Origin of the sequence: Brevundimonas denitrificans, assembly GCF_030160755.1 — a bacterium.
GTDB lineage: Bacteria > Pseudomonadota > Alphaproteobacteria > Caulobacterales > Caulobacteraceae > Brevundimonas > Brevundimonas denitrificans.
The window spans coordinates 1-42,335 of sequence record NZ_BSOY01000016.1 but is presented as its reverse complement, the minus strand read 5'-3'; the positions used below and the strand labels follow the sequence as shown (position 1 = coordinate 42,335).

Here is a 42,335-nt window from a genome sequence, read left to right as displayed (position 1 = left end):
CGGAGACCTCCCGACCGCCGCCGCCGACATTCCGGCCCTGGTCCTGGCCGCCGTCGACGCCGCCATCGCCGGCGAGACGCTCGACGCCGCCGCCGAGACACGCGCCCGCGACGCCGGCTGGCGCTGATCTTCCCGCCCGGGGGATGAAACGGCCACGCTCCATCGTTGACGGTTCAGGGACCTCTCCCCGCGCCGCCGACGAAGACTGTTCATGGACGAGGACACACTGCGGGACCGCGCCGAGGCCTGGCGCCGCCGCGCCGCCGAAACCCATGACCTTCGCGAGCGCGCCGCCAACCTGATGATCGCCGCCCACTACGAGGCCCTGGCCGACCTCATGGCCGCCCGCGGCCGCCGGCCCCTTCCCGAAATCGAGGATTGAGGCCAATCTGGCCGCCGGTCCTCGCCGGGCTCAAGCAGCGAGGGACCGCGTCCCGAGCGTTAGCCCCACCAATATGGGTCAAGCAGCGAGGGATCGCGTCCCGAGTGTCGGCCCCCACAGCGGAGCGTCAAGAATGCCTTTCCTCGACATCACCGTCATCCCTGTCCTCACGGCCAACAAGGCGGCCTATCTGGAGCACTCCCGCAAGATGACACCCATCTTCAAGGAGCACGGCGCCCTGTCGGTCACTGAATGCTGGGGCGAGGATGTCCCGGACGGCAAGGTCACCGACTTCAAGCGCGCCGTCGCCCTGCAGGATGGGGAAAGCGTCGCTGTCGGCTGGATCACCTGGCCCGACAAGGCCGCGCGGGACGCCGGCTGGGAAAGGATGATGCAGGACGAACGGATGATGGGCGGCGCCGAACCGCCGTGGGACGGCAAGCGCATGATCTTCGCGGGATTTGAAGTCATCGCCCAGGACTGATCATCGGCAGAAGCGGGTGTCCGTCGCTTCCAGATGCAGATGGTCGCGATGCACCGCATTGTAGTCAGGGCTCAGCACGGTGCCGAATATCCGGCAGGCATCGTCGCGGATCCGGCGGAGGAAGCGCGCCTCGGGACTGTCCCCGCTCCAGTCGTCCGCTACCGCGACGCGCCGCCCGTCGCGCAGGCGGACGCCGGAAAAATCCAGAGCCGCCGCCTGGGAATGGGCGCTGACGCGGTTGCTGACTCCGCCGTTGTTGACCGACCGGCAGGCGTAGGCCCCCATGTGGTCGATCTGGACCACGTCCGAGCCGAGAATTTCCCGCGCCGCCGGCTCCAGCGACTGTCGCCGCCAGATGCTCAGGGCGAGCGCCGTCTGGCAGGTCATTTCGACGTCGCCCGGCGTCATGCGCGCCACCGTGCCCATGTCCGGGCCGAGGACCCCGCCGGCGCTCAGGCCGCAGGTCTCGCTGTTCGCCCGGTCGGGAACCGGCCGGAAGGTCACGCGGGCGGCCGTCAGTTGCGCCATACACTGCTGCAGGTCCGCGCCCTCGCGCGCCACGGCCGAGCGGGTCCCGCCGCCCAGCGGCAGATCGATCAGGGCCCCTACGAGCGGCGCCTCGGTGCGCGAGGGGGCGGCGGGATAACGGGCGGGGGCCGGGCGCTCCGGCAGCATGGGGCTGCAGCCCGCCAGCAGCAGGGCCGTCGAGACGGCGGTGGCGAACAGGCGGAGGGGATGCATGACGCGGAGGCTAGCTGATTCCCGCCCGGTCGGTGTCAGGCGGGGCCGGGAGGTTCATCACAAAGGACACCAAGGGTTCACAAAGGACACGACGGGACCGGGGACGGGGGCCCGGTCGAGGTTGCCTTGGCCGTCCTCGAACTGCGGCTTCGCCGCCTTCAGGGACCGACGCGGGTCCGGCTGTCTCCGTCACGCCGAACCCTTTGTGTTCTTTGTGTATTCTTCGTGCCCCTTGTGATGAACCTTCAAACCCGGCCGTCGCACGCCGCCAGAAAAAAGGGCGGCCCCTGCGAGCCGCCCCTTGTCTGTCTCAGCTGTCCAGGAAGCTGCGCAGCTTCCGGCTCCGGCTCGGATGCTTCAGCTTGCGCAGCGCCTTGGCCTCGATCTGCCGGATGCGTTCGCGGGTGACCGAGAACTGCTGGCCGACTTCTTCGAGCGTGTGGTCCGTGTTCATGCCGATGCCGAAGCGCATGCGCAGCACGCGCTCCTCGCGCGGCGTCAGGGACGCCAGCACGCGGGTGGTGGTCTCGCGCAGGTTCGACTGGATGGCCGCGTCGATGGGCAGGATGGCGTTCTTGTCCTCGATGAAGTCGCCCAGATGACTGTCCTCCTCGTCCCCGATCGGGGTCTCGAGGCTGATGGGCTCCTTGGCGATCTTCAGGACCTTGCGGACCTTCTCCAGCGGCATGGCCAGCTTTTCGGCCAGTTCCTCAGGGGTCGGCTCGCGGCCGATCTCGTGCAGCATCTGGCGGCTGGTGCGGACGATCTTGTTGATCGTCTCGATCATATGCACCGGAATGCGGATGGTGCGCGCCTGGTCGGCGATCGAGCGGGTGATCGCCTGACGGATCCACCAGGTGGCGTAGGTCGAGAATTTGTAGCCGCGGCGGTACTCGAACTTGTCGACCGCCTTCATCAGACCGATGTTGCCCTCCTGGATCAGGTCCAGGAACTGCAGGCCGCGGTTGGTGTATTTCTTGGCGATGGAGATGACCAGGCGCAGGTTGGCCTCGACCATTTCCTTCTTGGCCTGACGGGCCTCACGCTCGCCCTTCTGGACGGTCTGGACGATGCGGCGGTAGTCGTCGATCGGCAGGCCGGCCTCGGTGGCCACGGCGGCGACGTCGCCGCGGATCTGGGCGATCTGGGCCTGTTCATTGTCGCTGAATTTGGTCCAGCGCACGCCCATTTCCTTGACCCGGTCGGCCCAGGTCGGGTCCAGCTCGGCGCCGAAATAGGACTTCAGGAACTCGGGGCGCGAGATGCCGTAGCTGTCGGCCAGGCGCAGCAGCCGGCCTTCCAGACCCATCAAGCGCTTGTTGATGGCGTAGAGCTGCTCGACCAGCGCCTCGATGCGGTGGTTGTTCAGCTTCATCGTCTTCAGCCGGCTCGAGATGCCCGCCGTCAGCGTGTCATAGGCCTTCTGGTCCTTGGCCGAGAGCACCTCGCCCTTCAGCCGGCTTTCAACCAGCTTGTCCTGCAGCTTGCGGAAGGCGCCGAAGTCGGCGGCGACCGCGTCCAGCAATTCCATGACGCCGTCGCGAAGCTCGGCTTCGAGGGCCGAGATCGACATCCCGCCGCCGTCGTCGAAATCCTCGTCCTCCTCGTCGTCCGTTTCCGGCTTGGGCTCCGCGCCCTCTTCCGGCTCCTCCGCCGGAGCGGGAATGGCGCCCGCGGGCGGCTGGTTGTGCGGCAGGGACGAGGGGTTCAGCACGCCATAGGTGGCGTCCAGATCGATGACCTCGCGCAGCAGGATGCGGTTGTTGGCCAGTTCGTCGCGCCAGACCATGATGGCCTCGAACGTCAGGGCGCTTTCGCACAGGCCCGAGATCATGGCGTCGCGGCCGGCCTCGATCCGCTTGGCGATGGCGATCTCGCCCTCGCGGCTCAGCAGTTCGACCGAACCCATTTCGCGCAGATACATTCGCACGGGGTCGTCGGTGCGATCATAGGCGGCCTTGGCCGGGGTCTCGGAGACGCTGGTCTCGGCGCGTTCGACGACCTCGCCGCCCTCCTTCTCGGTCGTCTCGGCGGCGTCTTCCTCGGCCTCGACGACGTTGACGCCCATCTCCGACAGCATCGCCAGCGTGTCCTCGATGGCGTCGGGGGTCACCTCTTCAGACGGCAGGACCTTGTTCAGGTCCTCCATCGTCACATAGCCTCGCGCCTTGGCCTGTTTGATGAATTTCTTCACCCCGGCGTCGGTGAGGTCGAGCAGCGGACCGTCGCTCTGGGCTTCGGTTTCCTGCGTCTCGGTCTGGGCGCTCATACAGTCTCTTCTCCGGGTGGGCGGCTGATCAGGCCGACCACAGAAATACAATGCGCGACGGGGTCGTAAGGTTACGAGCCCGCGCTGTCTTCCCAGATCTCTCCGGTTTTGATCGCGCGACGCAAAGCATCCCGCTCGGCTTTCAGCCTGCGGAACGCCTCATCCTGGCCCGGCATGCCTGCCGCCGAGCTCAGTGCATCTTCCAGCGCCGCCACGCGAGTGAGCGCGTCGAACGCCTGCGACCATCGGACCCTTGCTTCGGCGAGGGGCGCATTTGCGGCCAGGAAAGGCGCGCCGGACTTTGCCGCCGCCTTCTCGACCTCGCGCACTAAAGCATCATGACCCGATTGCGCCAGATGGCGACGCAAGGCCGCCGAGTCAAGGTCCTGCCCCGAGAACCGCAGCCGAACCATCTCCTGCGCCAGGCCGTCGAGGGACGCGTCTCCGAACCCGTGCGACGAAATGGCCTCGAGATGGTCGTCCATCCGTTCCGGATCGTCGATGGCGCCATGGGCGAGTGCGGCGGCGACCGGCTCGATCGAGCGGCTCAGCGACTGCATCGCCTGCGCCCCCTCGGCCGTCTGACCCAGCTTGGGCGGCGGTCCGGGCCGCCAGCGTCCGCCGGAACCCGTTGCCGGCTGACTCTGCGGGGCGCGCCGCGCCGGGAACAGCGCGTCGAACCGGTCGAACAACTCGCGGCGGTACTGTTCCGCCAGATCCCTGTCCTGAATCGCCGACGCGGCCTGGCGCAGCCGTCCCTTGAGCCCCGCGCGGCGCTCCGGCGTATCCAGCGGCTCGACCTCGGCCTCCTTCTGGAACAGCACCTCGGCGAAGGGCCGCGTCGTCGTCATCGCCTGACGCAGGGCGGGCGCCCCCTTGTCGCGCAGGATGTCGTCGGGGTCCTGACCGCCCTCCAGCAGGGCGAAGCGGAATGAGCGCCCTGATTTCAGCTGCGGCAGGGCGCGGTCGATGGCCCGGTACGCTGCCCGCCGTCCGGCCGCGTCGCCGTCGAAACACAGCACCGGCTCGTGCGAGACCCGCCACAGCCGCTCCATCTGCTCCTCGGTCAGGGCGGTGCCCATGGGCGCGACGGCGGGGATGCCGGCGCGGTGGCAGGCGATCACGTCCATATAGCCCTCGACCACCACGATCGCCTGATCGCTCCTGGACTCGGCTCCGAGGATGCGCCGCGCCTCGGGCAGACCGTAAAGGGTCGCGCCCTTGTGGAAGAGCGGGCTCTCCGGGCCGTTCAGATATTTGGCGCGGTCGTCCGGATTCATCGCTCGTCCGCCGAAGCTGACGATTCGCCCGCGCGCGTCGAGGATGGGGAACATCAGCCGGTCCCGGAACCGGTCATAGGGCTGGCCGCCGCCCTCGGGGGCGATCAGCATACCGGCCTCGACCAGATCGCCCGGCCGGGCGCCGCGCTGGACCAGGGCAGCCTTCAGTCCTTCGCGGTCATTGGGCGCATAGCCGAGGCCGAACCGCTCCCACTGGTCCTCGGGCAGGCCGCGCTTTTCCAGATATTCCCGCGCGGCCTTGCCCGGCGAACGGCGCAGATTGGCCGCGAACCATTTCTGGGCCAGGTCCATCCAGTCGGTCAGGCCCTGCTTCCTGGCCTCGCGCTCGGCCGCCTGGGGGTCCTCGGCCGGCAGGGCCATGCCCGCCTCGCCCGCCAGCCGCTGCACCGCCTCGACGAAGCTGAGCCGCTCTGTCTCCTGCAGGAAGGAGATGACGTCGCCGTGCTTGCCCGACGAGAAGTCGTGGAAAAAGCCCTTGTCGTCATTGACGAAGAAGGACGGCGACTTCTCCTTGGTGAAGGGCGACAGCCCGACATACTCGCGTCCCTGACGCTTGAGCTTCACCGTCCGTCCGATGATGTCGGACGGCCGAAGGCGGGCCTTCAGTTCTTCAAGGAAGCGGTCGTCGAAGCGCACCCGCGCCTTATAGCGCGCGACTCACGGATTTGGCCGCATTTACCTTTCGTTAACCAGAAAGGCCAAAGCGCGGCGATAACTGCCTGAATATGCGCACAGTTTTCCTGTTGAAGGGGAACTATCCACAGACCTGTGGATTAACCATCCGACCGTCCCGGAAGCGGGCGGAGTCAGTCGGGCCCGCGGCGAAGACCGCGGACCGTCCGAGAATGAAAGCCTGCCCATGTTCATGACCATCGCCCGCCCGGCGGTGGAGCCCCAAGGCCCCGACACCGTCGCCGTCCCCGGTTCCCCCGCCATTCCCGAACTGTCGCCGCGCGCCCTGCACGCCCGCCTGCTCGAGAACGCCGCCCTGCGGCGCATGCGCGGCGCCGAGCGGCTGCGGAACAACCGGCTGGAAGACGCCGACTACTGGCTGCACGCCGCGCCCGTCGCCGTCCGCAAGGCCTGCGCTCTCCGGGAAGAGAAGAGCTTCGCGCCCCTGCCTTGAGGGTGGGCCGCGGTCGTCGGCCCTCCGGGACCTCCCGGCCCGACGCGGCCTGGCGCTTCGCGCAGCTCCCTACAAATACCCCAGCCACCAGTCGCGGCGGCGGCGTTTGACGTCTTCGAACCAGCGCGACAGCGGATAGAGCATGGCCAGCACCGCCAGCCAGGCGAGATAGACTCCGGCCAGACCGAAGCCCCAGCCGGCCTCAATGGCCCGGCTGGGGTCGCCCAGCATGTTGAAGAAGGCCGACGGCGGCACGCCCATCATCGCCCCCACGACCAGCGCCAGCCCGTGGGCGAGGAAGACGTGCAGCACATAGGTGAACAGCGGCGTCCGCCCGAACGCCAGCAGCACCCGGGCCGGCAGTCCGCCCAAATGCGCCAGAAGCGGCAGCAGGGTCAGCGACACGCCCAGGGTGACCAGCACGAAGTCCAGCGAAGGCGGATATTTGCTGACGTTGATGAAGGACAGCGCGGTCCAGAGCGGCTCGGCCTGCGCCGCCCAGGGCCGCGGATCGCCGTACAGATTGGCACCGCGCACCAGGGCGAACAGGACCAGCATCCCGCCGGTCAACATGAGGATGGTCCGGGTCCTCGGCCCGTCCGCTTGCTGGAACAGGCTGCCCAGCCCGTAGCCCAGCAGCATGACTCCCAGCCAGGGCACGAAGGGATAGGCGACGAACCCGCCCAGCCCCGGGCCGAATTCCAGCGTCGCGCTCCAGACAGGGGCAAGGGCTCCGAGGTCCGGCGGGTCGACCGGGGCCAGCAGCTGATGCCCGGCGATGATCGCGACGCCCAGCGCCAGCAAGACCATCCGCGGCAACCAGATCAGCAGGGCCATGGCCAGCATCGAGGCTCCGATAGCCCAGATCACCTGCAGGAAGACGCCGCCGCCGAAGTTGAAGCCCCATGTGACCACCGTGACTTCCAGCAGGATCAGCCAGGCGCCTCGGGTCGCCAGAAAGCGGGTCAGCTCGCCCCGGCTCTTGCCGTTGGCCCGTTGCAGGAACACCGACACGCCGGCGAGGAAGACAAAGGTCGGGGCGCACAGATGCGTCACCCACCGCGTCATGAACAGCGCCGGATCGCCCGAATCCATCCCCAGCGGATCCGCGGTGAAGGCCGTCCAGTGAAAGAAGTCGCGCACATGGTCCAGCACCATCAGCGCGATCATCAACCCCCGCAGCTTGTCGATGGCGTCGATACGGGCGGCCCCGGACCGAGTCACGCCTCCGACGCCGGCGGGCGAAGCCAGGGGCGCGTCGTGCGCGGCTTCCAGAGGCTGTGCAGTCACGGCGAGTCCTCCCCCGAGGTCGGTCGCCGCATACTGCTATGGGCGTCGCCTGCGCGCCAGACGGCGGATCAGCCCTTCATCGAGTCCGCGAAACGCTGGAACAGATACAGGCTGTCGGTCGGTCCGGGCGACGCCTCGGGGTGGTGCTGGACGCTGAACACCGGGCGGTCCTTCAGGGCGATGCCGCAGTTGGTGCCGTCGAACAGGCTGACGTGGGTCTCGACGACCGCATCGGGCAGGCTGTCGCGGTCGACGGTGAAGCCGTGGTTCATCGACACGATCTCGACCTTGCCGGTCGTCAGGTCCTTGACCGGATGATTGGCCCCGTGGTGGCCCTGATCCATCTTGACCGTCTTCGCGCCCAGCGCCAGCGCCAGCATCTGGTGACCCAGACAGATGCCGAACAGGGGCGTGCCGCTGTCGACCAGCTTCCTGATCTCCGGCACGGCATAGACCCCGGTGGCCGCCGGATCGCCCGGACCGTTCGACAGGACCACGCCGTCGGGCTTGCGCGCCAGAATCTGCTCGGCCGTCGTCGTCGCCGGCACCACGGTGATCTTCGCGCCGGTCGAGGCCAGCGCCCTGAGGATGTTGCGCTTCACGCCATAGTCGACGACGACCACCGACCTGTCGGTCGCGTCGACGCGCGGATGACCTTCCGGCCAGTCCCACAGCCCCTCGTCCCAGTCGAACGACTGCAGCGTCGAGGCGTCCTTGGCCAGGTCCAGCCCGACAAGGCCGGTCCAGGCGCGGGCCTGGGCGACCAGGGCGTCGAGGTCGAACTGTCCGGACGGGTCGTGGGCGATCACGGCGTGGGGCGCGCCCATGTCGCGGATGCGGGCGGTCAGGGCGCGGGTGTCCACGCCCGCCAGTCCGACCACGCCGCGCCGCTTCATCCAGCCGTCGAAATCGCTCTCGCTGCGCCAGTTGGCCGGATCGGTCGGCGCGTCGCGGAAGATCGCGCCCCGCGCCGAGGTGTCCGAGCCGCCGCCGATCTGTTCAATGTCCTCGACATTGGTCCCGGTGTTGCCGACGTGCGGAAAGGTGAAGGCGAGAATCTGGCTCATGTACGACGGGTCGGTCAGGATCTCCTGATACCCGGTCATGGCGGTGTTGAAGACCACCTCGCCAAGGGCCGAGCCCACGGCGCCGCAGCCGATGCCTTGCAGGATGGTGCCGTCCGCGAGCGCGAGCACGCCGGTGACGCCGGGGAGGAGTTGGGTGGTCATGGGGCGCTCTCTATCACCGAATCCCGGCGAGCAAACGGCGCGTTTGCTAGTGAGCCGCCGCCGCCGGGTCAACCGGGTTGGCGGGCTTGCCCCGCATGAAGGCGAACCAGGCCCCGCTGGTGATGACGAAGAAGATCGCCGTCGGCAGGATGTAGCCGGGCGCCGCCGCGGCCACGGCGGCCGTGGCGAACAGCAGGCCCAGCGCCGCGATGAACCGCGCCCGGGTCCACCGCGCCAGCCGGAACAGGGAGGCGGAACACAGGCCGTAGACCACCAGGCTCAGCACCGAGGTGACGCCCACCAGCATGCCGAACTGGCCCCCCAGGGTCGGCTGGCCGGACAGTACGGCCACGATGCTCATGATCGCCCCGCCCAGCAGCGGGTTGACGATCGGCGTCCGCTCGCCGTGACCGAAGCCTGACGGCAGATAGCCGGACCGCGCGGCGGCCCGCGCCGTCTCTCCGCCCAGCATCACCCAGCCGCTCAGCGTGCCGACCGCCTTGATCACGGCGCAGGCCGCGACCGCCGCGCCGATCGAGGCCCCGAACACCCGCGCCGTCAGATCCGCATAGGGGCTGGAGGATTCCGCCAGAACGCCTGCCGGGATCACCCCGAACACCGCCACGCTCGCCGCCACATAGACGAGCGAGGCCAACAGAACGCCGGCGATCGAGGCACGGCCGACGTCGCGCGCCGGATTGCGGACGCGGGCGGACAGGACCGCCGCCGTCTCCACGCCGAGGAAGGCCCAGAAGATCACGGCCAGGGACGCGGGCACGCTTTCGGCCAGGCTGTTCCCCGACGGGCTCCAGGAGGCCGCGAAGGTCTCCCCGTTGAAGGCCGAGATTCCGGCGGCGACGGCGATGACGAGGGGGACAAGGCCGATGACCAGGGCAAGGGCCGCGAACCGCGACGCCGCCCGCGCCCCGAGGATATAGGCGCCCGTCGTCAACCAGATCAGGCCGAGGTTGCAGAACGTCGCCGCCACCGGCTCCTTCAAGACGGGGAAAAAGAAACCGAGATAGCCCGTGGCCGCCACAGCGATGGCGACATTGCCGACGAGGCAGGCGGTCCAGAAGGCCAGCGCCGTCTGGAAGCCGAAGAACCGTCCCAGACCCCGTTCGGCGAAACCCGACAGGCCGTCCGCGTCCGGCTGCAGCCGTCCCAGGGCCGCGAACACCAGGGCCAGGGTCACGGCTCCCAGCCCGGCGACGCCCCAGCCGACCACGCTCGACGACCCGACCGGCGCCAGGGTGGCGGGCAGCAGATAGACGCCCGAACCGATCATGTTCCCCGCCACGACCAGGGCGGCGAGACCCCAGCCCAGCTTGTGCCGGTCTTCGACGACGTCGCTCATGGATGAACCTCCGCGATCCGCGACTGGAACCAGGCCAGGGCGATTTCGTGATTGGGGCTGAGCACGCCGCGATCATAGGCGCCCGCCGACAGATTGCGCTGCACCGCCTCGCAGATGGCGGCGTCCTCTGCCGTCAGCCGGTCCGACGCGGTCAGGGCCTCGCCCAGCGCGCCTTCGCCGCCGTCGTTGAGGAACAGATAGTCCAGCCGCGTCCGGCCCGGCCCGACCGGCGTCATCCGCTCGATCATGGCCCCGTCGCGATAGACGTTGATGCCGAGGTTGGGCCACAGCCAGCCCCAGACGCCCGCCTGCGGCCCGTCATTGACCCCGACCGCCTCCTGCACCACCAGATCGCCCTCGACCCGCACCCGGTACTCCGCCGCGCCCAGTTCATCGGCCAGCACCGGATGGACCGAGCCGATGTGGTAGCCCTCGAGATAGTTCTCGGCATAGGTCTTCCAGTCACAGGCCAGATCGTGTGCGCGGCGCAGCGCCGGCGCGGGGATCTTCAGGCCTCGTCCGGCCAGCAGAGCCTCCAGCGGGGCGACATGATCGGCCAGCGGCCGGGCTTCCCCGTCCATCGTGGCGAAGACCAGCCCGCGCCAGGTCTCCAGCCGCAGGGCCAGCAGGCCGAATTCGCGCGGATCGAACCCCTCCGCCGCGCCGAATCCCGTCGCCGCCCTCAGCCGTCCGTCCAGCGCATACCGCCAGCCATGATAGGCGCAGACCAGTTCGCCCCCGCAATGCCCGCTCGCGCCCGTGACCAGCGGTCCAGCCCGGTGGCGGCAGACGTTGTGGAAGGCTCGCAGCGCGCCGTCCCTGCCCCGAACCGCCAGCAGGCGATGCCCCGCGACGTCGGTCGCGATCCAGTCGCCGACAGCGGGCGCCTCTGCTTCATGGCCGAGGAACAGCCAGGCCGTTCCGAACACGGCGGAACGCTCGCGCGCCCAGGCGTCGGGACAGCCGTACAATCGGGCGGGAAGCGTGGCCTGCATGGCCGGGATCAAGGCCCCGGCCCGCCCTTCCCGTCAACCGATCTCAGACCGTGATCGCATCCATGCCGGCGAAGACGGCGTGGGTGGCGCCGGCGGCCTGGGCCGCCAGACCGCGATCGGGCCGCAGGTTCAGCAGCATGACCTGCGGACAGGCGTCGCGCGCGACGCCGATCAGCGCCGCGGCGTCCAGCCACTCTCGCGGGCTCTCGTGGGCGACGCCGGCGAAATCGATGGCCAGGCATCGGGCGCGCACGTCCGCCAGACGCCGGGCCGCCCCGGCGTCCGGCGCGATATGCAGGATGACGCCCAGGGCCGAGGTCTCGAAATGGGCGATCGCTTCGTCGATGCTCTCGGGCGGCGCCTGCTCCAGCCCGCCCATGACCTCGACCAGCAGGGCGCCCGGCGCGGCGCCGTGCTGAAGCTCGGTGCACAACAGGGCGAACCGCCCCCCGCTGGAGGCCACCGTGCGCCAGAACGCCGGCAGGACGCCGCTGTCGTCCGAGCCGAGGTGCAGAAGATCGAGACCGTGGCTCAGCGTCTGCAGGTCGATCCGCTTCAGGTCCGTGGGCTCCAGCGTGCGGCGACCCAGCGCCGCCAGCGCCGTCTCGCCGCCCCGATGGCGCACCGTGCGGCGAATGCGGCGGCTGACCGGGACGGAGAGGCTCAGGTCGAACACGGGCTGGGCGGCCAGCGTCACCGTCAACTCGCGGCGGGCGCGGGTCAGAAGGGTGAAGGTCAGGCTCTCATAGGGCGCGGCGTAGGATCGGCGCTCGCCGAGCGGCGCCCGCAGCGGATCGCGCGCGTATTCAGCGTCTGTGGAGCCCTGGGCAAGATGGGCTTCGCCCCCGATACGACTCATGACCGCTTCTCCAAGCCGGTCCAACACGATCCCCCTCGCCCTTCCATTTCGCGCCTCAATCAGAAAACACATCGCTCACGAACATGGTCAAACACCGTTGACCATGACCCGTCCCGATCTGGCGCCGTCCGACCTTTGGCTGGCGGCTTGCATCCTCCGGCCCGCATGGGCCAGGAAGCCAGCATGAGCATCACCACGGTCGGCCTCGATGCCGACGACACCCTCTGGCACAACGAGACCATCTTCCGGCTGACCCACGACCGGTTCGTGGCCCTGCTCGCCGACCATGCCGATCGCGATACGCTGGAGGCACGGCTGGCCGAGACCGAGAAGCGGAACCTGCGGCTCTACGGCTACGGGGTGAAGGGCTTCACCCTGTCGATGATCGAGACGGCCATGGAACTGACCGGCGGCGAGGCGCCGGCCTCGGTGGTACGGGAAATCCTCGCCGCGGGGCGAGAGATGCTGGCCCACCCGGTCGAGACCCTGCCCGGCGTGGACGAGGCCTTGGCCGCCCTGTCTGAGCGGTATCGGCTGGTGCTGATCACCAAGGGCGACCTGCTGGATCAGGAACGCAAGCTGGCGGCGTCCGGACTCGGCGACCTGTTCGCCGCCGTCGAGATCGTCTCGGAGAAGGATCACCGGACCTACGACCGCGTCTTCGCCCGCCACGGCACCGGCGCGGATGAGGCCGTCATGGCCGGCAACTCCATGAAGTCGGACGTTCTTCCCGCGCTCGAGGCCGGCGCCTTCGCCGTCCACATCCCCTACGTCATCACCTGGGCCCACGAACTCGCGGATGCGCCCGAGAACCACGCCCGTTTCGGTGCGCTAAATGGCATCAGCGAGCTGCCGTTCTGGATCAGGCAGCGCTCTGGAGATGATTGAGAGAACAACAGTCAACAAATAACAGCGAGATTTCAATATATCGGTGACCGTAACGACACTGTGAAAGAATAACGTCGTGATTTCGTAAGATTATTTATTGCACCGCTTGACCGACACTTCTGTGTTGGGTTTGTGGCGACCGTCTGACTGGGGAGGGGCAGACATGTGTCACTCTCAAGTACGGGTCAAAAATGATTGTTATGCGTAACCGCCTTCTAGCCTCGACTGTGCTTGCAGGTTTGATGGCTGTTTCCTCTCCCGCATGGTCCCAGACTGCGCCCCAGGAACCCCTGAACACCGCCCCCGGCGCGGCTGACGCCCAGGACGATTCTTCCGAACTTGACGAAGTCGTGGTCACCGGCTCGCGCATCCGCCGCGACCCGACCAATTCGCCGACCCCGCTGATCCAGGTCCAGCGCGAAGACCTGCTGAGCACCGGCCAGACGACGGTGATCGACTACCTCGCCACCATTCCCGCCCTGTCCAACTCGGTTGTCCCGTCCGACACCACCGGCAGCGGCCTCGGCGACGGCGGCCTCTCACTGCCCAACCTGCGCAGCCTCGGCTCGAACCGCACCCTGACCCTCGTCGACGGTCGCCGTCACGTTGGTTCCAGCGGCGGTCAGCTGTCCGTCGACGTCGACACCATCCCGCGGCTCCTCATCGAGAACATCGAGATCGTCACCGGCGGCGCCGCCTCGGTCTACGGCGCCGACGCCGTCTCGGGCGTGCTGAACTTCATCCTGCGCAAGGATTTCGAGGGTCTCGAGATCGACGCCAACTACGGCATGATCAACCAGGACGGTCAGGCCAACAAACGCATCTCCATCCTCGCGGGCACGAACCTGCTCGATGATCGCCTGAACCTCTATGCGCACGGCGAGTACGAACAGGTCGACGAAGTGACCTCGCTGGACATCGACTGGCTGGAAGACGCGCCGGTCCTGCTGGGCGTTGACGCCGACCCGACCTCGGCCCGCAGCGACGGCATTACCGACGTGCGCCTGTACTCGGGTGTGAACCGGATCGACCGGCCGCGCTGGGGACAGACCACCCTGGCGACCGTGGCCCAACCCAGCCCGCTCAACGATCCTGACGTTCCCTACGCCAACTGCTTCCCGGGCGGCTTCTTCTCGTACAGCGCCAACTGCTTCGGCGTTCAGCCGGGCCGGACCTACTACTACGACGGCACGACCGCACGTCTGGCGAACTTCGGCGAGCGCGTGGGCGAGACCGGCATCAACCGGCCCTTCAACATCGGCGGCGACGGCGAAAACCCGGCGGAGTTCTCCACCGGATCGCGCGTGCCCCGTTCGGAATCCGCCCGCTTCCAGGCCGGTATGAATTTCGAGATCACGCCGGACATCGAGTTCTACGCCGAGGCCAAATACGTCACCGAAGAGACCTTCGACCTGTCGCAGCCGACCTTCTACGACATCGATCTGGATAACTCGTACTCGGCCAACGAGGTCAATCCGATCTACAGCGTCGCCAGCTTCGACCTTCGCTGGACTGACAACGCCTTCCTGCCGGCCAACGTCCGTAATGCGATCGCCACCAACATGGTGACCCCCTACACCCAGCCCACGGCGACCACTCCGGGCCAGCCGCTGGCTCCCTTCCTGTTCCAGAACGCGCGTCACAGCATGTTCGGCCCGGACCGCACGCAGGAGAACACGCGGGAACTGACCCGCTATGTCGCCGGCTTCCGCGGTTCGTTCGACCGGCTCGCCTTCGTCAACAACATCGATTGGGACATCGGCTACACCTACGGCGAGGTCGAGGTCGAAAACCTCGAACGCGGCACTGACAGCCAGCGCTTCGCCCTGGCCGCGGATGCCGTGGTCGACACCGCCGGTGAAGTAAACGGCCGCCCCGGCGAGATCGTCTGCCGCGTCCAGCTGCTGGCCGACCGGAACTCGCCGTTCCTGAACGACGCCACCACAGGCGGCGACTTGCGTGACACCGACTATGGCCGTCGCTCGATCAGCGAGTGCGCCCCGCTGAACGTCTTCGGCAAGGGCAATCAGTCGGAGCAGGCGCTGGCCTATATCGACGCCGTCGTCGGCGTCACCGAGCGCAACGAGCAGGAGCAGGCCATCGCTTCGGTCTCGGGCACGCTCTGGGACTTCTGGGGCGCCGGTCCGATCGGCGTGGCCCTCGGCGCCGAGTACCGGCGTGAAGCGACCTCGGCCACCGGTCGCGATCGTGACACGGCCGGCCGTGGCTTCCTGTTCCTGAACACCGGCCCCGACTTCGACGAGGCCGAGTACACCAGTGAAGAAGTGTTCGGCGAGCTGTCCGTGCCGCTCTTCCGCGACAGCTTCGTGGGCGAATACGCCGAGCTCAGCGCCTCCTACCGCTATGCCGACTATTCGACCGTCGGCGACGTGGACGTCTATGGCGTGAACCTCGTGTATCGCCCGATCCGGGACATCGCTTTCAAGACGAGCTTCAACTCGTCGGTTCGCGTTCCCGATCTGGCCGAGAATTTCTCGCCGTTCAGCCAGACCTTCCTGAACGGGTTCGTCGATCCTTGCGCCACCCTGAGCATCGCGGCCCAGGACACGGAGACCCAGGCCAACCGGGTCGCCAACTGCACCGCCCTGGCCCAACAGCAAGGCCTGACGTTCGACTTCGCCGGCGCGACCGCCACCAACGCTGACGACTTCAACCCGGTCTACACCTCGGGCATCGCCGGCGTGCTGGGCGGCAATCCCAACCTCCAGCCCGAAGAGTCGGACAGCTTCACCTTCTCGACGGTGCTGCGCCCCCGCTTCTTCCCGAACCTGTCGCTGGTCCTCGACTATTACGAGATCAAGATCGATCAGGTCATCGCCTCGGTCTCGGCCGGGACGGCGGCGGCGAACTGCGTCAGCGGCGAGTCGCTGAACACAGCCGCCTGCTCGACCATCTTCCGCAACAACCCGAACATCCCGTTCGGCGTCGGCGCACCGCTGAACGATCCCGTCGGCGGCTTCATCGAGGGCTCGATCAACTACGCTTCGCTGGAGACCCGCGGCCTCGACTTCACCGCCAACTACGCGCTGGACATCGAGGAAACCTTCGGACGCAACTGGGGCCGCATCAACTACTCGGTGGGCGGCCTGTGGCTGATCGACCAGAAGCAGTTCCTGAACGCGGACGATCCTGCCGATTCGACCGAGCTGGCTTCCAGCCTCTACTACCCGCGCGTCCGGCTGACTTCGTCGTTGACTTGGGAGCCGAGCGACGTCTGGAGCGTGAACTGGACCGCGGACTGGCAAACAGCCCAGGACATCATCCAGACGCGTGACGCTGTGACCAACGCCGACCAGCGGCCGTACGACCAGTTCGAGACCGGCAACTTCACGCGCCACGACTTCACCGTCCGGTGGAACGTGCGTGATGACCTCTCGGTCCGCGCCGGTGTGGTCAACGCCTTCGACGCCGAGCAGGCGCCCTATCTGGGCACCACGCTCTATTCGAACTTCGACCCCTACGGCCGCCGCTTCTTCGTGGGCCTGAACTGGCGTCCGTTCTAATCTGACGCCACGACGACAGTGAAAGGGCGGCTCGCAAGGGCCGCCCTTTTTCGTTCGGGGTCAGACGGCGCTTGCTCTCCCGCCCGCCCGTCTTTAGACGGGCCGCTTAACCGACAACCCGACCGGCCCGCACGGCGTCACAGCCGCTGGCGGGTTCGCGCGCGCAAGGAGCCCGCCCCCGTGTCCGACAATGAGGTCCCGCACGAAGAGCGCGACGCCATGATCCGGGCGACCCTGGCGGAGCATGGGGACAGCGGCGTCACGCCGCGCCACACCCTGTTCTACTTCTACGGCGAGGGCGATCACGACGACCTGAATGAGGTCGCGCGGCGCGCCGGTTTCCTGACCCGGGGTCAGGACGACTGCACCATCCTCGAGACGACCATGGCGGTCGACGAGGCCTCCTTCTCCCCGATCTCGACCATGATGCAATCCTGGGCCGCGGCCTTCCAGCTGGACTACGACGGCTGGGAATGCGCGGTCGTGGTGAACTGAGTACAGACCCATGCCCAAGCGCACAGACATCCAGTCCATCCTGATCATCGGCGCGGGGCCGATCGTGATCGGGCAGGCGTGCGAGTTCGACTATTCGGGCGTGCAGGCGTGCAAGGCGCTGAAGGCCGAGGGCTACCGGGTCATTCTGGTCAACTCGAACCCCGCCACCATCATGACCGACCCGGAGGTGGCCGACGCCACCTATATCGAGCCGATCACGCCGGAGTTCGTCGAGCGCATCATCGCGAAAGAGCGGCCCGACGCCCTGCTGCCGACCATGGGCGGCCAGACCGCACTGAACACGGCGCTGGCGCTGGACGCCTCGGGCGCGCTGAAGAAGTGGGGCGTGGAGATGATCGGGGCCAAGGCCGACGTCATCGACAAGGCCGAGGACCGTCAGAAATTCCGCGACGCCATGGACAAGCTGGGTCTGGAAAGCCCGCGCTCCAAGGCCATCCACCACATCGACGAAGCCGAAGACGCCCTGGCCTTCGTCGGCCTGCCGGCGATCGTCCGCCCGTCCTTCACCCTGGCCGGCACCGGCGGCGGCATCGCCTACAATGTCGAGGAATACCGCGAGATCGTCGAGCGCGGCCTGGACCTGTCGCCGACCACCGAGGTGCTGGTCGAGGAAAGCGTCCTGGGCTGGAAGGAGTATGAGATGGAGGTCGTCCGCGACAAGGCGGACAACTGCATCATCATCTGCTCCATCGAGAACATCGATCCGATGGGGGTGCACACCGGCGACTCCATCACCGTCGCCCCGGCCCTGACGCTGACCGACAAAGAGTACCAGCGGATGCGCACGGGCTCGATCAACGTCCTGCGCGAGATCGGCGTCGAGACCGGCGGATCGAACGTGCAGTGGGCGATCAATCCCGCCGACGGCCGTATGGTGGTGATCGAGATGAACCCGCGCGTGTCGCGGTCCTCGGCGCTGGCGTCGAAGGCCACCGGCTTCCCCATCGCCAAGGTCGCCGCCCGCCTGGCCGTCGGCTACACGCTCGACGAACTGACCAACGACATCACCATGGTCACGCCGGCCTCGTTCGAGCCGAGCATCGACTATGTCGTCACCAAGATCCCCCGCTTCGCCTTCGAGAAATACCCCGGCGCCGAGGCCACCCTGTCGACCTCGATGAAGTCGGTGGGCGAGGTCATGGCCATCGGCCGGACCTTCCAGGAATCGATGCAGAAGGCCCTGCGCGGCCTCGAGACCGGCCTGACCGGTTTCAACGAGATCGAGATCGACGGCGTCGCCGACGTCGAGGACGACGCCTCGGCCCGCGCCGCCGTGGTCCGGGCCCTGGGCCAGCCGACGCCGGACCGCATCCTCGTCATCGCCCAGGCCTTCCGCCACGGCCTGTCGGTCGAGGAGGTCAACGCCGCCTGTTCCTACGAGCCGTGGTTCCTGCGCCAGATCGCCGACATCGTGCGCACCGAAGGCCATATCCGCGTCCAGGGCCTGCCGACCGAGCCGACCGACTTCCGCAAGCTGAAGAGCAAGGGCTTCTCCGACGCCCGCCTCGCCCAGCTGACCGGCCAGACCGAAAAGGCCGTCCGCGCGGCCCGCCGCGGCCTGAACGTGCGCCCCGTGTTCAAGCGCATCGACACCTGCGCCGCCGAGTTCGCCAGCGCCACCGCCTATATGTATTCGACCTATGAGACCGGCGCCCTCGGCCAGGTCCCGCAGTGCGAGTCCAATCCCACCGACCGCAAGAAGGCGATCATTCTCGGCGGCGGGCCGAACCGCATCGGGCAAGGCATCGAGTTCGATTACTGCTGCTGTCACGCGGCCTTCGCCTTCGCCGACATCGGCGTCGAGTCGATCATGGTCAACTGCAACCCCGAGACCGTCTCGACCGACTACGACACCTCCGACCGGCTGTATTTCGAGCCGCTGACGGCCGAGGACGTGCTGGAGCTGATCGACGTCGAGCGTTCGACCGGAAACCTGATCGGCGTCGTCGTCCAGTTCGGCGGCCAGACGCCGCTGAAGCTGGCCCATGCGCTGCACGAGGACGGGGTGCCGATCCTGGGCACCTCGCTGGACTCCATCGACCTGGCCGAGGACCGCGAGCGGTTCCAGGTCATGCTGCACGACATCGGCCTGATGCAACCGCCCAACGGCCTGGCCCGCAGCGCCGAGGAAGCCGCGCAGAAGGCGGACGAGGTCGGCTATCCGGTCGTCCTGCGCCCCTCATACGTTCTGGGCGGGCGCGGCATGGTCATCGTCCACGACCGCGAGCAGCTGGACCGCTACGTCGGCGAGGCCATGCGCGTGTCGGGCGACGATCCCGTGCTGATCGACCACTATCTGAACCGCGCCACCGAGGTCGACGTCGACGCCCTGTGCGACGACGAGACGGTGTTCGTGGCCGGGGTGCTGGAACACATCGAGGAGGCCGGGGTGCACTCGGGCGACAGCGCCTGCTCCATGCCGCCCTTCTCCCTGTCGGCCGAGATCGTCGCCGAGTTGAAGCGCCAGACCGAGGCCATGGCCCGGGCCCTCAAGGTGCGCGGCCTGATGAACGTCCAGTTCGCCATCGAGGAGCCGCACAGCGCAAACCCGCGCATCTTCGTGCTGGAAGTGAACCCGCGCGCCAGCCGCACGGCGCCCTTCGTGGCCAAGACCATCGGCCAGCCGATCGCCGCCATCGCCGCCAAGGTCATGGCCGGCGTGCCGCTGAAATCCTTCGGCCTGAAGGACGTCCCGTACGACCATATCGCGGTCAAGGAAGCCGTCTTCCCGTTCGCCCGCTTCGCCGGGGTCGACACCATCCTGGGCCCCGAGATGCGCTCGACCGGCGAGGTCATGGGTCTGGACTGGAAGCGCGAGGGCGAGGCCGACATGGCCCCCGCCTTCGCCCGCGCCTTCGCCAAGAGCCAGATCGGCGGGGGCACCACCCTGCCCGTCGCCGGCTGCGCCTTCGTCAGCGTCAAGGACGGCGACAAGCCCTTCATCGTCGAGGCGGTGAAGACCCTGATCGCCGAGGGCTTCTCCATCCTCGCCACCGGCGGGACCCACACCTATCTGACCGAACAGGGCCTCGCCGTCGGCCATGTGAAGAAGGTTCTGGAGGGCCGCCCCAACATCGTCGACGCGATGAAGAATGGCGACGTCCAGCTGGTCTTCAACACCACCGAGGGCAAACAGGCGCTGCTGGACAGCTTCAGCCTGCGCCGGACGGCGCTGATGATGAAGATGCCCTACTATACGACGACGGCGGGCGCCCTGGCGGCGGCCCAGGCGATCGGGGCGATCAAGGCCGGCGAGCTGGATGTGCGTCCGATCCAGGACTACGCGCACTGAGCGGCGGGATCGGCCTGGCCGGCATCGACCGGGCGCTGATCCTGGTCGCCCTCGCGGAATTGGCGGCCTTCGGTCTGTTCTGGTTCGACAAGACCCGGGCCCGGGATCACGGCCGGCGGGTGCGGGAGAGCACCCTCTTGCTCGCCGCCCTGTTTGGCGGCGTAGGCGCGTGGATGGGGCAGCACCTCCTGCGTCACAAGACGCGCAAGGAGCCGTTCCGGACCCTGCTGGGCGTCGTGATCGCCGCGCACTTGGTCGGGGCGGCGGCCGTCTTCTGGCTGCTGCTGCGCACCGCCCACGCCTGAACAATTCTTAACGGGCCATACCGGCGTTCCGCGGCTAAGCGTCCCGCGAAGCTTAACCGGAGCCCATCAATGTCGCATCGCCTGTTGTTCGCTCTCGCCCTTTCGGTGCTGGCCGCGGCGCCCGCCGTGGCGCAGGAACCGGCGCCGGCTTCGCAACCGGTCCGATTGCTGAGCGAGCGCCGCATCGAGGAGCGCCCCGCGCTGATGGTGCTGGGCACGGCGCATCTGGCGAACAACAATCGCGACGTGCTGCGCACCGAGGTCGACGATGTGATGAGCGCGACCCGACAAGCGGAAATCGAGGCCGTGGTCGAGTCGCTCGCCCGGTGGCGGCCGACGCGGATCGCGGTCGAGATCGACACCACCGGCCAGGCGAGGCTGGACCGACGCTACGCCGACTATCGCGCCGGCGCCTATGCCCTGACGGCGAGCGAGATCGACCAGATCGGCCTCAGGCTGGCGGCCCGGCTGGGCCACGACCGCGTCTACGCTGTCGACTGGAACGACATGCCGCCGGGCGAGGAGGCGGACTACAATTGGATTGAAGGGGCGGAAGCGGCGGGCGAACAGGCGCGCCTGGCCGAACTGCGCAATCCCGTCAGAGGACAGCGGACGACCGACCTGGTGCGATCGCGTCCCATCCCTGAATGGCTGGCTCTGATGAACAGCCCCGAATACCTGCTGGTCATGCACCGGCCATACTATGACTTCGCCCTGCTGGGCGGGTCCGCGACGAACCAGGGGGCGAACTGGGTCGGGGCCTGGCATGGGCGGAACCTGAAAATCTTCGCCAATCTGGTGCGGCTGGCCGACGATCCGGGCGAGCGGGTGCTGGTCATCTACGGCGCCGGGCACGCCTTCCTGCTCAACCGGTTCGCGGAGGAAAGCGGGGCGTTCAACGTGGAGCGGCCGGGCGGCTGGTTGACGCCGTCCGCTCCCTAGATCCCCGACGCCGCCTCCGGGTCCGCCGTCGCGTCCCGCCCTTCCACGATCCGCGCCGCAGCCAGATCGGCGGTGACGTTGCCGATGGTGCGGAAGATGTCGGGCACGACCTCGACCGCCAGCAGCAGGGGCAGGACCTCGAGCGGCAGGCCCATGACCAGGGCGATGGGGGCGATGGAGGCGAAGAAGCTGACCTGACCGGGCAGGCCGACGGTGCCGACGCTGATGGCGAGGGCCGTGACCCCGCCCGCGAACAGCACGCCCGGCGTCAGGGCGATGCCGTACAGGTGGGCGACATAGATGCAGACCGCGAGGTTGGCGACCGTCGAGGTGATGCGGAACACCGCCACCGCCAGCGGCAGGACGAGGCCCGCGGTCGCCGGGGACACGCCCAGCCGGTCGATCGCCCGCTCGACCATCACCGGCAGACAGGCCAGCGAGGACTGGGTCGAGAAGGCCACGACCTGGGCCGGGGCGACGGCGCGGGCGAACCGGCCGAGGCTGACCCGGCCGAAGACCACGGCGACGACATAGGTGAGCAGGATCAGGCCGACGAGGGCCAGCACCACCAGCGCGATATAGTGGCCGAGCACGCCCGCGGCCCCCAGGCCGGCCCTCAGGCCCACGCCCAGCGACAGGGCGAAGACGCCGATCGGGGCGGCGCGCAGGACCCAGTGGACGATGACGATCATGGTCTCGGCCACGGCCTCGAAGAAGACGGTCAGCGGCTGTCGCAGGCGGGCGCTCAGCCGGGTCGTGGCGAAGCCGAAGACGATGGCGAAGACGACGATGCCGAGGATGGCGTCATCGGCCGCCGCGCGGATCGGATTGGACGGGGCGAGGCTGGTCAGGAAGGCCGCGAGACCGCCGCCGCCGCCGACGTTCTCACGCACGACCTCATCGCCGGGGGCGCCGGCCAGCAGCAGGCGCGCGCCCTCGGGATCGATGGGCCAGAGGGCGTGCAGTCCCTGAGACGCCACAATGCCGTAGACCGTCGCCCCGACCAGCAGGAGGGCGAAGACCACCACGGCCCTGAGCGCCAGCCGCCCGGTCGCGGCCGCATCGGCGATGGAGGCGATGCCGGTCACCAGCAGGGCGAACACGAGCGGAATGATGGTCATGCGCAGGGCGTTGAGCCACAGTTGGCCCAGCCCCTCGACCAGGGCGATCGTTCCGGTCCCCCCGGGGATGCCGTACGTCTGCGCCGCCGCGCCGGCGGCCAGACCGGCGGCCAGCGCCAGAAGAACGCGCAGGCTGAGCGAGGAGAACAGGGCGGCGGTGCGGGACTGAGTCATGGGAGGAAGCTAGGCCGGGTCGAGGCTCGCCGCCAGCCTGTGCGCCGCGGCCTCGATGGAAGCGGGCGAGAGATCATCCAGCACCAGGCGATCGAGCACAGGGCGAGCCCGGTCGGCGCCGGTCTTGAGATAGGCCGGGTCGTAGTGGGCCTCGATCAGCCGGCGGACCAGGTCGGCGATCTCCCCGCGCGCGGCCATGGCGCGCCATTCGCCGATGGTCGCCTTCGAATGATGGCGCGGCAGCCGGCCCAGCGCCGTGTCCAGCGCCACGGGATCGGCCGCGATATCGGCATAGGTCGCGACCGTATGGGCGACCCGGGCCTCGACCGGCGCGGCGATTTCGATCACCGGCGCCGCGGCCATGGCGGCCCACAGGGCCGGCGGAATGACCCGCGCCCCGATCCGGCTGCTCTCGGCCTCGACCACGACGGCTCGGGCCGGGTCGAGGCGGGCGAGGGCGTCGTGCAGCCGGCTCTCGAACCCCTTCTGCGATGGCTGGCCGCCGGGCATGGCGCCGAACAGCGAGCCCCGGTGCGCCGCCAGCGCCTCGAGATCCAGGGTCTGCACGCCCCGCGCCGCCAGCGCCGTCAGCAGGGCCGTCTTGCCCGACCCCGTCGGTCCGTCCAGCAGGGTCAGCCGATGCGGCAGGGGCGTGTCGTAAAGGGCCGCCGTGACCTGCCGCCGCCAGGTCTGGTAGCCGCCGTCCAGCACCGCGACCGGCCAGCCGATCTGGTCCATCACCGTGACCATGGCTCCCGACCTCTGGCCGCCGCGCCAGCAATAGACCAGCGGCCGGAACGATCCGTCGCGATCGGCCAGCGCCCCTTCCAGATGCGCCGCGATATTGCGCGCCACCAGGACCGCGCCGGTGCGCCGGGCGAGGAATTTGGAGCCCTGGACATATTCCGTCCCGACCGCGGCGCGCTGTCCGTCATCCAGCACCGGCAGATTGATCGCGCCGGGAATGTGATCGAGCGCGAACTCGGCCGGGCTGCGCACGTCGATGATCGCGTCGAAGCCGTCGCGCGCGGCGGGCGACAGATCGACGGTGCGGCGAATCATGCGGCGACGCGCACCCGGGGCGGGCCCTCGACCACGCGCCCGACGATATCGAAGCCCGAGCCATTGATCCGCGCGAACGCCTTGAGCTCATGAACCTCGGCCTCGGCCACGGCGATCAGCAGGCCGCCGGACGTCTGGGGATCGGTCAGGAGGTCGCGGCGCCAGTCCTCCAGACCGGCCGGCAGATCGACCTCGGCGCCGTAGCTGGCCCAGTTGCGGCCTGAGGCGCCGGTGCGGACGCCGTCCCTTAGCAGCTCCCGGACGCCCGCCAGCGTTGGAGGGTCAGCGGTGATCTCGACCGTGGCGTCCGCGCCGCGCGCCATCTCCAGGGCATGGCCCAGAAGGCCGAAGCCGGTGACGTCCGTCACCGCGTGCACCCCGGGACGGCCGGCCAGTCTGGCGCCGAAGCTGTTCAGCCGGGTGGTGGTCTCCTTCAGGGTCCGATAGCCGTCCTTGCTCAACCGGTCCTGTTTGAAGGCGGCGCTGAGCACGCCGACGCCGAGCCTCTTGGTCAGCACCAGGACGTCGCCCGGGCGGGCGCCACGGTTGGTCAGGACGTGATCCGGATGCACCAGTCCGAGCGCGACGAGGCCATAGATCGGCTCGACGCTGTCGATCGAATGCCCGCCGGCTACGGGTATGCCCGCCGCCGCGCAGACCGAGGCCCCGCCCTGCAGGATCCGGCCGATCGTCTCCGTCGAGAGCACATTCACCGGCATGCCGACGATGGCCAGGGCGAAGATCGGCGTCCCGCCCATGGCGTAGACGTCCGACAGGGCGTTGGTCGCCGCGATCTGTCCGAAATGGAACGGGTCGTCGACCACCGGCATGAAGAAGTCCGTGGTCGCCACCAGCGCCTGCTGGTCGTTCAACCGCCAGACGGCGGCGTCGTCAGAGGTCTCGGTCCCGACCATCAGGTTCGCGAAGGGCGCGGCCTGCGGCATCCCCTTCAGAATGTCCCGCAACACCGCCGGGGCCAGCTTGCAGCCGCAGCCGCCGCCGTGGGCGAGGGAGGTCAGGCGGGGTTCGGATGTGGTCATGGCATGGGCTTAGGGCCAAACCGCCGTCGAACTCAACAGCCGGGCGCTTCGCTTTGGCCGTTGCCAGCCCGGCGCCGCCGGACCAATCTTCCCGCCTCAAAACCGGGGGCGGAACGATGCGACTTCTTCTTGCGACGACGGCGGCGCTGGCCATGCTCACGGCCGGGGCGGTGCAGGCCCAGACGGGCTCGACCGATGTCGAGCTGCGCCAGGCCATTGCGCGCGACTATGACGCCAACCTCGGCGCCCTGTTCGACGACTTCCACCGCAACCCCGAACTGTCGGGCATGGAGGTGCGGACCGCCGGCATCATGGCGGCCCAACTGACCGCCCTCGGCTATGACGTGACGACCGGTGTCGGCGGCACGGGCGTGGTCGCGGTGCTGCGCAACGGGGCCGGCCCCACGGTCATGATCCGCGCCGACATGGACGGCCTGCCACTGGCCGAACAGTCGGGCTTGGCCAATGCCTCCACTGTCCGCCAGACCGACAGCGACGGCGCGGAAAAGCCGGTCATGCACGCCTGCGGCCATGATGTGCACATCACCGCCCTGATCGGCACGGCGCGGCAGATGATGGCGCGGCGGCAGGACTGGTCCGGCACCCTGGTGCTGATCGCCCAGCCGGCAGAGGAGCGCATCTTCGGCGCCCGGGCCATGGTGCAGGACGGCCTCTACACCCGCTTCCCCAAGCCGGACATCGCCTTGGCCTTCCACGTCTCGGCGGACCTCGCCACCGGCCTGATCGACCTGCCGCTGGGCATCACCTCGTCCAGCTCGGACAGCGTCGACATCGCCGTGCATGGCGTCGGCACCCACGGGGCCTATCCTCACCTCGGCGTCGATCCGATCGTGGTCGCCTCGGCCATCGTGATGAACCTGCAGACCCTGCCCAGCCGCAGCATCAATCCGCTGGAGGGGGCGATCGTCACCGTCGGGTCCTTCCACGGCGGCATCAAGCACAACATCATATCCGACCGCGTCGACCTGCAGCTGACCGTCCGCGCCGACAATCCCGAGACCCGGCTGGCCCTGCTGGACGGCATCGACCGGGTCGTGCGGGGCACCGCCCTGGCGCTCGGCGTGTCCGAAGACCGCCTGCCGACCGTCCTCCGCTCCCCGACCGAGACCACGCCCCCGACCATCAATGACGCCGCCACCGCCGCCCGCGTGCGAACCGCCATCGGCGCGGCCATGGGCGCCGAGCGGCTTGTGGACAATCCCCGCACCGGCATGGGCGCCGAGGACTTCGCCTGGTTCGTCACGCCCGACACCGGGGTGAAGGGCGTCTATTTCAGCGTCGGCGGCACGCCCGCGGCGGACGTGGCGACCGCGCCGGGCCACCACTCCCCCCTGTTCCGCATCGACCCCCAGCCCTCGGTCGTCACCGGCGTCGAGGCCATGGTCGTGGCGGCGCAGGCGTTGATGCCGAAGGGATGAGGCGCGGCTGAACCGTTCACGGCTCCGCCCGTTCACTCCATGAACCGGAGACCGCCATGCCCCTTCCCAAACTCGCGACCCTGATCGGCGGCCTGCTGCTCAGCAAGGGCGGGCGGCGCATGGCCGGTCGCCACGCGGGCAAGCTGGCCCTGGCGACCCTGGCCTTCCAGCTGTGGGAGCAGCGGCAGACTGCGAAACACCCCGCCGGAAGCGCGGGCCGGCCCGTCCATCCCCGTCGCCGCTGGAGCGGACGTCGCGTCTGAATCCGCTGGACCGACGCCGCGTCAACCGCGCTAACTGCGCGGGCCAAGCGGAGCCGCGCCATGATCACCGTCCACCACCTGAACGATTCCCGCTCGCAGCGGGTCCTCTGGCTGCTCGAGGAGATGGGCCTGCCCTATGAGGTGAAGCGGTATCAGCGCGACGCGAAGACCAACCTGGCCCCCCCGGCGCTGAAGGCGATCCATCCGCTGGGCAAGTCGCCGGTGCTCGACGACGGCGAGGCCCGGCTGGCCGAGACCGGGGCCATTATTGAATATCTGCTGGAGACCTGCCCGTCCGCTGGCCTGCGGCCCGCGCCCGGCACGCCGGAGGCGCGGCGGTTCACCTACTGGCTGCACTATGCCGAGGGGTCGGCCATGACGCCCCTGCTGCTGAAGCTGATCTTCACCGTGCTGCCCAAACGCGTGCCCTTCCTGGCGCGCGGCGTGGCCAAGGGCATCAGCCAGGCGATGAACGCCAATATGATCGACCCGCAGATCACCGCCCATACGGACTACTGGGAGGCCGAACTGGGCCGGTCCGAATGGTTCGCCGGCGACGCCTTCTCGGCGGCCGACATCATGATGAGCTTTCCGGTCGAAGCCGCGGGCAGCCGGGTCCCCTACGGCCCGGACAAGCCGAAGCTGAAAGCCTTCCTGCAGAAGATTCACGCCCGCCCGGCCTATCAGCGGGCGCTCGAGCGGGGAGGCCCCTACAGCTACGCCTGAGGGGCTGGCGCCGGCGCCACACCGGCGAAGAACCGGCGCATGTCCCTGCCGTCGCCGCAACCCGCCCGTGAATTGGACGTTAACAGGCTCATGCGCCTGAGAACCATTCAAGTCATCGCCGCCCTGACCGCCGCCGTTGCGTTCGTGCTGGCCTTCATCGCGACCGGGGTTTTCATTGTCTCCAGCCTGTTCATGGCGCTGGGGCTGGCGGCGATCGGCTGGCTGGCCTGGAGCCTCGTCCGTCAGGCGAGAACGCGAAGGCGAAACCGCCCGGCGTAACATTCCCGACATAACACTGTTGCGTCCTGCCCCTTGAACCTTGGGGCTTGGCGCCCTACCCTCTTTGGCCGGTCGCAAGCGCCCAGCGACCTCTGGCGTCACCAAACCTTCAGTCGGGCGAAGCAAGAAACTCACGACATATGGAAAAAGTGCCGATGACGGCCGAGGGCTACCGTGTCCTCGACGATCAGCTGAAGCAATTGAAGTCCGTGGAGCGGCCGAGCGTGATCTCGGCCATCTCTGAAGCGCGCGAGCATGGCGATCTGTCTGAAAACGCTGAATATCATGCCGCGAAAGAGCGTCAGGGCTGGATCGAGGGCCAGATCGCGGACATCGAGGACAAGATCAGCCGCGCCCAGGTCATCGATGTGACCAAGCTGAACGGCGACCAGGTCATGTTCGGCGCCACGGTCACGGTCGTGGACGAGGACACCGAGGAAGAGGCCCGCTACCAGATCGTCGGCGAGCACGAAGCCGATGTGAAGGCGGGCAAGATCTCCGTCGCCTCGCCCATCGCCCGCGCCATGATCTCCAAGGCGGTCGGCGACGTGGTCGAGGTCAACACCCCGGGCGGCGTCAAGGCCTACGAAATCCTCAAGGTCGAGTGGAAATAGGGTCCGACCAGACCCCGCTTTCGATCTGGGTCGTCTCTGACGGCCGGACCGGCATGGAAAATCAGGCGCTGGGTCTGGCGGAAGCCGTCCAGCGCCTTTTTCCGTCCCGCATCACCGTCAAACGCATCCGCTGGCGCAGCCTCTTCGACAAGCTGCCGTCGGCGCTCAAGGCGTCCTGGATGCTGGACCTGTCCTCCGACCCCACTGAACCCGCCGCCGGCGAGGCATGGCCCGACCTGTGGATCGCCACGGGCCGCGCGACGCTGCCGCTCTCGGCCCGCGTCCGCGACCGGTCGGGCGGCAAGACCCTCGTGGTCCAGACCCAGGACCCGCGCTGGAACCCCGCCGCCTATGATCTGGTCGTCGCCCCGGCCCACGACGGCGTCGCCGGCCCCAATGTCCTGTCGATCACCGGTTCGCCCCACCGGGTGACGGCGGACCGGCTGGCCGAGGGCGCAGCCGCCTTCGCGGACACGCTGCAGACCCTGCCCCCGCCGCGCGTCGCAGCCCTGATCGGGGGACGGTCGAGAGCGTTCGACCTGACCGAAGCCCACGCCGTCGAACTCGCGGACCGGATCGCGAAGGCCGTGGAGGCCGCCGGCGGCTCGCTGATGCTGACCTTTTCGCGCCGCACGCCCGAGGCGGCGAAGGCCGCCATCACCGCGCGGCTGAAACATCTGCCGGGCCTGATCTGGGACGGCGAAGGTCCGAACCCCTATTTCGCCTTCCTGAAATTCGCCGACCACATCCTGGTGACCGAGGACAGCGCCAACATGGCCGCCGAGGCCGCCTCGACGGGCGCGCCCGTCCACATCCTGCCCATGATCCCGCTCAAGCCGGCGGACAAATTCGCGCGTCTGCACGCCGACCTGCGCGAACGGGGCGCGGCGCGGCCGTTCGACGGGTCGTTGGAAAGCTGGCGCTATGAGCCGCTCGGCGAAACGGATCGTGCGGCGCGGGCGGTGCTGGATCTGGTTGCTGGCGCGCGGCGCGGATCCGGGGTCAACTGAACTGAGCCGACCCCGCCCGGAGAAACCTGTGTCCCGAAAGATCCGCCTCGCCAGCCTTGCGACCCTGTTCGCCGCCCTCGCCCTGCCCGCCGTCGCCGCGCCCCGGCAGGAGGCCGCGCCCGCGGAAACCCTCGTGGAAATGATGTCCGCCGGCCGCCCCTTCCTCGTTGCGACCAGGAAGAACACCCTGCCGCTTCGGGAAGGAAACTGGTCCTACCCTGAAGGCTTCGACCACTGGGTCGTGTTCGAGGGGCGCTACAGTCCCGAGAGCGGCGTCTGGAGTTCCGACGCTTTGGGATTCCGGATCACAGGCAACGAGTATCAGGGCTGCCCGCCGGATCTTGACCGGTCGCGCTTCATCTGCGGCGGCTCCCATTCGGATGGCTATCGGCTCAGCCGACGCCTCTCGCCCCGGGACCATGTGGTGGTCATTCTCGGCAATGAACTGCCGTTTGACGACGCCGGAAACGTCTATCTCGACGGCCAGCGGATCGGCGTCATCACCGTGCCGCCCGCGCCCTGATGACCGCGCGACGACGGCCGGCCCGACGAGGTCTAGTCGCCGCCGCCGCCGCCGTCGCCCCCGCCGCCGCCGTCAGACCCGCTGTCAGACCCGCCGTCCGGGCTGTGGTCCCGCCCGCCCCCGTCTGACGTATAGACGCCGCCGTCCGAACCGGACCTGTCGCGTTCCTTGCGGTTGCGGCCGGCGTCCATGGCGATGCCGATCGCAAGACCGGCGCCGGCCCCGGCGCCGATGCCCAGCGCCAGGTTGCCCATGGCCAGGCCGATGGCCGTTCCCACGCCGACGCCGACGGCTATGCCGATGCCCAGAAAGCTGGTTTGCGCCACGTCATCCTCCGACAAGACCTGTGAACAGGCGACAGCCTGGCATCGCGCCGGAGGGAATCAACGCCTAAATAGGGGCATGAGCACTCCGAGAACCGTCCGCGTCGCCATCATCGGCTCCGGCCCCGCCGGCTGGACCGCCGCCATCTACGCCGCGCGCGCCCTGCTGAACCCCGTCGTCATCGCCGGCCTGCAGCCGGGCGGCCAGCTGACCATCACCACCGATGTCGAGAACTATCCCGGCTTCGCCGACGTCATCCAGGGCCCCTGGCTGATGGAGCAGATGCGCGCCCAGGCCGAGCACGTCGGGACCGAGGTGATCGAGGACATCGTGGTCAAGGCCGACCTCTCGCAGCGGCCGTTCCGCCTGACGCTGGACTCGGGGACCGAGCTGTTCGCCGAGACGGTGATCATCTCCACCGGCGCCCAGGCCAAATGGCTGGGGATCGAGAGCGAGGCGAAATACCAGGGCTTCGGCGTCTCAGCCTGCGCCACCTGCGACGGCTTCTTCTATCGCGGCAAGGAGGTCATCGTCGTCGGCGGGGGGAATACGGCCGTGGAAGAGGCGCTGTTCCTGACCAATTTCGCCTCGAAGGTCACGGTCGTGCACCGTCGCGACGAGTTCCGCGCCGAACGCATCCTGCAGGACCGGCTGTTCGCCAACCCCAAGGTCGAGGTGATCTGGAACTCCGCCATCGACGAGATCCTCGGCGAGACCAACAGCTTCGGCGGGGTCAATGTCACCGGCGCCCGGCTGAAGAACGTCCAGACCGGCGAGACGCGCGAGCTGACGGCGGACGGCGTCTTCATCGCCATCGGCCATGCCCCGTCATCGGAACTGTTCGCCGGGCAGCTGGAGACCAAACAGGGCGGTTATCTGGTGGTGAAACCCGGGACGGCGGCGACCGCCATCGAGGGCGTCTGGGCCGCGGGCGACGTCACGGACGACATCTACCGCCAGGCCGTCACCGCCGCCGGCATGGGCTGTATGGCCGCGCTGGAGGCCGTCCGCTTCCTCGCCGAGGAAGATCACGCCCGCGCCCACAATCCGATCTCGCACAAACAGGCCGAGAAGATCGGCGTCTGGTAGGGCCGGGCGTCAGCCGAACATCTGCAGGCCGTCGGGAACCACCGGCGCCGGCTCGCCGCGGCGCAGGTGCAGGGCGTATTCGACGGCGCCGCGCACGCATCCCTCGTCCGTCGGCTTGGTCAGGACGCCCATGGTGCCGGGCACCCCGTGGCTGACCATGCCGGGGTTGGCGGTCATGTACAGGACCGTGACGCCGAACCCTTCGCCCAGTTCCTGGCCCAGTCCGACGCCGGTGGCGCCGTCCGTCAGATGGATGTCGACCAGCGCCAGTTCGACGCCGCCGCGGCTGGCGAGCGCGCGGGCGGTCCTGGCGTCCGGCGCGGTGCCCACGACCTCATAGCCGAGGTCCTCCAGCACGAAGCGAAGCTCCATCGCCACGAGGGCTTCGTCTTCGATGATCAGGATACGGGCGGTCATTGGTTTCGATTCACAACGGACTTGTATCCGTTCAACGCAGGGCGAGGATGGCGGTTCACGCGAATTGTCCCGCGGCGCGGCGCGGCGCCAGGGCCGTGGCCGGAATGTCGGCCACGACCTCCAGCCCCCCGGGGGCCCACACCTGCTCCAGAGCACCGCCCAGTTGACCTTCCACGGACAGGGCCAGCAGGGAGGAGCCGAAGCCCGCACCCTGCGGCGTTCCTTTCAGCAACGGACCGCCGCGCTCCCGCCAGGTCATTACATAGCGCTCGCCCTGTCGCAGGGTGGTCAGGGCGACGCGACCGTCCGGAACAGACAGCGCTCCGTATTTCGCCGCATTGGTGGCCAGTTCGTGAAACAGCAGGGCGACCGGGGTCGCCGCCTGGTCGTCGAAGTCCGCATCATCGCCGCTGACCACCACGCGCGGGCGGCCCGCCTCGTCATCATAGGGCAGGAACAGGTCGCGCAGGAAGGCGTGCAGGGTCGTGCCGTCCAGGCTGGGTCGGCTGGATTCCGTGTGCGGCCGCACGAATTCGTGGGCCCGGGCCAGGGCTGAAATCCGGGTCCGGGCGGCCTTGGCGAAAGCCTTGGCCTCGGGATACTGCCGCGCCGACAGGGCCAGCAAGGCCGAGATCACCGCAAAGATGTTCTTGATCCGGTGGCTCAACTCCTGGCTCAGCAGAGCCTTGGCCTGCTCCAGCCGCTTCATCTCGGCGATGTCCGTGCCGGTCCCGAACCAGCGGGTGACCGCCCCCGATCCATCGCGGATCGGCATGGCGCGGCTCAGGGTCCAGGCGTACGACCCGGTGTGGTGCAGCAGGCGATACTCCACCTCATAGGGCTCGCCCGTGGACAGCGACGCCCGCCAGGCGGTCCGCGCCCGCTCCTGGTCCTCGGGATGGATCATCTCGCCCCAGGCGTCGCCCAGGGCCGAGCCTTCGGCCGCGCCGGTGAAGGCGTACCAGCGGGCGTTATAGTAGTCATGGTGACCGTCCGGCCGGGACGACCAGACCATCTGGGGCATGCTGTCGGCGATGGCCTGGAAGCGGGCGTCGCTCTCCGCCAGCTTTTCGGTCACCAGACGGGCGGCCTCGACGGCGGCGGTGGCGGCCTCGTCGCTGCGCCGACGCTCGCGCAGGGCGCGGCGTCGCTCCAGCAGGGCCATGACCTGCCGTGCCAGCACATCCATGGTCATCAGCTGGGTTTCGTCCAGCCCCTGAGGGCGCGGCCGGGTGTCGATGACACACAGGGCCCCCAGCGCCAGCCCCTGGTCGTCGATCAGCGGCGCCCCGGCGTAGAAGCGGAAGCCGGACTGGCCGGTCACAAGCGGATGGTCGGCGAACAGCGGGTCGAGGCGGGCGTCGCGCACCAGGGTCACGCCCGGCTGCCGCATCGCATACCGGCTGAAGGAACTGGCCGGTCCGATCTCCGGCACGTCGACGCCCTCGCGGGCCTTGAACCACTGGCGGTCGCCCACCGCCAGACTGACCATGCCGATGGGCGCGTCGCAGATGCGCGCCGCCAGCAGCATCACGTCGTCGAAGGCCTGCTCGGGATCGGTGTCGAGAATGTCGAATGACCGCAGCACACGGAGCCGCTCGGCTTCAATCGCGTCGGGATCGCTGGCGATCGAATTGGTCAAACGGCTCCTTCCGGAAGCGCCGATGCGCTGAAGAGTTCGGTCAGGGGTCCAGAGCCACGCCGCTCGAAACGGCCCGAAAGCCGGTCAGTTGTCCGGCTCGAATTCTGGATTGTTCCCCGCGCCGGGCCTGAATGCGCAAACCGGCGTTCGGTTCCACCGTGTGCGGAATCAGGACGCAGGGCGGCCCACTTCCTCGACATCCATGACCGTAACCCCCGGCGGGGCCGTGCGGATGGGCTCGTCCGGCGCGGGCGTGGGGGTCTCGAAGGCGGCCAGACGCTGGTTGATGGCGGCGATCTCGGCGGCGGAAGCCTGGCGTCGGCCGCCCAGGGAGGCGACCCCGACGACGCGCGTCTGCCCGTCGATCTCGACCGTCCGCATGAGGCTCTCGCCGTTGGCGGCGGCCTCGCCGAGGGCCAGTTCGGCCTCGGTCGCCGAAGCGATCTGGATGCGCGGACGCGAGAAGCGCCCCTCGTCGATCAGCGGCTCCCGTCCGGCGTAGCGCTGCCGGAAAGCCGCCGGCTCTCCGTAGGCGCCCTTCCAGCGATAGAAGATGTGCGCCCCGATCTGGGTCAGCTTGTTCAGCGTCGGCGCCCACCACGGGTGGACATAGTCGGCGTGATAGTGGGTCGCGGTGCCGACGCGGGCCGAGACATGGCCCGCCAGCGCCCGTTCGGCGACCAGTTTGGCGCGGTTCCAGGCCCAGGCGACCGGCGCCTGCGACAGCGCGCCGTCGCAGGTGAAGCTGAACTGGCAGCCGGTGGTGCGCTCGGCGCCCTCGAACACCACGCCGCAGATGCTGTTGGCGTAGTTGGGGTCGCGCACCCGGTTCAGGATGACCTGGGCCACGGCCTCCTGGCCCTCGGTCGGCTCCAGCGCGGCCTCGTAATAGATGCCCTGGGTCAGGCACCGCAGGGCCCGGCGGCGGTCCTCGGCCGTGGCGGGCTTGAACACGAAGGGCGCGGCGACCCGCAGAAACTGGGAGGCGTCCGGCGTCGCGGCGTTCAGCTTCATCGCGTCCAGGCCCGTGGCGCCGAAGTCCAGCGTCGGCCGGCCTGCGAGGGTCAGGCTCTCCCAGCCCGGCGTCAGGCCATACAGGGCCGCGCGGCGCTCGCCGGGATCATGGCGCAGGGCGATGGCCAGCTGCGACGGGTCCATCCGGCCGGTGATGGCGGCGAACCCGCGGGCGCTGAGGTCGCCGCCGGTCAGGCTGCGGACGGTCTCGGCGCGACGGTCGATCTCGGGACGCGGCGTCGAGCTGGCGGCCATGGCCACGCCGAAGGCGGCCAGAACCACGGGCGCGGCGGCCAGCAGCCGACGCATCCTCTTCAGCTTCGCGGTCCAGTCGATCCTGGCCAAATATTCAGCTCCCAAGCCGGGACATTGCCCGACGATCGTGCAGATTGCGCGCCAAGCGGGGCGCTTTTCAGGCGGAAAACTCCGGTTCGGTCAAGTCACAACGTTTTCCCGGTGTGAAAGACCCCGCCCGTCCGGCGCTTTCGCGCCCGGCGGCGGAATTCATCGGCGAGGCCTCGCGCAATCGCCATGCTTGCGGGAACTCAAGCCGATCCAATACGTTCCGTTGAAGTCGCGTGCGCGCGAGTGGGGGTCTATGAGCGCGTTGGGGGATTTCGTTCGGCTGTTCAGCATTGGCGCCGCCGTAACCCGGCTGGCGCGGGTGAAGACGCGGCCGTGGTGGATTTCGGTCCTGACCGGCGTGGGCGCCGCGGCTGCGGCCCTTCTCGTCCGCGGCGCGCTGAGCGGCTTCTACGGCAATGTCACCGGCTTCATGATCCTGCTGCCGGCGGTGATCATCGCCTCGCTGGCCGCTGGCCGGCTGGCCGGGGCGACGGCCACGGCCGCCTGCCTGTTCGGCGGCTGGCTGGTTGTCGGTTTCGGCGCCGTCGGGGCCGGGATGGCGGACCGTCTCGGCCTGGTGGCCACGGTCAACTTCATCATCGTCGGCCTGTTCGTCACCGCCGTCGCCTCGGCGCTCCGGGACATGGTTCGCGCGCTCGACGCCTCGCTCGACGCCCTGCGCAGCTCCCACGCCCGCATCGACGATCGCGAACACCAGTTGCGCCTCATCAGCGAGCACGCCCCGGTGATGCTGTGGATGAGCGACGCGACCGGAAAATGCGTGCACCTCAACGCCGCCCAGCGGGAGTTCTGGAACGCCCCTGAATCACTTGAGGGTTTCGACTTCGTCGCCACGATCCACCCCGAAGACGCCGAGCGGGTGCTTGCGGCGACGGCCGACGCCGGTCAGCGCCAGGTCCCGTTCGAAATCGAGGGCCGGTATCGTCGCCACGACGGTCAGTGGCGCGTGCTTCATACCGACGCCCATCCGCGGATCGAACCCGACGGCGCCTATGGCGGCATGATCGGCGTCAATGTCGATGTGACGGAGGCCCGCGCCGCCGAGGCGGCGTTGCGTGAGAGCGAGTCCCGCTTCCGCCTGATGGCAGACACGGCCCCCTCGCCCGTCTGGATGACCAACGCCGAGGCCAAGGTCGAATTCGTCAATGCGGCCCTCGTCGAATTCTACGGCCAGCCCGCCGATCGCATCCTTGGCGACGTGTGGAAGGCGGCCATCCATCCCGACGACCGGGCGGGCGTTGAAGCCGCCATGGCGGCGGCCCGCCCCCAGCGCCTGCCCTACGGGTTCGAGGCGCGGTTCCAGCGCGCCGACGGCGCCTGGCGCTGGATGCGGATATCGGTCAACCCGCGTTTCGCCGGCGACGGCGTCTTCCTCGGCTATGTCGGCATGTCGTTCGACACCACCGAGACCCGGGAAGCGCTCGACGCCCTCGAGCGTCAGGAACGGCGGCAGACCTTCCTGCTGGCCCTGGCGGACCGGCTGCGCGACCTGACCTCTCCTGAAGACGTCATCCTCGAGGTCGAGCGGGCCCTGGGGGTCGAGCTCGGCGCGGACCGCGTCGGCTACGGCGAAGTCGATCAGGAACGCGGTGTCGTCTCCATGACCCGCGACTGGACCGCGGGCGTGATCAGCGCCCAGGGCGAATTCAGCCTTGAGGACCTCGGCGCGGACCTGATCGCCGACCTGGCTGAGGGTCGCCTGATCCAGATAGCCGACGTCCAGCAAGACCCGCGCACCCGCGACGCGCTGGAGGTCTTCAAACGGCTGGAAACCCGGGCCCTGATGCGGGCGCCGGTGATCCGGAGCGGCAGCCTGCGCGCCTTCCTCTACGCCCACCACTCGACGGTCCGCGCATGGACCGGAGCGGAGACCGCCCTGCTCCAGGACGTGGCCCTGCGCACCTGGACCGAGATCGAACGCACCCGCGCCGAAGCCGAGGTGCGCGAGAGCGAGGAACGCTTCCGCGCCATCGCCGACACCGCGCCGGTGCTGATCTGGGTGACCCAGCAGGACCGCACCCGCGCCTTCGTCAACCAGGCCTATGTCGCCTACAACGGCGGAACCTATGAAGAGGCCCGGCTGGCCGACTGGCGCGCGGTCATCCATCCGGAGGATCACGAGCGGGTGCTTGCCGAGTCGCTGGCCGGCGAGGCCTCGGGTCAACCCTTCTCGATGGAAGCCCGCTACCTGCGCCACGACGGCGAATACCGCTGGCTCAAATCCTTCTCCCGTCCCCGACTGGGCGGCGACAATGAGGTGATCGGCTTCGTCGGCGTGGCCTTCGACGTGACCGACATTCGCGAGGCCCAGTCCCGGTTGCTGGAATCCGAGACGCGGTTCCGCACCGTGGCCGACAGCGCCCCGGCCCTGATCTGGATGCTGGACGCCGAGGGCCGGCCGAGCTTCGCCAACCGTCGCTACCGCACCTTCTTCGGCGTTGAGACCGAAGACCAGATCGCCGAAGGCTGGCGGCGGTTGATTCACCCCGACGACGCGGAGGCCTTCACCAGCGCCTTCGACAGCGCCTTCGAGCGGCCCGACCGGTTCGAAAGCCTGATCCGGATCCGCCATCCGGTCCTGGGCGAGCGCTGGCTGAGGTGCGAAGGCCTTCCGCGCTTCGACGGCTCGGGCACGTTCCAGGGTTATGTCGGCGCCAACATCGACGTCACCGAAGCCAAGCGCGCCGAAGAGGACCTGAAGCGGATCAACGAACTGCTTGAGGAACGGGTCGGCGAGGCGCTGGCGGAAAAGGCCAAGGCCGAGGCGGATCTGATGCACGCGCAGCGGATGGAGGCCGTCGGCCGTCTGACCGGCGGCGTGGCGCACGACTTCAACAATCTGCTGACGGTGGTGATCGGCGCGCTGGACATCATGCTGCGCTCGCCCAATGACGCCGCCAAACGTCAGAAGCTGGGCGAGGCTGCGCTGGCGGCGGCGCGGCGCGGCGAGGGTCTGACCCACCAGTTGCTGGCCTTCTCGCGACGCCAGGCCCTGCGCCCCGAGGCCGTCGATCTCAACGTCCAGATTCGGGAGAGCGAGCCCCTGCTGCGCCGGGCTGTGGGCGAGGCCGTGGAGTTCAGGCTCAAGCTCCGGCGCGGCGGCGCGCGGGTCAACGTCGATCCCTCACAGTTCGAAGCCGCCCTGCTGAACCTGGTCGTCAACGCCCGCGACGCGGTCGGCGACAAGGGCCGGATCACAGTCCAGACCGAGTCCTGCACCGTCGAGCCGGGGGAGGTCCCTGACCTCGCGGCCGGCGACTATGTCTGCGTCACCGTCGCCGATAACGGCGCGGGCATGCCCCCCGAGGTGATCGCGCGCGTGTTCGAGCCCTTCTTCACCACCAAGGCCGTGGGCAAGGGAACGGGGCTGGGGCTGAGCCAGGTCTATGGCTTCGCCCGCCAGAGCGGCGGCGCCGCCCAGATCTCCTCCACGGTCGGCCGCGGAACCGAGATCAAACTGTTCCTGCCGCCGCAGGATGAATCGTCCGGCATCGCCGCCGACGTCGGGCCGGAAGCGGCCCGGCCGATGGCCGCCGGCCGCCGCCTGCTGCTGGTCGAGGACGACGTCAGCGTCGCCGTCGTGGCGCTGGAGCTGCTGGAGAGTCTGGGGCTGGAGGTGCGCGCCGTCGAGACCGCGCCCCAGGCGCTGGACCTGCTGAAGCGCGAAAAGTTCGACATGATGCTGAGTGATGTGGTGATGCCCGGCGGCATGACCGGCATCGAACTGGCGCGGGCATGCGGACGCGACTACCCCGACATGCGGGTGGTGCTGACTTCAGGCTATGCCGGCGAGGATGTGGATGCGGCCCTGGCCGACGCGCCCTGGCCGTTCCTGCGCAAGCCCTACTCCGGCGAGCAACTGGCCCGTATCCTGGGCGAGCTCACCTGAAGCGATGTCGGCCGGCCTTTCGGCCGACCGGCAGGAAAATCAGCGCGTGCGCGCCTTGCGGGCCGCATAGCGCGCGTCGCGGGCGGCCTTCTGTTCTTCCTTGGTGAGAGCCTTGCGCTCCTTGCGGGCGGCCCGCTTCTCGGCCTCAACGGCTTCCTGGGCCTCAAGGTCGGCCGCCATGCGCGCGGCTTCCTTCTCCGCCTTTTCCCGGCGGGCTTCCGCCTTGGCCAGTTCGTGCTGCTGGCGCAGCGCCTCCTTCTCGGCGGCGCGTTTGGCGGCCAGCTTGTCGAATTCGGGATCGGGGGCGGCGGCCTTGGGCTTGAACCGGGCGAGCAGAGCCTTCTTGGCCTCCTGCTGGGTCGAAAGTCGGTCCGTGAAGCCGGTCTGTTTCAGATCTCTCATGCGGAGGGTGTCGATGTCCTTGATCGTTTATGGATGCGCTGGAACGCGGCCGGGCGATTTGCAGCGCAGCCCGGCGCGTCGCTAACCCTATATGGGCGCGAAAATCAAGATCGCGAGGCGACGATGGCCGCCGCCCCGCTCACTCGACGCCCGACTGTGTCAGTTCGGCTTCTCGGCCTGGCCGACCGCCGCGCCCGCCGCGCCGCCCACGGCGGCGCCCACCGGTCCGGCGACGACGGCGCCCGCGATGGCGCCGGTTGCGGCGCGTTGCTCAATGGTCTGGCCGCACGCCGCGACCGAAACGGCGGCGACGGCGAGGACAAGGGTGATGACGGTGCGTTTCATGGGGGGGATCCTTCCAATGGCGGAGCTTGAACGCCGCTCGCCGGCGCCGGTTCCGGCATCGGCGCCCAAGTCGACGACCCTCCCGGACACGGTCCGAAGACAATAGACCTCGCCGCCTTCAATCCGGCGCGCCAACGGGGACACTGAATCCGTGTTCTGGTTGTGTTGGTAAATACAGTATCAGCGGCTTTCACTCAGACCGACAATGGTGCGCCCATAAGGCGTTAACTGCCGGATACACAGAAGTCGTCCCGCGATGTTGCGTCGCACAACAATCTTGCGAATCAACCACATTGGCGCCACAAACGGCTGGCTTAAGGCGCGTCCTCGATGTTCAGCCCGTTCGCTGACCGTCGATTTACCGCAAGCGGATCGCGACGCCGATCTCCAGGGATTGGAGCGGGTCGCCCGGTTGCGAGACTACCCGGGGGCGGCATTGCGCCCTGCCGAACAGGACTGAGCCCTTGCCGAAAGCCCCGCACACGCGTGTGAACCCCCCTGTTGATCGTGCGGCCCGGATTCGGCCCGGATCGGCGGCGGCGGCGTTCGGCGCATTGGTGGGACTGGCGATCGGCTGCGCCTATCTGGGGGGCACGGCGGCCAAGGCCACGACCGTGCGGGCCCAGGCGGAACGCATCGAGGGCGCGACCGCGGCGGGCTTCACCGAGGAAGCACTTGCGGCGGCCGCCGGCGGCCTCGACGAAAGCGCCCTGACCATCGCGCGCCGGCATGATCCCTATACCGTCGCCGGCGGCGCCCAGCGCGACCGTCAGGCCGAGCTCCTGACCGCCCGTCTCGAACAACTGCGCGGCCAACCCGCGGACGCCGGCCTGCGCCGGGTCAGCCTGACCGGCCCGGTTGCGGCCCTGCCCTTCCGCCTCGGCAGCGCGCTCGACGCCTCGCGCGATCTCGATTGCCTGACCCAGGCCGCCTATTACGAAGCCCGCGGCGAAGGCCGCGACGGCATGCGCGCCGTGGCCCAGGTCGTGCTGAACCGCGTCCGCCATGGCGCCTTCCCCAACAGCGTCTGCGGCGTGGTCTTCCAGGGCGCGGGTCGCCGGACGGGCTGCCAGTTCAGCTTCACCTGCGATGGTTCGATGCGCGGGCGGGTCAACCAGGCGGCCTGGAACCGGGCCCGCGAAGTGGCCTCGGCCGCCCTGTCCGGGGCGGTTTACGCCGATGTCGGCAACGCCACCCATTTCCACACCACCGGCGTCTCCCCCGGCTGGCGCAATTCGCTGGTGCGGGTCGGCCAGGTCGGCGACCATCTGTTCTACCGCTTCGGCGGCCGCTCCGGTTCGCGCGAAGCCTTTTCCTACGCCGCCCGTCCGTCGAGCGCTGTGGACGGCCCGCGCCTGATCCAGGCCAGCCTCGACCCCACGGGTCCGGTGCGCGAAGCGGGCGCGGTCGCCTACAATATGCTGATCGCCCAGGAACGCGGCGCGGACGCCGACGCTTCGGCCCCGGCGGCGCCGGCCTCCGCTCCGGCCGCCGTGACGACCACGCCGATCTCGACGGCCGATGCGCCGGTCCAGACCGCCCCCACCGCCTGATTCAGCCGGTCAAGGCGGCCGCGGGCCGCATCAGCGGTTCTGAACCTTCCACTGGTTCGTCAGATTCTGCTTCAGATTGCCGAACCTGCCCTGGGTGTCGAGATTGACGTCCGAGTCGCCCGGCTGGCCGGTCTGGATTTCGGTCTCAAGATCGCGCCGGTCGCTGTCGGCGGCGTCCTCGACCGCCTGAACGCCCTTGTCGGCGTAGCTGCGCTGTTCCTTCGGGATGCGGGGGGCGTGGGTCATCGGAGTCTCCTTCTGCGACCCTTAAACCCGCCCGACCCCGGGGCTGTTCCCGAACGGCGTTTGCGGGTCAGCCGGGCGCGACGTCCAGACCGACATCCAGCGCCGGCGCGGAATGGGTCAGGGCCCCGACCGAGATCACATCCACGCCCGTCTCCGCGATCGCGCGCACCGTCTGCAGACTGACCCCGCCCGAGGCCTCCAGCGAGGTCCGTCCGGCCGTACGGGTCACCGCCTCGCGCAGCATCGGCAGGGTGAAATTGTCCAGCATGATCACGTCAGGCCCGGCGGCCAGGGCCTCGTCGAGCTGATCCAGCCCGTCGACCTCGACCTCGACCTTCATCAGATGGCCGACGGCGGCGCGCGCCCGGCGGACGGCCTCGCCCACGCCGCCGCAGACGGCGACATGATTGTCCTTGATCAGGATGGCGTCATCCAGACCGAAACGGTGGTTGACCCCGCCGCCGCACAGCACCGCATGCTTCTCCAGCGCGCGCAGGCCGGGCGTGGTCTTGCGCGTGTCGGCGATCCGCGCCTTCGTACCCCCGACCGCCTCGACATAGGTCCGCGTCAGGGTGGCGATGCCGCACAGCCGTCCGAGCAGGTTCAGCGCCGTCCGCTCGGCGGCCAGAAACGCCCGCGCATCCGCCTCGACCTCGGCCAGCACCGCGCCGGCCTCGAAGGCGGCGCCGTCGCGCCGCTTCAGCTCGATCGACGCCCCGGGGTCCATCGCCAGCACGGCGAGGCGCACGCAGTCGATGCCCGCCAGCGTTCCCGCCTTGCGCGCCGCGAACACGGCCCGCATCCGGGCGCCCTCGGGGATACAGGCCTGCGCCGTCACATCACCGGCCCGGCCGAGGTCCTCGGCCAGCGCCATGCGCACGACGGGTTCGACAAGAATGTCAGGGAGGGATCGGATCATCGAGCGCTCGTTCAGGCCGCGGCGACCAGGGCGGGGCCGGCGCGGACGTGGGTATGGTCGGCGACGGCCGCGGTCTCCGGATAGTCCGAGCGATAGTGTCCGCCCCGGCTTTCGCGCCGCGCCAGCGCCGCTTCCGCGATGAGCCGGGCCGCCTCCAACGGAAGAGCGCCGGGCGTCGCGGTCTCCAGCCGGGCGATAACGGCCAGCGTGCCGGTCAGGCCGGCGGCGTCACGCACCACGCCCGCGCCCTCGCTCATGGATTCGCGCAGGGTCTGGAGCGCCTCGGGCGCCAGGTCCGGCGCCACAGGCGCCTTCAGGGCCGCGCCGGAGCCTGATGTCTCCGACGCCGCCGCCCGACCCGTCCGCCGTCCGAAGGCC

Annotated in this window: 38 protein-coding genes and 1 pseudogene; 19 read left to right on the top strand and 20 right to left on the bottom strand. The window is 68.9% G+C overall.

The genetic code is table 11. From position 1 onward, the window contains the following. Window positions 1–211 precede the first annotated feature (211 nt). Window positions 212–382 carry a hypothetical protein gene (locus QQJ79_RS05525; RefSeq protein WP_284221920.1) on the top strand — a complete coding sequence of 57 codons (171 nt, stop codon included), beginning with the start codon at window positions 212–214 and terminating at the stop codon, window positions 380–382. Window positions 383–515: 133 nt separating this feature from the next. Beyond that, window positions 516–866 (top strand): DUF1428 domain-containing protein, encoded by a 351-nt coding sequence (locus QQJ79_RS05520; RefSeq protein ID WP_284221919.1) that lies wholly within the window; start codon window positions 516–518, stop codon window positions 864–866. Here the strand turns inward: QQJ79_RS05520 and QQJ79_RS05515 are convergent, their stop codons facing one another. From QQJ79_RS05515 to dnaG, 3 genes are all read right to left on the bottom strand, one after another. After that, window positions 867–1,607 (bottom strand): extensin-like domain-containing protein, encoded by a 741-nt coding sequence (locus tag QQJ79_RS05515; RefSeq protein ID WP_284221918.1) that lies wholly within the window; start codon window positions 1,605–1,607, stop codon window positions 867–869. A 310-nt stretch (window positions 1,608–1,917) separates the two neighbouring features. Continuing rightward, the gene (gene rpoD, locus QQJ79_RS05510) at window positions 1,918–3,876 is read right to left on the bottom strand and encodes an RNA polymerase sigma factor RpoD (protein ID WP_284221917.1); all 1,959 of its coding nucleotides are present in this window, start codon (window positions 3,874–3,876) and stop codon (window positions 1,918–1,920) included. Window positions 3,877–3,947: 71 nt separating this feature from the next. Further along, the gene (gene dnaG, locus QQJ79_RS05505; RefSeq protein WP_284221916.1) at window positions 3,948–5,813 is read right to left on the bottom strand and encodes a DNA primase; all 1,866 of its coding nucleotides are present in this window, start codon (window positions 5,811–5,813) and stop codon (window positions 3,948–3,950) included. Between the two features lie 223 nt (window positions 5,814–6,036). Here dnaG and QQJ79_RS05500 point away from each other — a divergent pair, with 223 nt between their 5' ends. Further along, complete coding sequence (locus QQJ79_RS05500) at window positions 6,037–6,303, top strand: hypothetical protein (RefSeq protein WP_284221915.1); 267 nt, start codon at window positions 6,037–6,039, stop codon at window positions 6,301–6,303. Between the two features lie 69 nt (window positions 6,304–6,372). Here QQJ79_RS05500 and QQJ79_RS05495 read toward each other — a convergent pair whose 3' ends face one another. The 5 genes from QQJ79_RS05495 to QQJ79_RS05475 form a co-directional block, all read right to left on the bottom strand. Then, window positions 6,373–7,593 (bottom strand): acetyltransferase domain-containing protein, encoded by a 1,221-nt coding sequence (locus QQJ79_RS05495; RefSeq protein ID WP_284221914.1) that lies wholly within the window; start codon window positions 7,591–7,593, stop codon window positions 6,373–6,375. Between the two features lie 68 nt (window positions 7,594–7,661). Continuing rightward, on the bottom strand, window positions 7,662–8,822 hold the full coding sequence (gene carA, locus QQJ79_RS05490) for a glutamine-hydrolyzing carbamoyl-phosphate synthase small subunit (RefSeq protein WP_284221913.1): 1,161 nt from the start codon (window positions 8,820–8,822) through the stop codon (window positions 7,662–7,664). A 46-nt stretch (window positions 8,823–8,868) separates the two neighbouring features. Beyond that, on the bottom strand, window positions 8,869–10,179 hold the full coding sequence (locus QQJ79_RS05485) for an amino acid permease (RefSeq protein ID WP_284221912.1): 1,311 nt from the start codon (window positions 10,177–10,179) through the stop codon (window positions 8,869–8,871). Then, complete coding sequence (locus QQJ79_RS05480; protein WP_284221911.1) at window positions 10,176–11,174, bottom strand: aromatic ring-hydroxylating oxygenase subunit alpha; 999 nt, start codon at window positions 11,172–11,174, stop codon at window positions 10,176–10,178. Before QQJ79_RS05480 ends, QQJ79_RS05485 begins: the two co-directional genes overlap by 4 nt. Before the next feature lie 43 nt (window positions 11,175–11,217). Continuing rightward, window positions 11,218–12,033 carry a hypothetical protein gene (locus tag QQJ79_RS05475; RefSeq protein WP_284221910.1) on the bottom strand — a complete coding sequence of 272 codons (816 nt, stop codon included), beginning with the start codon at window positions 12,031–12,033 and terminating at the stop codon, window positions 11,218–11,220. 183 nt (window positions 12,034–12,216) lie between these two features. Here QQJ79_RS05475 and QQJ79_RS05470 point away from each other — a divergent pair, with 183 nt between their 5' ends. The 6 genes from QQJ79_RS05470 (at window position 12,217) to QQJ79_RS05445 (ending at window position 21,500) form a co-directional block, all read left to right on the top strand. Continuing rightward, window positions 12,217–12,921 carry an HAD family hydrolase gene (locus QQJ79_RS05470; RefSeq protein WP_284221909.1) on the top strand — a complete coding sequence of 235 codons (705 nt, stop codon included), beginning with the start codon at window positions 12,217–12,219 and terminating at the stop codon, window positions 12,919–12,921. Between the two features lie 242 nt (window positions 12,922–13,163). Beyond that, a complete protein-coding gene (locus tag QQJ79_RS05465) occupies window positions 13,164–16,445 on the top strand; it encodes a TonB-dependent receptor domain-containing protein (protein WP_284221908.1) in 3,282 nt (1,093 codons plus the stop codon). A 180-nt stretch (window positions 16,446–16,625) separates the two neighbouring features. Continuing rightward, complete coding sequence (locus tag QQJ79_RS05460) at window positions 16,626–16,940, top strand: ribonuclease E inhibitor RraB (RefSeq protein ID WP_284221907.1); 315 nt, start codon at window positions 16,626–16,628, stop codon at window positions 16,938–16,940. A 10-nt stretch (window positions 16,941–16,950) separates the two neighbouring features. Beyond that, window positions 16,951–20,253 (top strand): carbamoyl-phosphate synthase large subunit, encoded by a 3,303-nt coding sequence (carB, locus tag QQJ79_RS05455; protein ID WP_284221906.1) that lies wholly within the window; start codon window positions 16,951–16,953, stop codon window positions 20,251–20,253. Between the two features lie 59 nt (window positions 20,254–20,312). Continuing rightward, window positions 20,313–20,558 carry a DUF1294 domain-containing protein gene (locus QQJ79_RS05450; RefSeq protein WP_284221905.1) on the top strand — a complete coding sequence of 82 codons (246 nt, stop codon included), beginning with the start codon at window positions 20,313–20,315 and terminating at the stop codon, window positions 20,556–20,558. Window positions 20,559–20,627: 69 nt separating this feature from the next. Beyond that, window positions 20,628–21,500: a DUF5694 domain-containing protein gene (locus tag QQJ79_RS05445; protein ID WP_284221904.1), complete on the top strand. Its 873-nt coding sequence runs from the start codon at window positions 20,628–20,630 to the stop codon at window positions 21,498–21,500. Here the strand turns inward: QQJ79_RS05445 and QQJ79_RS05440 are convergent. From QQJ79_RS05440 to selD, 3 genes are read right to left on the bottom strand one after another with little or no spacing between them, the layout of a single operon-like run. After that, window positions 21,497–22,795: a dicarboxylate/amino acid:cation symporter gene (locus tag QQJ79_RS05440; protein WP_284221903.1), complete on the bottom strand. Its 1,299-nt coding sequence runs from the start codon at window positions 22,793–22,795 to the stop codon at window positions 21,497–21,499. The genes QQJ79_RS05445 and QQJ79_RS05440 overlap by 4 nt on opposite strands. 9 nt (window positions 22,796–22,804) lie before the next feature. Further along, window positions 22,805–23,857, bottom strand: coding sequence for a tRNA 2-selenouridine(34) synthase MnmH (mnmH, locus tag QQJ79_RS05435; RefSeq protein ID WP_284221902.1), 1,053 nt, complete (start codon window positions 23,855–23,857; stop codon window positions 22,805–22,807). Continuing rightward, on the bottom strand, window positions 23,854–24,897 hold the full coding sequence (gene selD / locus QQJ79_RS05430; RefSeq protein ID WP_284221901.1) for a selenide, water dikinase SelD: 1,044 nt from the start codon (window positions 24,895–24,897) through the stop codon (window positions 23,854–23,856). Before selD ends, mnmH begins: the two co-directional genes overlap by 4 nt. 116 nt (window positions 24,898–25,013) lie before the next feature. Here selD and QQJ79_RS05425 point away from each other — a divergent pair, with 116 nt between their 5' ends. The 7 genes from QQJ79_RS05425 to QQJ79_RS05395 all read left to right on the top strand — a co-directional run bounded on the left by QQJ79_RS05425 (window position 25,014) and on the right by QQJ79_RS05395 (window position 29,751). Then, window positions 25,014–26,336, top strand: coding sequence for an amidohydrolase (locus QQJ79_RS05425; protein WP_284221900.1), 1,323 nt, complete (start codon window positions 25,014–25,016; stop codon window positions 26,334–26,336). A gap of 56 nt (window positions 26,337–26,392) precedes the next feature. Further along, window positions 26,393–26,599, top strand: a complete 207-nt coding sequence (locus QQJ79_RS05420; protein ID WP_284221899.1) for a cysteine protease — start codon at window positions 26,393–26,395, stop codon at window positions 26,597–26,599. Window positions 26,600–26,659: 60 nt separating this feature from the next. Beyond that, a complete protein-coding gene (locus QQJ79_RS05415; protein ID WP_284221898.1) occupies window positions 26,660–27,325 on the top strand; it encodes a glutathione S-transferase family protein in 666 nt (221 codons plus the stop codon). A gap of 90 nt (window positions 27,326–27,415) precedes the next feature. Continuing rightward, complete coding sequence (locus tag QQJ79_RS05410; protein ID WP_284221897.1) at window positions 27,416–27,604, top strand: hypothetical protein; 189 nt, start codon at window positions 27,416–27,418, stop codon at window positions 27,602–27,604. A 140-nt stretch (window positions 27,605–27,744) separates the two neighbouring features. Beyond that, entirely contained in the window at window positions 27,745–28,218 is a 474-nt protein-coding gene (greA, locus tag QQJ79_RS05405) for a transcription elongation factor GreA (RefSeq protein ID WP_284221896.1), read from the top strand. Then, a complete protein-coding gene (locus tag QQJ79_RS05400; RefSeq protein WP_284221895.1) occupies window positions 28,209–29,228 on the top strand; it encodes a mitochondrial fission ELM1 family protein in 1,020 nt (339 codons plus the stop codon). Before greA ends, QQJ79_RS05400 begins: the two co-directional genes overlap by 10 nt. Before the next feature lie 28 nt (window positions 29,229–29,256). Further along, complete coding sequence (locus QQJ79_RS05395; protein WP_284221894.1) at window positions 29,257–29,751, top strand: hypothetical protein; 495 nt, start codon at window positions 29,257–29,259, stop codon at window positions 29,749–29,751. A 32-nt stretch (window positions 29,752–29,783) separates the two neighbouring features. On the opposite strand, the gene QQJ79_RS05390 is transcribed toward QQJ79_RS05395, so the two are convergent. Further along, window positions 29,784–30,077, bottom strand: coding sequence for a hypothetical protein (locus QQJ79_RS05390; protein ID WP_284221893.1), 294 nt, complete (start codon window positions 30,075–30,077; stop codon window positions 29,784–29,786). A 76-nt stretch (window positions 30,078–30,153) separates the two neighbouring features. Between QQJ79_RS05390 and trxB the strand changes: the two genes are divergently transcribed. Continuing rightward, window positions 30,154–31,164 carry a thioredoxin-disulfide reductase gene (gene trxB, locus QQJ79_RS05385; RefSeq protein ID WP_284221892.1) on the top strand — a complete coding sequence of 337 codons (1,011 nt, stop codon included), beginning with the start codon at window positions 30,154–30,156 and terminating at the stop codon, window positions 31,162–31,164. A gap of 9 nt (window positions 31,165–31,173) precedes the next feature. On the opposite strand, the gene QQJ79_RS05380 is transcribed toward trxB, so the two are convergent. The 3 genes from QQJ79_RS05380 to QQJ79_RS05370 form a co-directional block, all read right to left on the bottom strand. After that, on the bottom strand, window positions 31,174–31,581 hold the full coding sequence (locus tag QQJ79_RS05380) for a response regulator (protein WP_284221891.1): 408 nt from the start codon (window positions 31,579–31,581) through the stop codon (window positions 31,174–31,176). Between the two features lie 55 nt (window positions 31,582–31,636). Continuing rightward, window positions 31,637–33,223 (bottom strand): sensor histidine kinase, encoded by a 1,587-nt coding sequence (locus QQJ79_RS05375; RefSeq protein ID WP_284221890.1) that lies wholly within the window; start codon window positions 33,221–33,223, stop codon window positions 31,637–31,639. 168 nt (window positions 33,224–33,391) lie between these two features. Next, on the bottom strand, window positions 33,392–34,582 hold the full coding sequence (locus tag QQJ79_RS05370) for a cell wall hydrolase (protein ID WP_284221889.1): 1,191 nt from the start codon (window positions 34,580–34,582) through the stop codon (window positions 33,392–33,394). A gap of 253 nt (window positions 34,583–34,835) precedes the next feature. On the opposite strand from QQJ79_RS05370, the gene QQJ79_RS05365 reads away from it, so the two are divergent. After that, window positions 34,836–38,492: a PAS domain S-box protein gene (locus QQJ79_RS05365; protein WP_284221888.1), complete on the top strand. Its 3,657-nt coding sequence runs from the start codon at window positions 34,836–34,838 to the stop codon at window positions 38,490–38,492. A gap of 39 nt (window positions 38,493–38,531) precedes the next feature. Here the strand turns inward: QQJ79_RS05365 and QQJ79_RS05360 are convergent, their stop codons facing one another. Both QQJ79_RS05360 and QQJ79_RS05355 read right to left on the bottom strand, forming a co-directional pair. Beyond that, window positions 38,532–38,894 (bottom strand): DUF6481 family protein, encoded by a 363-nt coding sequence (locus tag QQJ79_RS05360; protein WP_284221887.1) that lies wholly within the window; start codon window positions 38,892–38,894, stop codon window positions 38,532–38,534. A 159-nt stretch (window positions 38,895–39,053) separates the two neighbouring features. Next, window positions 39,054–39,239 (bottom strand): hypothetical protein, encoded by a 186-nt coding sequence (locus tag QQJ79_RS05355; RefSeq protein ID WP_284221886.1) that lies wholly within the window; start codon window positions 39,237–39,239, stop codon window positions 39,054–39,056. A 557-nt stretch (window positions 39,240–39,796) separates the two neighbouring features. Here QQJ79_RS05355 and QQJ79_RS05350 point away from each other — a divergent pair. Further along, a complete protein-coding gene (locus QQJ79_RS05350; protein WP_284221885.1) occupies window positions 39,797–40,792 on the top strand; it encodes a cell wall hydrolase in 996 nt (331 codons plus the stop codon). A gap of 30 nt (window positions 40,793–40,822) precedes the next feature. Here the strand turns inward: QQJ79_RS05350 and QQJ79_RS05345 are convergent, their stop codons facing one another. The 3 genes and pseudogenes from QQJ79_RS05345 to QQJ79_RS05335 form a co-directional block, all read right to left on the bottom strand. After that, window positions 40,823–41,038 carry a hypothetical protein gene (locus QQJ79_RS05345; RefSeq protein WP_284221884.1) on the bottom strand — a complete coding sequence of 72 codons (216 nt, stop codon included), beginning with the start codon at window positions 41,036–41,038 and terminating at the stop codon, window positions 40,823–40,825. Window positions 41,039–41,105: 67 nt separating this feature from the next. Further along, window positions 41,106–41,957 carry a carboxylating nicotinate-nucleotide diphosphorylase gene (gene nadC, locus QQJ79_RS05340; protein ID WP_284221883.1) on the bottom strand — a complete coding sequence of 284 codons (852 nt, stop codon included), beginning with the start codon at window positions 41,955–41,957 and terminating at the stop codon, window positions 41,106–41,108. A gap of 11 nt (window positions 41,958–41,968) precedes the next feature. Next, window positions 41,969–42,335: pseudogene (locus tag QQJ79_RS05335) on the bottom strand (L-aspartate oxidase); the annotation flags it as partial.

Excerpts from the sequence above, each read along its gene's own strand:
- mnmH (WP_284221902.1), bottom strand. The coding sequence starts at position 23,857 with ATGATTCGCCGCACCGTCGATCTGTCGCCCGCCGCGCGCGACGGCTTC.
- QQJ79_RS05520 (WP_284221919.1), top strand. The coding sequence starts at position 516 with ATGCCTTTCCTCGACATCACCGTCATCCCTGTCCTCACGGCCAACAAG.
- QQJ79_RS05525 (WP_284221920.1), top strand. The coding sequence starts at position 212 with ATGGACGAGGACACACTGCGGGACCGCGCCGAGGCCTGGCGCCGCCGC.
- QQJ79_RS05365 (WP_284221888.1), top strand. The coding sequence starts at position 34,836 with ATGAGCGCGTTGGGGGATTTCGTTCGGCTGTTCAGCATTGGCGCCGCC.
- trxB (WP_284221892.1), top strand. The coding sequence starts at position 30,154 with ATGAGCACTCCGAGAACCGTCCGCGTCGCCATCATCGGCTCCGGCCCC.
- QQJ79_RS05465 (WP_284221908.1), top strand. The coding sequence starts at position 13,164 with ATGGCTGTTTCCTCTCCCGCATGGTCCCAGACTGCGCCCCAGGAACCC.
- QQJ79_RS05425 (WP_284221900.1), top strand. The coding sequence starts at position 25,014 with ATGCGACTTCTTCTTGCGACGACGGCGGCGCTGGCCATGCTCACGGCC.
- QQJ79_RS05440 (WP_284221903.1), bottom strand. The coding sequence starts at position 22,795 with ATGACTCAGTCCCGCACCGCCGCCCTGTTCTCCTCGCTCAGCCTGCGC.
- QQJ79_RS05480 (WP_284221911.1), bottom strand. The coding sequence starts at position 11,174 with ATGCAGGCCACGCTTCCCGCCCGATTGTACGGCTGTCCCGACGCCTGG.
- QQJ79_RS05410 (WP_284221897.1), top strand. The coding sequence starts at position 27,416 with ATGCGCCTGAGAACCATTCAAGTCATCGCCGCCCTGACCGCCGCCGTT.
- rpoD (WP_284221917.1), bottom strand. The coding sequence starts at position 3,876 with ATGAGCGCCCAGACCGAGACGCAGGAAACCGAAGCCCAGAGCGACGGT.
- QQJ79_RS05380 (WP_284221891.1), bottom strand. The coding sequence starts at position 31,581 with ATGACCGCCCGTATCCTGATCATCGAAGACGAAGCCCTCGTGGCGATG.
- carB (WP_284221906.1), top strand. The coding sequence starts at position 16,951 with ATGCCCAAGCGCACAGACATCCAGTCCATCCTGATCATCGGCGCGGGG.
- QQJ79_RS05485 (WP_284221912.1), bottom strand. The coding sequence starts at position 10,179 with ATGAGCGACGTCGTCGAAGACCGGCACAAGCTGGGCTGGGGTCTCGCC.
- greA (WP_284221896.1), top strand. The coding sequence starts at position 27,745 with ATGGAAAAAGTGCCGATGACGGCCGAGGGCTACCGTGTCCTCGACGAT.
- QQJ79_RS05445 (WP_284221904.1), top strand. The coding sequence starts at position 20,628 with ATGTCGCATCGCCTGTTGTTCGCTCTCGCCCTTTCGGTGCTGGCCGCG.
- QQJ79_RS05360 (WP_284221887.1), bottom strand. The coding sequence starts at position 38,894 with ATGAGAGATCTGAAACAGACCGGCTTCACGGACCGACTTTCGACCCAG.
- QQJ79_RS05355 (WP_284221886.1), bottom strand. The coding sequence starts at position 39,239 with ATGAAACGCACCGTCATCACCCTTGTCCTCGCCGTCGCCGCCGTTTCG.
- QQJ79_RS05470 (WP_284221909.1), top strand. The coding sequence starts at position 12,217 with ATGAGCATCACCACGGTCGGCCTCGATGCCGACGACACCCTCTGGCAC.
- QQJ79_RS05420 (WP_284221899.1), top strand. The coding sequence starts at position 26,393 with ATGCCCCTTCCCAAACTCGCGACCCTGATCGGCGGCCTGCTGCTCAGC.
- QQJ79_RS05415 (WP_284221898.1), top strand. The coding sequence starts at position 26,660 with ATGATCACCGTCCACCACCTGAACGATTCCCGCTCGCAGCGGGTCCTC.
- QQJ79_RS05500 (WP_284221915.1), top strand. The coding sequence starts at position 6,037 with ATGTTCATGACCATCGCCCGCCCGGCGGTGGAGCCCCAAGGCCCCGAC.
- nadC (WP_284221883.1), bottom strand. The coding sequence starts at position 41,957 with ATGATCCGATCCCTCCCTGACATTCTTGTCGAACCCGTCGTGCGCATG.
- selD (WP_284221901.1), bottom strand. The coding sequence starts at position 24,897 with ATGACCACATCCGAACCCCGCCTGACCTCCCTCGCCCACGGCGGCGGC.
- QQJ79_RS05345 (WP_284221884.1), bottom strand. The coding sequence starts at position 41,038 with ATGACCCACGCCCCCCGCATCCCGAAGGAACAGCGCAGCTACGCCGAC.
- QQJ79_RS05475 (WP_284221910.1), bottom strand. The coding sequence starts at position 12,033 with ATGAGTCGTATCGGGGGCGAAGCCCATCTTGCCCAGGGCTCCACAGAC.
- carA (WP_284221913.1), bottom strand. The coding sequence starts at position 8,822 with ATGACCACCCAACTCCTCCCCGGCGTCACCGGCGTGCTCGCGCTCGCG.
- QQJ79_RS05515 (WP_284221918.1), bottom strand. The coding sequence starts at position 1,607 with ATGCATCCCCTCCGCCTGTTCGCCACCGCCGTCTCGACGGCCCTGCTG.